Below are 57,347 nucleotides of genomic sequence, written 5' to 3'. Positions count from 1 at the left end.
AATACGAGCGCGATCAAGCCTTGATGACGTCGCTCGCGTTACTCAAGAGGGATCTGGGCGCCGATCTGGCCGTGCGCGTGGCGGACCGTCTCGGCTCGGGCGCGGACCTTTCGCTCGCGGGCACGTTGGAGCAGATGTACGACGCGACGCTCGCGGAGAAGGCGCGCGCGTCGGCGCGCTGGCTCGTGCGCAACTGCGCAAAGCCGATCTCCGTGGTCGATGCGGCGCGGATGTCTTCGATGAGCGAGCGCAACTTCCTGCGTCTTTTCAAGCGCGAGATCGGCGTGACGCCCTCGAAGTATCTGCTTCGCGCGCGTCTGGACCTCACATGCAAATTGCTCGAGAGTAGCGATCTGCCGGTCGACAAGATCGCGCGTCGCACGGGGCTCAGCAACGGGGAAAGACTCTCGAAACTGTTTCGCAAGGAATTCTCGATGTCCCCGACTGAATACCGCGCACGAAGCCGGCAGAAGCGTTGAAACATCGGCGGCTATATCGTCGTCGCCTCGTCGCCTACGCCGCGCCGTGCGGTCACGGAACTGCGAAGGCGCGCCTCGAATTGCAGAAGGACCGATTCCTTCGAGAGGTTCGATGCCGCGTATTGCCGGCCGAGCGCGCCGAGACGTTCGCGGAGCGGCTGATCGTCGGCGAGACGAAGAATGGCGTGCGACAACGCTTTCGGCGACTCGGGTTCGATCGCGAGTCCAACCTCGTTCACGACATCCCATAACTCGGTGCCTTGATTGGCCGTTGCAATTACAGGGCGATTGCTCGACAACATCGCGCCGAGCTTCGACGGCATCACGATATCGGCGGCATCTGCGCGCTGCGGAAGGACGTGCATGTCCGCAAGCGCCATCAATTCGTTGAAGCGATCCTTGGGTTGCAGATCGAGAAACTTCACATTCGGCAGATCACGCGCCTTATCGAGCAGGAACGCTTTTGCCGGTCCCGCGCCGCAGATCACGAACATGATGTCCGGGCGCCACATCAGAAGCTTCGCGGCCTCAGCAATGATTTCCAGACCTTGCTTGAGCCCGAGATTGCCCGAATAGAGCACGACTCGTACGCCATGGTCGATGGCGAGTTGCGCGCGATACGAACTATCCCCGCTGTCCGAATGCGCGTGCTGCATGTCGACCCAGTTCGGAAACGTGAAGGCCTTTTCACACGGGACGCCCTTTTGCACGGCGAGCCGCGTCATTGCGGCGGAGGGCGTGGAGACCACATCGGCACGAGACATCAGCCACTTTTCGATGCGTAGCGCGAGTCTTTTCGCAGCTTGGCCTTTCAGTATGCCAAGACGAAACGCGGCATCGACTTCATAGTCCTGAACATGAAGCCAGCATGAAGCGCTGGCAATGCGCGCGGCCAGCAGTGCGACGGGAGACACGAACAAAGGCGGTTCGACGAGCCAGACGGCCTGAGGACGCCAGGCGATCTGTCCTATCGCGGCAGGAATGGCGAAGAGTGCGAAGCTCATCAGATGCAATACGCGCTTCAGGCCGGATGGGCGCTTCGGGCACCAGAACGGAACGCGTATGACCGAGACATTGTTGATGCGCTCTGTCATGTAAGTGCGCGGGTTATAGCCGGACTGCACGCGCCACTCGGGATAATACGGAAACGCGGTGATGACACGTACCGAATGGCCACGCAATGCGAGCCATTCCGCCATTTCGGCGGAATACTTTCCAACCCCGGTGACTTCCGGCGCATAGTTGAGCGAGATCATCAGCACTTTCATCGAGCCACCTTCATTGCTGGAATTGGAGAATCGAGTGCGCGTCGAGTATCGAACAACGAACTTTTAATCGAAGCGCTTGCGAATGAAGCGGCATGGGTTGCCGCCATAGACGCCTTCAGGTTCGAGCGAACGATGCACGACCGACAACGGCGTGACCACCGCCGAACGGCCGATCGTGACGCCCATCTGCACGACGCAATTCGCGGTGATCCACACGCCGTCTTCGATAATGATCGGAGCGACGCGCAGATTCATCGTCGTGCTCATGGCATGCGAGCCGGTCGTGAGGAACGTGCCTTGAGAAATGCAAACATGCGATCCGATGCGAATCGGCGCCTGGTTGTAGATCCACGCATTCACGCCGAACCAGCAGTGATCGCCGATCACGAGATTCCACGGCGCCTTCACGCGCACCGGATGCACGAAACGGCAACCGGTACCGATCTTCGCGCCAAATAACCGCAGAAGTGCAACGCGCAGTCGGGAGAAAGGCACGAGCTTGTTATTGAGGACGCTGGCTTCGACGACAAACCATAACGCCTCGATGAACGACGAACGCACCTTCACATAATTGCCCTTGCCTGCGCGGCTCAGATCGATGATGCGATCTTCATTTGTCTCGCGCAAGGGCGTTTCCTCGGTCGACACGCGTTCGTCAGTAAGCAGTTCCGATGCCATTTGAATGTTCCTGCCGCGATCTATCTTCGAACCGGTCCCTGGTAGGCCACGCCCTGATACCGGCAATCCGCATCCGTCTTGTCGAATCCGTCCCATTCGCAGAACATGGTGAATCCGAGTTCCATCATGAAGCGTTCGAACCTCTGTCTGGAGAAGAAGCGGTGAGGATAGGTACCGTCATACATCGAATTTCGGGCGTGCTGTATCGCGATACGGTCCTGCTGAGCTTCGATGAACGGTGTGCGGTCCACTATGACGAAGGCTGAAAGTGCTGCGGCCCGCTGAAGTTCCGCGAATGGATCTTCAAGATATTGAAGCGACCCGGAATACAACGTGACGTCTATTCCGCTTCGCGCGGATGCGTTATCCAGCGTGGCGAAGAACTTCAGCGTGTCATCCTCGAAATCCGCGCGCCCGACTCGCACATATTCCGCCTGTTCGACGATCGACCACATCATGCCGCTCGCCTTGTTAAGAAACTTTCTGTGCTGGAAATAGAGGCTCCCCAGCGATCCGCCGAAGTCCACGACATGTAGGCCGGTTTGTCTGGCATTCGCCATGTAAAGCAGGCAGCTCAGCAAAGGCCAGCGAAATTCCTCCTGCATGAAGCAGACCGAATCGCGCTCGAATGCTGCTTCGCCTCGTTTGACCCGCAACGCCGAACTGTGCACCTTTTCGAGAATCTGCGGCGCGTCGTAGCCGCCTGCTGCGGCAAGCGCGTCGGACCATGATCCATAGCTGCCGTTGAACTCGGCGTTGAAGCCGAGTCGGCGAGCGATAGGCGCAAGAAAGGAAGCTGGAGTCAGCACGATTCATCCCTCGGGCAAGATTGCGTCGATGGCCGGCCAGCACATCCGGCGTGCGCGAAACGCCTCCAAAGCACTCGCGATAGCCGAAAGCCGCCGGTCATCCGTGAGCGATCCGATACGCTGTTTTCCTCGCGCGATCAGCATCTCTCTCAAGTCCAGATCGTTCATGAGTGTGTGCAGCGCATCGGCCATGGAGTCCGGATTCAGCAGATCGATAAGAAGGCCCGCGTCGCCGACCTGCTCGCGCAGATTCCTGAGGTCCGAATAAAGCACGGGGACGCCGAGCTGGAACGCTTCATAAGGCGGCAGATTCGTCGGGCCGAAATAGGTGGGCATCACCAGAGCGATTGCCTGACGATATAGGCTGGCCACTTCGCGATCCGGCACGAAGCCAGCGAAACGAATTCTGTCGGTCAGCCTGAGATCGGCGGCGACGGACCGGATATGAGCGAGATTGCCGAGATCGCGGCCCGAGAACACGGCGCCCAATCGAATGCCGAAGCGATCTTCCAGACTGCGCAGTCCTCGCAGCAGATAGACGTGATTCTTGTGCGGCCAGAATTGCGCGGGATAGTAGATGTAGTCGCAGTCCAGACCATACTTGGCCTTGATATCGACATGGCGATCCGGCTGGCCAAGTTCGTGCTCGGGTAGCAGCGTACCGGTGGCGGGAGAGAATGGAATCACATGAACTCTATCCGCATCGACGCCATAACGCCGGACGACGTTATCGTGACCGGCCTGTGAATCCACGATGATGCCCGTCGCCTTCTTCAACGCCTGCTGATAAATCTGCTCGCGTCGCTCGAATTCTCCACCGGAGCGGACTTCTGGAAAGTCCACCTCATCACGATGCGCGAGATCCCAGACCGTGAAGAGAAAGCTGAACTGCGCGGTCACCAACGCAAGGTATGACGGACAAGTGAAGTAGACGAGATCGGCGCCCATGTCTCGCAGAGACCGATCGAGCCAGTTGAAATGGATTCGCCGCTTGAATAGCGATGGCGGATTCAACTGACGCCACATTACATGCACGCGGGCGATGAGTCGTTGCCAATGTCTGACCGGAAGGTAATGCGCATCGATGCCGCTGAGACGCAATTCTTCGATCGCCGATCGACGCGTCGTGACGAACGTTACGGTGCATAGCTCGGGCGGCAGACGCTTGAGCAGAAGGGCGGCGTTCGTCGCCTGCTGGAATCCTCCGCCCGTCGAATTGTCCTGCTCGAGCAAGACCACCATCCGGATGGGACGGATCTCGAATCGGTTCACAACGCGATCCGCGCCGCTCGTGAGTTCCTGATACTCGGCGCGGTGGCTAGAGAACCGGGGAATGGCCAGATCACGATCGTAGGTAGCGTTCGCAGCAGCTCTCTTGAACAGCATGTTTTCAGTCCCCGAGAAGGAATGCATGTGTGACGCTGATCGTGTACTCGTCCAACGTTAGCCTGTCGCGCATGCACTGAACCGCTTCTGACTGATCTTGGCAAGACCTTGGCTGAACGATGGGCGCACTTACGCATCTCCGACCCCACGTACAGGGGGAGGAGAGCCGGCCAAAAGCTTGATGATTTCCGCCAATGACGTTTCTCGGGCAGGGCAGCCACTACGATGGCTATCCGGGAATGCATCGCGATTCATCGGAGGACGTCATTGAAAACGCTTCACATCATTCCGTCCATCGAGGCACGGTATGGCGGGCCGGCCGAGGCGCTCAAGAGGCTCGCGACGGAACTCCGGCTATGCGGACACAGCGTGGATATCGTCTGTCTCGACTCTTCGGCACATGCCGATAAGACCGATGACGCTGCGTTCGATCGTGTCGTGCGCCTTGGCCACTATGCGGGCAAATACGCGCTCAGCCTTCGGCTGGTTCGATGGCTGAGCCAGCACGGCAGGCAATACGATGCAATCGTCGTGGACGGAATCTGGCAGTTTCATAGCGCGGCAGCAGTGTTCTCACTGCGCCCGCGAAACATCCCCTATTTCGTGATGCCGCACGGCATGCTGGACCCGTGGTTCAACGCCGGTCATCCGCTGAAGTACGCAAAGAAGCTCGTTTATTGGTTGTTCGTGGAACGGCATGTCGTCGGCGGCGCGAAAGGCGTTCTGTTCACCACCGAAAGCGAGCGCGAGCTGGCGCGCAAAGCCTTTCCGCTGTATCGGGCAAATGAAAACACGATGACGATCGGCACCGCGCCACCGCCTTCGATCGGCGCGACCGAGGTCGATAAATGGCGCGCTTGCAGCTCGGCGGATAACAGGAGGCTGATTCTTTTTCTCGGGCGCATCCATGAAAAGAAAGGATGCGATTTGCTGATTCGCGCCTTTCACGCAATACAGCACGCAGCCGGCGAATATCGACTCGTCATCGCGGGACCGGACAACGACGGCCTTGCTTCGAAACTGCGCCGCGAAGCGGAACAACTCGGACTTGCTGAAAGCATCACCTGGCTGGATATGGTGAAGGGGACTGACAAGTGGTCGTTGTTGAAAGCGGCGGATGTCATGGTCCTGCCTTCCCATCAGGAGAACTTCGGCGTGGTGGTGGCCGAAGCGCTCGCGTGCGGCGTGCCGGTTCTTCTGACCGACAAGGTGGGAATCTGGCAGGAGGTTGTCGCCGATGGCGCCGGCTTCGCGGACGAAGACACGCAGCAGGGTGTGACGCGGCTCCTGATGCAATGGACGCGCTTGCCGGAAACAGAAAAGACTGCGATGAGGGCCGCGGCGAAGCAGTGCTTCGAGCGTCGCTTTCATGTTTCGCGCGTGGCTCAGAACTATATCGCGTTGATGAGCGGTCGAATTGCGTGAGCTCAGGCGCCAATTGCTGTTCTTTTCCGTATGAGACGACCCAATGCCGCTTCAAGAACGATCATTCGCACCCGCATCCGTTTTGCGACAATGCTTTCGTCGCCTGCCATTCGGCGTAGGCGCTTCGGAGGGGCGCGACAGGGAACGTTATCTGCGGGCCGCGCGCTCGGCTGCCTGCAATTCAGTGAGCGCGGCGCTGGGCTTTGCTGTCGTCGTGCTATCGGTATCCTTTACGCTTCCGTATCTCGGACAAGAGCGCTTCGGCATCTGGATGACCATATCGAGCCTCGCCGTCATGCTTCAGGTGCTGGACCTCGGCGTGGCGAACGGACTCGTCAATCTCGTCGCGGATGCCAAGACGTCGGACGATCATGAAACCCTCCAGAGGATCGTCACGCGCGGCATCGTGCTGCTTACCGCGATCGGCGTAGCGGCGGGAGGCGTACTGGTGGGCGTGATGATGCTGCTGGACTTTCAGCACCTGCTCAAGATCGAATCGCCGGAAGTCGCGCGAGAGGCGGTGCTGTCGACTTTCACGTTCATCGCACTGTTTTGCGTGAACATTCCGCTCGGCGGCGTCAGAAAGGTCTTTTTCGGCCTGCAACGGGCATGGGAGCCGCATATGGTCGCGGCGATCGGATATCTTTGCTCGTTGCCGCTTCTCTATCTCTGTGCGCGCTCGCACGCGCCGATGCCCTATCTCGTTCTTTGCACCTACGGCGTGCAGGTCGCGACTGCGATCATTCTTCTGGTGCGGCTTTATATGGAACGCATGTTTCGGCTCCGTCGCGGCATCTGGAGCGGCAGCGGTCTGCGCGACTGCACCGCGCTGATGCGAACGGGCGGCATATTCCTCATTCTTCAGATCGGGATGATATGCGGCAATGCCTGCGATCCATTGATCGTTTCGCATATTCTCGGCGCGAGCGAAGTCGCGAGACTGGCCGTTGCGCAGCGCCTGTTTCAGGCCATCACCGTGGCCATGCTGATGTTATCGGGCCCGTTGTGGGGTCTTTATGCCGATGCAAGATCGCGTGGTGAGAAGAAATTCATCAGAAACACGCTGAAGTTATCCATGTGCGTGACGACGGGCACGGCGCTTTTCATGAGCGCGCTGATTCTCGCGCTGTCGCCGTGGTTGCTGAAGGTATGGACCGGGAATCACCTCGATGTGCCGATCGAACTCCGATGCGCCGCGGCGGTGCTCGCCGTGGTCGAAGCCATGGCCAATGCCTTCACGATCTTTCTCAATGGCGTAAGCGAATTGCGGCCCCAGTTGCTCGCCGTGATCGTTTTTTGCGCGGTTTCGGTTCCGCTCAAGATCTGTCTATTGACGAAGTTCGGCACGGTGGACTGGGTCATCTGGTCGACGATCATCGCCAGCATCGTGGCCGATTACATCGTGTATATAGGGCTTTTCAGAAAGCGGATTCTTGCCCATGCATCGCTTGGGCCGACGGCGTAAATCCTTCCACGCGTATTTCGACGCCATGCTCCAGTTATGGAAAAAGTGGCAGGCCGCCGGCGAAGCGCTGAAAACCAGACGTCGCGCACTGACGAAGATTCTCGTCGCGTGTGGCGGCGTAGCGGGGATGGCTGCGCAAGCGCGTCGTGCAGAAGCAAAGGATTTGCCCGTGCAGCAGGGCGCTTCCGGTTCGATGCAGCTCGCGGAAAATCTTTCACCTGAAGACAGAATCGTCATCGTCAGGAATTCGCTCCTGCAGGCGCGCATGGGCGACGTATCCGGATACATTCTTTCGGAAGGGCCGATTCAGGGCTACGCAAGGCTGCGCCAGTATGCCGGGACGCTCACGCATCTTGTCGTGTCTCAGCAATCGACGGGTCGACGCGATTCGGATATGGCGTGCTATTGGCTCGATCCGGATGACGCATCGAGTGCGGACAACGGCGGCACGATCATCGTTTCGAAGTCGGGAAAGCGCTGGAAACGCGTGTTCGAGGGCGATATCTACGCCAGGTGGTTCGGCGCGCAAGGAGACGGGACGACCGATGATACCGATGCCATCAATCGTGCCGTCGCCTTCGCGGGCTCGCGCTATGCATCGACTGGACGAGCCCAGCGCGTGGTGCTCGATAACGGAACGTATCGCGTGGCGGCCGTGTCTGGAACGCTCGCCATTCCCTGCCATGATGACGGACAGAGTCGAAGCTCGAAGGACAAGAAGCTTTCGCCAGAGCCGGCAATGCGCCAATCGTATTGCGTGGGCGTATGGCCGGGTGTGAGGCTATGCGGAATCAATGCCGTGGTGAAAGGCGCATATCGCTACGGCATGGCAGACGCGCAGCAGCCGATCACCTTCGGCGTGCTGGATGGTCATGAACTGGTGTATGAAAGCGGACTCGAGGATCTCACTTTCATCGACTGCTTTTTCGGCTTCGCCGCCCTTTCGTCGACGCTGGCCTGCTGCACGTTCGAAAAGCTTCGCTTTCTCGGATGCGGAATCGGTATCTATGCCGCCGTGCTGGAACAGTGCATGTTCAGCAGTATCGAAGCGCGGAGAACGGGCGTGCCGATTCTCGTCGGCGGTCAATGGGCCGAACGCAACGACGACTACAACGAGCGCGGCGGCTTCGCGGACAAGTGCACCTTCATCAATGTGCGCAACATCTACGAGCGGGCTTATGGCGATGATGAGCGACGCATCGACACCTGGTTCGACGCCACGTTCTTCAAGACGCGTAACAACGAATCGAGACTCGGCGCGCAACTCAACGCTGCATCGCAGGCGAGGGCGTATCCCTACCGCGGTATCTGCGGATTCTGCATTCGGGTGATGTCGCGTTATGCGCGCCCCTCGAACGAAAACGTCTTCATGCAGATATCGCACGCGATGTCGCCACGGCCCGCCGTGCTCGTCGACGCGTGTCAGTCCGCCGTTTTCAACGGAGTCTATCTGGAGCGCGTCGGCTATCGCGACAATCCGCGGCGAAGCGGGCCTGTCGGCGCGGGCTGGAACGATCCCTATCTGGGAAATGGCGTACTCGTTCCCGGATTCATCGGGACGCTCGATGTCTCGTCCTCCGTCTTTGGTGTCAATGTCCAGCAAGCTTACGGTGCATGCGCCATTCAATCGGACGGCCCGATCGCGCCGGTCCAGTCGTGGGACTGTACGCTCAGGGACGCGCAGGATCGTTTTACGTTGGGCGCGGCGCGCTTCGACGGAGACGTGACCATACGCGGCGGCGCGCTTCGCGCCGTGGAGCAGGTGAGACACGACATCGGCGGATCGGGTCTCTTCAGCATGGACTTCGATTCAGACACTTTCGACACAGGCGTAGCAGTTCGCGTTGATGACAAAGCGCACGCGGTGATCGTGCTCGTGTCGCGCAACGCGAACCCGTCCGGTCACGCATCGACAGGCCTGTATCTGCTGAATCTGTCGCAACGAGGCACGGGCGAACCAGTCCGGACGCTCGTATCGGGAAACGATCTCGTGCGCTTCGCGATCAGCCGAAAAGGAACGCTCAAGCTGATTGCCGCAAGTCCGGGCGCGCATCGCGTGCTCATGCTTGGCAACCGTCCGTTCGAATAGTCACGGGATAGAGCATCGCATTGTTATCGACATGGCTGTCGCTCACGACAACATCTTGGCGATTTCCGTCGCCAATTCGTTCGCGAGCGTGGCGCATGTAAATTAGCCAACGGCGATCGACATAAAGACGTCGTGCGCTGCATCGTTCCTCACATCACTGCGCCTGGCGAGCATGCATTGTCGCCGGTTGCAACGCACCCTACCGGCGAACACATGGCCTCGATGAAGCAGGAAACGCACAGCGATTCGATGCACGGGGACAACGTGTCGATATCGGACTACTTTCGGGTCTTGAGCGACAGCTGGCGTCTGGTATGCATGGTCGCGCTCGGCATTCTCGCGCTCGGCGCCTTTTATGGCATGCTGAATCCCCCGATGTATCGCGCCGATGCGCTCATACAAATCGGCTCGCAGAATTCGAGTTCGTCCGATGCGGAAGCATTGGGCCGCCTTGCCTCGATCTTCGATTCGAAAGTCAAGGCGGGCGCCGATACTGAAATGGAGCTGATCCGTTCGCGGTTGGTGGTCGGCGAGACGGTGCGGCAATTGCATCTGGAAATCAGTGCATATCCGCGCTACTTTCCGCTCTTCGGTCAATGGATCGCGAAGCTGAATGGCGGAACGGGTCATTCGGATGCGCCGCTCGGCTTGCGGCGCTTTGCATGGGGCGACGAAAGAATCGATGTATCGAAGTTCGACGTCCCGCGCGCGGCGATCGGCCGCGAGTTTATCGTCAAGTCGGGCAAGGATCGCTCGTTCGAGTTGATCGCGCCGGATGGAATCGTGCTTGGTCAGGGAACCGTGGGCAAGGAATTGGTGGCGCCTTATGGGGGCGGCGAAGCACGCCTTGTCGTCAACGAACTCTACGCGCCGCCCGGCTGTGAATTCACGCTGACAACGAATTCGACACTGGCGACTATTCTTGCACTGCAGAGCGCTTTGGCGATATCGGAACGGAAATCGCAATCGGGCATGATCGGCATCGCGCTCGAAGGCCGCGATCCTTCGCGGGTGGCCGATATCGTCAATACGATCGCTCAGGAATATCGCGCTCAGGATCTCGCGAGAAGATCGTCGGAAGCGGAGCATTCGCTTCTTTTCCTCGAAGGCCAGTTGCCGAAGCTGCGGGAAGAACTCCAGCAAGCCGAAGATCAATACAACGCCTTCCGCAATAGCAAGGGTACCGTCGATCTCAGCGTGGAAAGCCGGCTTCTATTGCAACAGGTCGTCGATCTCGATACGGCCATGCGCGGACTCATGCAGCAACGCGACGATATCGCGCAACACTACCAGCCTGGCTATCCGGCGCTCACGGCGATCAACGCCAAGATCACGCGGATGCAGCAGGACCGCGAAGCGCTGGGCCGGCGTATCGCGACTTTGCCCGATACCGAGCAAACCGCGTTACGTCTCATGCGAAACGTCCGTGTCGATACCGAGCTCTATACGAGCCTCCTGAATAGCGCGCAACAACTGCGTGTCATCAAGGCGGGAAATGTCGGCAACGTGCGAATCGTCGATCGTGCGCTGCCAGCCGAGAAGGCGATCAAACCCAATTGGCGAGCGCTGCTGTCCTTGTCCGCCGCGCTCGGCATAGCACTTGGCATCGTCGCTGCATTCCTGCGTAAAGCGATGGTCGGCGGCGTCGAGCGCAGCGTGGAGATCGAGCGCGCCCTGGGCGTCCCCGTTTGCGCGGTGGTGCCGCACAGCGAGCGGCAAGTCAGACTTCAGGAAGACATGCGCCGCAGGCTTCCCGGCGTCCACGTGCTGGCCGCGCGATCGCCTTGCGACGTGGCCGTCGAAGGCGTGCGAAGTCTGCGCACCGCGTTGCAATCGATCAGTGGAGCACCGCGCAACAACGTCATCATGATCACGAGCTCGACGCCCGGCGCAGGCAAGTCGTTTCTATCGGCGAATCTGGCCGCTGTGCAGGCTGCCGGCGGCAAGCGAGTGCTTCTGATCGATGCGGACATGCGCATGGGCAACATGCACGCTTCGTTCGCACCGGCCGGTGGTGCGGGGCTCCGCGAGTTGCTGAACGGAGCCGCATTCGATGACGTCGTGCAACGCGACGTCATGGACGGCGTCGATTTGATTCCACGCGGTGGCGATTCGCTCAATCCCGCCGACATTCTCATGAGCCGGCGCCTGAGCGAATTGATCGATGCAGCCTCGATGCGTTACGACTCCGTGGTTATCGACACGCCGCCCGTGCTCGCGGTCACCGATGCGACGCTGATCGGACGTCAGGCCGGGACGACGCTGTTCGTGGTGCGGCACGGACGACATTCCGTCGCTGAAGTGCACGAAGCGTTGAGCCGCCTGCAAAAGGGCGGCGTGAGCGTGAGCGGTGTGCTCTTCACCGATGTTCCCGCCGACCGATCCACATACGGCTCGGGTTACGGGACATCGTATCGATACGGCAAGAGTCGCGGTGAAGCGAATATCCGGACCGTCTGAACACATTTCAAACTGGCGTACGCAAACGAGGAGAAGAAACGATGCCGAACAAAGTCGCGCTGGTCACCGGAATCACCGGTCAGGACGGTTCGTATCTCGCGGAATTCCTGCTCGGCAAGGGATATGAAGTGCATGGCGTGAAACGCCGGTCGTCGCTTTTCAACACCGACCGGATCGACCATCTGTACGAGGACGATCACGTCGCGGAGCGGCGCTTTCATCTTCATCACGGCGATCTGACGGATTCGTCGAGCATGCTGCGCATCATTCAGCGCGTGCAGCCGGACGAGATCTATAACCTGGCCGCGCAGAGTCACGTGGCGGTTTCATTCGAAGAACCCGAGTACACCGCCAACGCGGATGGCCTGGGCGCGCTGCGCATGCTCGAAGCAATACGCATCCTGGGCCTCGAGAAGCGCACGCGGTTCTATCAGGCATCGACTTCCGAGCTATATGGTCTGGTCAGGGAAGTGCCTCAGCGGGAGACCACGCCGTTCTATCCGCGCAGCCCTTACGCGGTGGCGAAGATGTATGCGTACTGGATCACGGTGAACTATCGCGAGGCGTATGGCATTTACGCATGCAACGGCATTCTGTTCAATCACGAATCGCCCGTTCGTGGCGAGACATTCGTGACACGCAAGATCACGCGTGCCGTCGCGCGCATCGCGATCGGATCGCAGGACTGTCTGTATCTCGGCAATCTCGGCGCGCTGCGCGACTGGGGGCACGCACGCGATTACGTCCAGATGCAGTGGCTGATGCTGCAACAACCGGAAGCGGAAGACTTCGTCATTGCTTCGGGCGTGCAATACAGCGTGAGGGAGTTCGTGCAGCAGGCGGCGGCGGAACTCGGCATCAGGCTTCGCTTCGAGGGCAGCGGCGTCGATGAAGTCGGCATCGTGGACGCCGTCACCAGCAAGGAATGCCGGGTCACGCCCGGAACGGTGATCGTGCGCGTCGATCCCCGCTATTTCAGGCCGACAGAAGTGGAGACCTTGCTGGGCGATCCATCGAAGGCGCACGCGAAACTCGGCTGGTCGCCGACCGTGACATTCGCCGCGCTCGTGAAGGAGATGGTCCTGTCCGACTATCAGATTGCCAAGCGCGATGCGCTGATCACCCTCGCGGGATATCGTGCGCTGGAGCATCACGAATGACGACGTGCGATCGTTGAGCGGGCGGCAATACTTCGGAGCGCAAGTCATGGTGACCCGCTGGATATTTTCGCTCGCTGTCTACACGCTTTTCGCCGCGGCACTGGCGCAATACGCGGACCAGGCGCTTACTGCGCTCGCCTCCGGTTCCATCAACGTATGGAACATGGGCGCGGCGGGCATGGAAGAGGCGGGCGCAGTCAAGTATGTGAAGGACGCAAGCATTGCCGTGATCGGCGTTTGCTGGCCGCTTGCACTGAGCTTGAGCCGCTTTCCATACGGCACGCGCACGCTCGTTCTGTTGTTCTTCGCATGGATTCTGTGCGTGGTGTCGGTTGGGCTCGTGCCGTTCATTGCGGGCTCGACGCCATTGTTCTTTCTCGCTGCCGGATTGCGGTGGGTGCTTCTGGTGCATGCGTCGTTCGGACTATTTCTTTTCGCCCGATGGTTACCCGATGGCGTGCGAGGTCAGACGCTTTTCGTAGCCGCATTGCTGGCGCTCGGCGCGCTCGATTTTTATGTCGCGGTTCGGCAATGGATGCTGCTCGGTCAGGATCAGACTGCTTCGTTTGCTGGCGACCGATATACGGGTTTGCTCAGCAACGCGGCGCTCGCCGGGATGTATGCGATTTCCCTCGCATGCATGGCGCTGATTCTCGACCGGGCGCGGCTCGTCTTCCGTTTGATGTTATTGGCCGTGGCGGTGGCGATTGCGGTGTCTTCGGGCACGCGTTTCGCGATGATCTCCATCGCTCCGGTGGCCGGCGTCATGATCTGGGAGATGCTCGACGGCAGGCTCAATCGCAATGGCCGGATGCTTCTCGTGATCAGCGCGCTGCCGATTGCCGCATGCCTCATGATGGGCGGCTACACCCATATGGTCGATGCGGTCGGTCGCGGCGACGTTCTCGCCAATCAACTCGATGAAGGCGGGCGGCTGTATAACCTCGGCAACGTCGCAACCCAGCTATCGGAGGCGAATGCCGAAGAGCTACTGCTCGGACGAGGTCTCGGGGTCGGCACGAACACGGCCTTTACGATGCTGGAGCGCTCGGGTGTCGATCCGGAGCAGTACCGGTTCAATCAGCTTATCGATAACGCTTTCGTCACCATGCAGTTCCAGATCGGCGCATTCGGCATGCTCGTCTTCATGACGGGCGCGGTCGCATTCCTCTGGCGTATTCGTCCGCGTCATTCACGGTATCGGTCCGCGCGCTATCTGGTATTTCTCGGAATCACGATAGGCGCTTGTATGGATATCAATCTCTGGGAACAGTATCCGCTGGTGACGACGCTATTCCTCTGTTTCGGCGACACGTACTGGCGATCTGTGCGCGTGCCGGACCAACCCTACTCTCAAGATCTGGTGCGGAGCGGCCATGCTGGTATTCATCGCACCGTTTAGCGCGGTCGATCGCGAATCGAACAGGGATCTGGGCGCCGCGCGCAAGCTGGAATTCTTCCTGAGCCTCGCGACGCAGCTCGCGCACGACGTCGTGTTGATCAACACGGCGCATGAAAAGGAAGGGTGGTCGCATAGGGAGGTCCGCGATGCGCGCGTCGGCGACAGGAACATTCGCGAGATCACGCTGCGGCGCTATCCCGTGAGAACCATCGGCAAGATGTTGAACCTCTTCGAAGTGGCGGCCGTGAGCCGCGAGCTAGCGAAGCTGGGCAAGCCCGATACCGTGTGGATCTACAACCCGTACGCATTCGAGTCGCTTCTCGCGCGCGCATTGACGCGACAGTCCGGTGCACGTCTCGTCCTTCAATTCGAAGACTGGTTGTTCTCGCGGCGGCGCTGGCACCCCAAGCCGATGCTCGACTTCATCACATGGCGCTTTCTTTTGCCTGCGCCTTCGTTATGTCTTGCGGTCAACGAATACTTGTCCGCGCGTGAATTACAACGCAGCAGTTGCCCGGTCGTGCTGTGTCCGGGCGTGGTATCAGATGGCTTGATCGAAGTCTGCAGACGCCGTCGCCCTTTTTCGCGTGAAGGCACGCGCACGGTCATCGGCTATTTTGGCGGACTGAGCGCCGAAAAGGGTTCGGACGTGGTGCTCGATATGATCCGCCTATCAGGCGAACGGTTTGCCTTTCACGTATGCGGATCGGGCCCGCTGGCGGCGGAGTTCGAACGCCTGCGCGCCGAAGGTCACCCGGTGCGCTTTCACGGCCGGGTCGACGACGAGACATTGCTTACTTTGATCGCGGACTGCGACGTACTGGTCAATCCTCATGCTTCGATCGAAAAGATGAGCAACGGCGTGTTTCCCTTCAAGGTCGTCGAGTATGTTGCGTCGGGACGACTGGTCATTTCCACCGACCTTCCGGCCATCAGCATGAAAGAGATTCACGACGCCATCTGTTTCGCGAAGCCCGAAGCGGAAGCTATCGTTGAGGCACTGGCGAATGCAGAGGAAATCTATTTGCGCAAACTTTCGAAAATCGAGAAGGCAATCGATGCCGTTTCAGCGCTGCTCACGCAAGGGGCGTTCAGACATACTCTGTCGCCGATCCTCGCGAAGCGTGGAACGCAATAGGCATTCGATTGGCAAGTTGGCAACTCATTTCCCGATCATCTTGCGAAGCAGGGGCTTGAGCGCCTCGGGCACTCGCGCAAACGCCGCACGCGACAAACGGAAGCAAAGATACTTTCCCATGACCGATAACATCGTCCGATCGAGCGGAAGCGACTGGAGCGTAGTGTCCGGAAAGACATCATAGTTAGACGGCCGACCGAACCCCAGAAACGTCGAAGTCCGCTCGTCGAGACGGGAGACGAATTCGGTATTGACGATGATCGGCTCGGACTTCTGGATTTCGCTGTCAACCTGAAAGAACACACTCTTCCTCACGAAGTTCTTGTCCGCGACCGGTCTCGCCCGGTGAATGCCGTAAGTGTTATAGATGACGAGCGATCCGCGCGGCATCCTGAAACTCTTGACGGACGACGCGAAGTTTTCCGCGATGAACTCATCCGTATAGTCGCTGTACGCCTTTTCACCGGACCACAAGTGCGAGCCTTCGACATACTGAAACTCGCCGTCTTCGACATCCGACACATAGAAGATGAAAATGATGCCGGGGATCTGCGCGAATTCCCTGTCAGTCTTGTTATCGGTATGCCATTGCATATGATGGCCGCCATAGGTTTCGTAGTATCTCAGCGCCTTGAGCCTGAACTGATCTCCGAGATATCCTTCGCTGACGCCGAAGACGAACCGCGATGTCGCGAAGTCATAGAAAGTCTTCGAAACCGCCAGCAGGTTGGTCAAATAGTATTGTCTCTCCGAGAACACGCCGCTGACCTTGTTCACGTTCAGACTGTGCTTCGTCTCGGTCGCATCACGCTCTATTCTTGCGACGGTTTCGGGCGTCAGCGCGCAAGGGAATGCGAAGTAGCCTTTCTGATTCAGCTCGTCGACCACCTGACCGATATCGACGGAGAGGAATTCGCGGGTGAACAGCGCTTTCTCGAATCGGTCGTCCGCGTGAGCCGGGGCATTTCGCGTTGCTTCCTGAATCTCTACGGCGGTCAAAGGCAAGCTTGCCATTGGATTCTCCGAGTACGTTGCGGGTTGCGCGCGGACATTAAGCGTCGGCGTAGCCCATTCTCTGCACGTTATTCATGTAGTCCGCATAAGTCGCCGCAATGCCATCGCGCAGGGCAATCGTCGGCGACCAGCCGAGCGCCGCCAGCTTCGATACGTCGAGCAGCTTTCTCGGTGTTCCGTCCGGTCTCGACAGATCGAACTCGAGCGATCCGGAAAAGCCGACGACATCGCAGATCAGGCGCGCGAGGTCCGCGATCGCTATGTCCTTGCCAAATCCGATATTGAACAGACCTTCGATGTGGTCGCTATCCAGCAGCGCCAGCACGGCGGATGCCAGATCATCGACATGCAGAAATTCCCGTCTCGGAGAACCCGATCCCCACACCGGCAGAGACTGAAGTCCGTTGAGCTTCGCCTCGTGTGTCTTGCGAATCAGCGCGGCCAGAACATGCCCGTTCTGTAGATCATAGTTATCGTTGGGGCCGTAAAGATTCGTCGGCATCACCGATAGATAGCGCGTTCCATGTTGCTGGCTATACGCCTCGCAGAGCTTGAGACCGGCAATCTTCGCGATGGCATACGCTTCGTTGGTCTGTTCCAGCGCACCCGTCAGCAGATAGTCTTCCCGAATGGGTTGCGGGCAATGCTTCGGATAGATGCAGGAGGAGCCGAAGAAGACCAGTTCGGGCGTGCCGCTCGTGAACGCCGCATGAATCACATTGCTTTCGATGACGAGGTTCTCGTAGAGAAACGATGCCGGCTGCGTCGAGTTCGCGTGTATCCCGCCAACTTTCGCTGCGGCGAGAAGCACGACATCGATATTCTCCTGAGCGAAGAATGCCATCACGGCGCGCTGGTCGAGCAGATCGAGTTCCTGCCTGGATCGCGTGATCAGATGGTGATAGCCGCGCGTGGCGAGACCGCGCAGAAGCGCCGAGCCGACCATTCCGTTGTGTCCGGCGACGTAGATCCGAGAACCTTTATTCATGTTGGTGCTCAATCGTCCATTGAGGTGCGTTGATCGAAACGTGATGTCCCGCAGACACTGGATCCGGAGAGTCCTGACGTGCGATTGTCAGGTTAGCTATGCATATGAACAAGATCGCGTATGTGGCGGACGGTGCCAAGATATTGTCGCTGCCCATACTTATTCCTTGTCGACGACATCGATGACAGAATCGTGAGGGAAACGGCCTCATCGTGCGAGGCCTGCTTCGGCCAACGTCATGGCTTATTCGGCCATCGACATCGGTTGATCGGCGCGCCGGTCCTAAGCTTCGTGGAGGCGTGACGGCCGGTCGCGGGCTCATGGTGTGCCCGGAGGGACGGCTGCCGTGCGCTGGCAGTGCGCAAGGATGCGACAGGCTCTCGTCGGGGATAAAAAAATGGAATCTTTATTGGCAACAGGCAGTGCTGAACTCATCCATGATTCGAATCTCGAAGTCATTACGTCCGCAGGCGTCACGCTGGCTATCATCATCCGTGATTCGTACTCGAAAGAGGGAATCAACTTTCTGACGCCGCAGGAGTTTCCTCAGCAGCTTGCTTACATGGAACATCCCGCGGGAAAACTGATTCATGCACATGTGCATACATGTTTGCCGCGCCGGATCGAGTGCACGCAGGAAGTGCTGTTCGTCAAGCGCGGCCGCATGCGGGTCAGTCTTTACACCGCCGATCGGGAGTTCGTGACGAATCGTATGCTGCAGGCCGGTGATGTCATCCTGCTGGCTTCGGGAGGACACGGGTTCGAAGTCATCGATGACGTGTCGTTCATCGAGGTGAAGCAGGGACCGTATATCGGCGAGCAGGAAAAAGTGCGCTTCAATGAACCCGCAAGTCGAGCTTGAAACCAGAAGAGGCACGCGATGATCCCGGTAAACGAACCCCTGCTCGACGGTAACGAAAAGATCTATCTGAACGAATGCATCGAGAGTGGCTGGATCTCGTCGGATGGCGCTTTCGTCGAGCGCTTCGAGCGAGCCATGGCGAATTACGTCGGACGCAAGCACGCGATTGCCGTGGCGAACGGCAGCGCGGCGCTCGATATTGCGGCCGCCGCGCTCCAACTCGGTCCCGACGATGAAGTGATCATCCCGACCCACACGATCATCTCCTGCGCATCGGCCATCGTTCGCACGGGCGCTCGCCTGCGGCTGGTCGATTCGAGCCCGGATACGTGGAACATGGATGTCACGCAGATCGAAGCCGCGATCACTAGCCGCACACGCGCGATCATGCCCGTGCATACCTTCGGTCTGCCTGTCGATATGGCGCCGGTGCTGGCGCTTGCAAAGAAGCACGGGATCGCCGTCATCGAGGATGCGGCGCAGGCCATCGGCCAGACCTACGACGGGCGCCAGTGCGGCAGTTTCGGCGATATCTCGTGTTTCAGCTTCTACGCGAACAAGCATATTGCGACGGGGGAAGGCGGCATGATCCTCTGCGACGACGATGCGCTCGCCGCACGCGCGCGAAGTCTGCGCAACCTGTGCTTCAAGCCCGAGAGGCGTTTCGTTCACGAAGAGCTCGGCTGGAATTATCGAATGAGCAGTCTCCAGGCGGCGGTCGGGCTTGCGCAGTTCGAAAAGCTCGATGCGCACATCGCGCGAAAGCGGCAACTGGGGCAGCGCTATGAAACGCTCTTGCGCGGCGTGCGAGGACTGGAACTCGCGCCGGTGGCGTGCCCGTATGCCGATAACATTTATTGGGTGTTCGGTCTGATACTCGACGACAGCCTGCCCATCGATGCGGATCAGGCGCGCTCGATGTTGGCCGATGCGGGCGTGAGCGCACGGCCGTTCTTCTGGCCCATGCACGAGCAGCCGGTATTCCTCAAACAAGGCCTGTTCGATGGGGAGCACTACCCCGTCGCCGAACGCATGAGCCGGCGCGGACTCTATTTGCCGAGCGGCCTTGCACTCACCGAGGCCCAGCAAGACAAGGCGGTGGCCGCGGTTAGAAACATGCTGGCCACCTTTCTTTAAGCGACGCCGTTGCAGCGTCGCATTCGACTTCCTCATATACTGCGAGCTTGTTCAGGGAGCGAATCTTCGCTCACCTGAGCGCCGCGCGTCACCAGGCACGTCATCGGAAAGATCGTGCGGAGGCCGTTCGAAAGCTCGCGATACCCTCCGCGCCAATGTCTTGCCACTATCGGTCACGAGAACCATCCGGCCCGGATGCTATCTACAGTCAATGAACGCGACACGTCGACGTCATCGCACGCATCGATGATCTTTCGATATCGCGACCTCGAAAGCCGAGCGCAGCATTTCTTCCGAAGATTATGTGTGAAGGATCACGGAGTTTCTCAATGGAAATCGCAACGAGTTCCAAAGATGCAGTTCGTGCGCAAGAGCCGGGCGTTCAGCCTTGCCGCCGCATCGTGCCGGTCATTCTCGCGGGCGGTTCGGGCACGCGCCTGTGGCCAATGTCGCGCGAGCAGTTCCCGAAGCAACTTATCGGTGTGATCGGAAGGGATTCCCTTTTGCAGGCTACCGTCACACGAATGGAAGGATTCGCGGGTAACTTCGATGTCGACGCACAACCGATCATCGTGTGCGGCGAGGAGCACCGCTTTACGACTGAAGAACAGGTGCGCCTCTGCGGTGTCGATGCACGGATCATCGTCGAGCCCGCGCGTCGGGATACCGCGCCGGCGCTCACACTCGCAGCGCTCGCGGCCATCGCCGATGACGAAGATGCGATCCTGGTGGCGATGCCGTCTGATCATTGCATTTCGAACCTCGCCGCATTGCACGGCGCGATTTCAATCGCGGCGGAGTACGCCGAACGCGGCATGATCGTTACGCTCGGCGTTCCGCCGACGCGGCCCGATACGGGCTTCGGCTATATCCGCATCGGCGAGCCGCTCGACGACGGCGCGCATCTGATTGATCGTTTCGTAGAAAAACCCGCTGCCGAACTCGCCGCGCAATACGTCGCCGCGCAAAGTTATTGGTGGAACAGCGGCATATTCATCGTGCGGGCGAGCGTGTGGCTCGCGGCGCTCCAGCGCCTCAATGGCGAAATGCATGCGACCTGCACCGCCGCGCTGAACGACGGCAAGGCCGAGGGACATTTCATTCGTCCATGCCCGATTCAGTTCGGCCGTGTGCCCTCCGACTCGATCGATTACGCGGTGATGGAACATATCGGCGATGCCCGTTTGCCTTGCAAGGGCGTCGTCGTGCCGCTGGCGGCGGGATGGTCGGATCTGGGCTCGTGGGATGCGGTATGGGACGCGATGGACGAGGACGAGTCCGGCAACGTCGCGAGCGGACGTGTCGTGTTCGAAGGGGCGACGGCGAGTTATGTGCGCTCCGAAGGTGGACGGCTCGTCGCATGCGTGGGAACGGCGAACGTCGTCGTCATCGATACCGATGATGCCGTGCTGGTGGCGGACCGCGCACACGCGCAGGACATCAAGCAGCTGGTCACGCGCATCCGCGAACAGCACGCGCCGGAAGCGCAGATGCATCGAAAGGTGCGGCGTCCGTGGGGCTTCTACGATTCGATTGAACGCGGCGAGCGCTATCAGGTCAAGCATATCGTGGTGGCGCCGGGCGCGAGGTTATCGCTGCAGATGCATCATCATCGCGCGGAACATTGGGTCGTCGTGCGCGGCACGGCGCTCGTGACGCGTGGCGACGACCAGTTTCTGCTTTCCGAAAACCAGTCGACGTTCATTCCCCTCGGCGTACGCCATCGGCTGGAAAATCCGGGCAAGGTGCAACTCGAAATCATCGAGGTGCAATCGGGTTCCTATCTCGGCGAAGACGACATCGTGCGTCTCGACGATTGCTACGGCCGCATCTGACCACATCGACAGAGCTTTCGAAGCCGAGGTATGACATGCGCGATATTCAGGGATTGCTGGCGCGGTTTTTCGATATCGCCATGGTGGTGGGCGGCGCGACCATCGCATCGCGGATCAGGTTCGACAATGTCGCCGAACCGGGCTATTACATGCCGTTCGTCGCCATCGCCGCCGCGTTTGCGCTCGTGCTGTTTCCTGGCTTCGGCGTCTATGAATCATGGCGCGGACGCAGCAAGGTGGTGCTGGCGAGCCGCGTGTCGCTTGCATGGCTGGTCGTGCAGGCCTGCGTGCTCGTGCTGATGTTCTCGCTGCATCGGCTCGACGATGTCTCGCGCCTCTGGTTCGCCTACTGGACCGCGATGTCGGGCGCCTGGATGATCGTAGGCCGCCTTCTCACGCATGCCGTGCTCGCGCGCATGCGTCTGGCCGGCATGAACTTTCATCAGGTCGCTGTGGTGGGCTGCGGCACGCACTGTGAATCGATCATGCGCAGGATCGAGCGCGCGAGCCAATCGGGCTTTCGGACGATCGCGGTCTACAACGCATCGCCCGATATGCCGATCACCTCACGTGCACCGGTCTTCGATGATTTCGATGCATTCGTCCGGCACGTGCGCGAGCAACATGTGCACGAAGTGTGGCTCGCATTGCCGCTATCGCAGGATCGAACCATTCTGCGTTTCGTGAACGAGTTTCGTGAAGATCTCGTGAACGTGCGCTTCATTCCCGACGTGCGCAGTCTTGCGCTTTTCGAAAGCGGCGTGACAGACCTGCTGGGCGTGGCCGCGATCAATCTCGTGGCTTCTCCGCTTTCGCAAAGGGCGTTGCTGCAGAAAGATGTTTTCGACCGGCTGTTCGCGCTCGCTGCGCTGACTGCGGTCGCGCCGCTGCTCATCTGCATCGCGATCGCGGTCAAGCTGAGTTCGCCCGGACCTGTGTTTTTCAGGCAGCGCCGCAAAGGAGCGGACGGCCATGAATTCACCATCTACAAATTCCGTTCGATGCGCATGCATATCGAAGAGGCCGGCGTGCTCAGGCAGGCCACGCGCGACGATCCGCGTGTGACGCGCGTGGGCGCGTTCCTGCGCCGCACGAGTCTCGACGAGCTGCCGCAGTTCTTCAATGTCCTGCGCGGCGACATGTCCGTCGTGGGCCCGCGTCCGCACGCGCTCGAACACGACGATCTGTACCAGAAGGTCGTATCGGGCTATATCCATCGTTACCGGGTCAAGCCAGGCATCACGGGCTGGGCGCAGGTCAACGGCTTTCGCGGGGAAACGGACCGGATAGAAAAAATGGAAGCGCGCGTCGCTCACGATTTGTACTATCTGGGGAACTGGTCGTTCGCGCTGGATATGCGCATCATCATGGCGACGATATTCAAGGGCATGCGCAATAGCAACGCGTATTGATTCGCATGCATCGCGCGAAAGGCGCGATGCACGACATCATCGTTTGCGCGCGACGAAAGTCGCGGACAGATCCTCGGCGCTGAGTTCGCCGCCCATCCATCTCACGCTGTCCAGCACTTCGAAACCGCTCAGATCCAGCATCAGTTCCACTTCCGGTTTGAACATGTAGCGCATGACGTGCGTTTCGAGCACCGTCTCGACGCATTGCGTTTGCCAGTCCGTCATGAGGATCGTGTAATTGACCGCGACGGTGTTATCGTGAGGGCGCATCAGGGGTTCCGCGATGCGTATCACGGCGGTGTCTTCACTCGAAGCGCGTTTAACGCGCACTTTCGGCGGATCGGCAAGCACGGCCGGACCGTACCAGCAATCGAAGAGAAAGAGACCCGAACGCGGCAGATGCGTGGCCGCGGTGTGGCACATCGCCATGAAGTCGGCATTCGTCGTCTGATAGCTCGCGACATGAAACAGCGAGACTACGGCGTCGTAGAGCTCTTCGGTCCTGACGGTGCGCGCGTCGCCTTGCTGAAACTTCAGCCGCTTCGCGACCATGCCCGGCAGCGTGACGCGTCTCGCATCGGCGCGGGCGAGCATATCGGCGCTCATGTCCACGCCGGCCACGCTGAATCCGGTCGCCGCGAATTCCGCCGCATGCCGGCCGGTTCCGCAACCGAGATCCATCAGATTGCCACCGACGATTCCGTGCCGGCCGAGGAGGTCGGTGACGAACGCCGCCTCTGCCTTGTAGTTCTTCTCGTGATAGAAAAGATCATAGTATTGCGAGTATCGCTTGCTGAAGCTCATGTGAGCGACTCCGGCAGAGTATCGTTCGAATCGAAAGCACAGCCCCAAAGAAGTGAATGCTCACGACAGAGGGTAGTCGTCATGCCGTTGTCAGCCGTGCGCGTGACGGATTTCGGCAAGATGTTGGCCGGGTGGCGGACGACACTCAAAACGCCGGTCCTGGCCGCGTGTTGAAGGAATCAATACCTCGATTGGCGAAGATGGTGCATACGGAGACAACGTTTGCGCGCCGTTTGAACGCTTAACATGCTTGGCAATACGAAGCATATAGATGCAAATCGGACTGCAGGTAAGGAATGTCAACGGGCCGTAAGCGCCGCTCGGACGACGCGCCGTTCTCGGCCAAAACCATGCTTTTGCCCGCCACTGCGGAAAGGATGTACCGAATAGAACACTACGCTGCCGGAATCGTGCGGAATATACCGCGTCTTTCTGCAACCGAAAACATAGGGAGATAACGCCATGTCCCACGCGACAGCCTTCGGCGATGCAGAGATCAGCAGCCTCTATCACTCATCGGAAGAGAGAGTGACAAGCCTCATAGGAATTCTGTTGTACGACGGATTCTCGCTTCTTGGCGCAGGCACACTTGCCGAGGCGCTCCATATCGCCAATGAACTGCAATTATCTGGCTTGAGCAAGAGCGTGAAATATAGCGTTCGCCTCGTCTCGGCTCGCGGTGGCGCGATAGCCTGTTCGTCGTCCGTTTGCGTGTGGACCGAGCGGCTGGGCGGCCAGCGGTTTCAGGGCTTCGATGCGCTGTATATCGCGGGCGGAACGGGTGTTACCCGTGCGGCCACGGACGAAGGGCTCATCGAGGTATTGAGGATTGCGTGCTCGCAAAGCCGCGTGGTCAGCTCGCTCGGCAACGGCGACGTGCTGCTCTCTGCTGCGGGCGTGTCGCGGCGCGCCTGGGCTTCGGTGGAGCGCGGCGCATGGAATCCCGGCGCGTCGAAGAGCGGACCATCGACGGAACGCGGCGATGCGCTGATCAATTCGCTCGCGCTCGTCAAGCGCGATCTGGGCTATGACGCCGCGACAGCGGTGGCTGATCGCCTCGCCTCCTGCAACGACCAGCATCTGCCGATCATGCTCAGCACGATCGGCACGACCACGCTCGCGGAAAAGGCCCAGGAATCGGCGCGCTGGCTCGAACGCAACTGCGGACGCGCTATCTCCGTGGGCGACGCGGCGCGTACCGTCGCGATGAGCGAACGCAACTTCCTGCGGCTCTTCAAGCGCGAAATGGGTCTGACGCCTTCGCAATATCTTCTGCGCGCACGCCTCGATCTCAGTTGCGAGTTACTCGCCAAAAGCGATCTGCCGATAGACAAGATCGCGCGCAGAACCGGACTCACCAATGGCGAACGGTTTTCGAAGGTGTTCAGAAAGCAATTCCTGATGTCGCCGACGGAATACCGCTCGCGAAAGAAGAGCGGCGACGCGGCGTGACATCGAACATCCGTCCCCAGCTCGACAGCGGCGACGTATCCACGTCGAGCATGCGCAACGCCTTCCACACGACAGTGGCCACCGTGTCGTAGGCGGGAATGTCCGTCTCGCGTTCGAACGGTTGCGCAAGATGCGCAGCGTGCAGGTTCGTGCAGAACGTGGTCATCGCATCGGGGCGCGCGAATGCGGCTTCGCGCATCATCTCGGCGAGAACGTCGTCGGGCACCTCGGCGAATGCGAAGTTTTCGCTAAGGCCCAGATGCCGCTCTGCCACGCATTCGATGCCGAGTCTTTCGTAATTGCGGATGATGCGCGTCTGCACATCGTCGATATAGGGCGACACGATGCCGAGACGCCGCACGCCCGTCTTCGCGAGGATCTCGTTCAACGCCAGCACGGATGTGGTCGCGGGTATGCCGGTCGCCTGCGTCAACTGACGGCATAGCGCCTCGTCGCGTTCGAAGCCGAGCCAGCCCGCCGAGGTGCCGCTCCAGCCGATCACGTCCACGCGCGCATCGGCGAGTTGACGCGCGGCTTCGAGGATGCGGCTGACGTCGAACTGGCCAAGCGCCGCATCGCGCAGGCTGATCTCCGTCACGGTGAAGCGCGCGAAGTGCGCGCTCACGTGCGGCAGCGCGCTCAGCATCGCGCAGGTAAGCGGTTCGAGCGCCGTGTTGGACGAGGGCGTCAGGATGCCGAGCCTGATACGTTTCGTTTGCATCGCGATGCCTCGCTAATCGGCCAATAGAATCTTCACGCCCTCGGCCGCTTCGTGGCGCAGCGCGTCGAGATCGAGACCGGGAATCACACCGTCATCGACGACCATGCGGCCGTTCACGACGTTGTAGCGCACGCGCGCCGGCTCGCCCGATGTCACCGGCGCCACCGCGAGATCGTGATAGCCGTAGAAGCGGAGATCGTCGATGTCGTACAGCACGAGGTCCGCGGCCTTGCCGACTTCGAGTGTGCCGACCGCATCGAGACCGAGCACGCCCGCGCCGCCCGCGCTGCCCCAGTGAATGGTCTCCTCGACGGTCGTCGCCGATACACCTTGCGCCGCGCGATGCACGAGCCACGCGAAGTGCGCCTCGTTGATCATGCTGCCCGATTCGTTCGACGCGACGCCGTCCACCGCGAGCGACATCGGCACGCCCGCCGCGGCCATCTGCGGCGCGGGGGCGATGCCGCTGCCGAGCCGCGCGTTGCTGACGGGGCAGTGCGCGCAACCGCTGCCGGTTTCGGCGAGCATCGCGATCTCGCTCGCTTCGAGATGCACGAGATGCGCGAACCATACATCGGGGCCGAGCCATTCGTGATCGGCGACGAACTCGACTGGCAGCTTGTCGAAACGTTCGCGGCAAAAGTCGACATAGCGCCGCGTCTCCGAAAGATGCGTATGCATCCGCAGACCCATGCCGCGCGCCGCCCGCGCGATCTCGGGCAACAGCGCGGGCGGCAGCGAGAAGGTCGGCGTGGTGGGTGCGACCACCACGCGGCGCATCGATGCTGGGCGCGGGTCGTGATAACGCGCCTTCAGGCGTTCGATATCGGCAAGCATCTGATCGAGCGTCTCGGGCTTCAGCGCGACCTTCGAAAAGCCGGGATGATCGCCCGCCGCCTGCAACGCGCCGCCGCGACAGAGCACGAACCGCAGGCCGAACGACGCCGCTTCGTCGAACAGCAGATCGCCGGTCTCCGTGGTGCCATCCGCGTGATAGAGATAGTGATGATCGGCGCACGTCGTCACGCCCGACAGAAGCAACTCGGCCATGCCAAGACGCGCGGCGACGCGCGCGAGGTCCGGCGTGAAGCGGGCGAGGCGCGGATACGGCACGGCCGCGAGCCATTCCTGCAGATCCGCGTTGATGCCCGAAGGCACCGCCTTCAACAGATTCTGGAACAGATGATGGTGTGTGTTCACCCAGCCCGGATAGACGACGCAGGACCGCGCGTCGATGACGCGCTCGCCCTCGCGTGCTTCGAGATCGGGCGCGATGGCTTCGATGACGCCGTGACGGATGCGAATGTCGACCTGGCCGAGACGCGCGGCATCGCCACGCAATCCGCTCATCACCGCAACCGGACGTTTGATTAGCAATGCTTGGTGTTGTGTGTTCATGAACGTTTGTCCTGTCATCACGTTTTACTCGCGCACCAACTTGTGCGCAGGCACGACCTCATCTTCGTGCGCGCCGTTGAGCACTGCGTTGAGCACGACCGATACGAGGCACGCGAGCACCACGCCGCTGTGCACGAAAGGCTGCGTCCACTCGGGCATTTGCTTGAAGACCTGCGGCGCCATGACGGGAATCAGCGCGGTCGCGATGGTGAAGCCGACGATCAGCACGTTATAGCGATTGCGCTCGAAGTCCACTTTCGAGAGCGTCTGCACGCCCGCCGCGACCACCACGCCGAACATCGCGATGCCCGCGCCGCCGAGCGCCGCCGCAGGCGTCGAGGCCACCACCGCGCCGAACTTCGGCACCAGCGCGACCACGCACATGAGCACGCCGCTGACCGCGACGACCCATCGGCTGCGCACGCCGGTCAGAATGACGAGCCCCACGTTCTCCATGAACGCGATGAACGGGAACGCAGCGAACATGCCCGCAATCGCGCTCGCGAGACCGTTCGCACGCATGCCGCGCACCGCGTCCTCTTCGCTGATGTTCTTGTCGACGATATCGCCGATCGCGACGAAGAGACCCATCGACTCGACCATTTGCACGACCATCACGACGATCATGGTCAGCACGGGCACCACGGAAAACACCGGCATGCCGAAGTGAAACGGCAGCGGCATCGTGAACCACGGCGCGTCGGCGACATTGCGGAAGTCGCCCATGCCGAGCGCGCACGCCAGCGCGCTGCCCGCGATCAGGCCGATCAGCACCGAGAGATTGCGCAGGAACGCATTGGCGAAGCGGTTGATCGCGAGGATCACGAGCGCCACGAACAACGCGACGCTCAGATACGGCAGCGCGCCGAAGTGCTGCTGCGCATGCTCGCCGCCGCCCGCCCATTGATACGCTACCGGAAAGAGCTGCAGCCCGATCACGGTGACGATGCAGCCCGTCACGACTGGCGGAAAGAAGCGGCGCAAGCGTCCGACGAGCGGTGCGGCGAACATCGTGAACACGCCCGCGCCGATTACCGCGCCGCACACGCCCGCGAAGCCGACGCCCGGACTCATGCCGATCGCGATGACCGGGCCCACACTGCTGAACGCGACGCCTTGCAGGATCGGCAGGCGCACGCCGAACTTCCAGAACCCGACGGTCTGCAGCACCGTCGAGATGCCCGAGCAGAAGAGCGCCGTGCTGATAAGCACGGTGGTGTCGGCGGGCGACATCTTCAATGCGGATGCGACGATCAACGGCACGGCAATCGCGCCGATATAAGCGACGAGCATATGCTGCAGGCCGAGCGTGATCATCTGCCGTTTGGGCAGGACGCGATCGACGGGGTGTTGGTCGGTGTTCATCACGTGTCTCCTGATTTATCTTTATCGGCGGCTTCGTTGGTCAGGCCATGAGCGGGATGGCGAGACAGGCATGAAAGCGCTCGTTCAGCGCGGCGCGGTCGAGTTCGCGTCCGATGAACACCATGCGTGACGAGCGCGGCTCGCTGCCCCACGCCTGCGCCGCGCGCAATTCGACGATGTCGTGCACGCCTTGCAGCACGTAGCGATAGGGCTGGCCTTTCACCGCGAAGATGCCCTTCATGCGGAACAGATTCGTCGCGTCCGATGCGCGCAGTTCGGCAAGCCAGGCTTGCAGCGCGTCGAGATCGACATCTGCCTCGACTTCGATGCCGACCGAAGTCACGGTCTCGTCATGGTGATGATCGTCATGGTCTTCTTCGTGATGATCGTGGTCATGGTGGTCATGATGGTCGTCGGCTTCGACGAGTTGCTGCGCGAACTCATTCGCGCCCACGCCCAGAATGCCGCGCAGATCGATCTGCGCGTAGCTCGATTCGACAATCTCGGCCGTCGCGTTGAGCCCGCGAAGTCGCTCCGTGAGCGTGGCGATGTCCTGCTGTGTCACGAGATCAACCTTGTTGATCACGATGCGGTCCGCGCACACGATCTGGTCGACGGCCTGGTTGTCGCGGCCATCGAGAACGAGGTCGTCGAGATGCGCGGCGATATGCTTCGCATCGACCATCGTCACGACGGCGTCGAGCGTCACGCGCTGCGCAATCGGATCGTCGATGAAGAAGGTCTGCGCGACGGGATAAGGGTCCGCCAGCCCGCTCGTTTCGACGATGATGTGATCCAGCCGTTCGGGCCGCTCGACGAGCATCCTCACGATACGCACGAGGTCCTCGCGCACCGCGCCGACGCAGCACACGCAGCCATTGGTCATTTCATAGATTTCTTCGGTCGATTCGAGCACGAGGCCGCCGTCGATGCCGACTTCGCCGAACTCGTTCTCGATCACCGCGATCTTGTGACCGTGCTTTTCGCGCAGGATGTAGTTGAGCAGCGTGGTCTTGCCCGCGCCGAGAAAGCCGGTCAGCACCGTGACGGGAATCTTGTCGAATGCGTTGTGCGTGGTGTGGATGTGAGTCATTGCATGTCTCCTTTGAGTCTTCGGGTCAGTCAGGCTTCGTGTTCCTTCCAGCGACGCACTCCGTTGCAATCGAGGCCGAACAGATCGAGCACGCGCCCGAGCGTGTGATCGATCATCTGGTCGAGTGAAGCGGGGCGCGCGTAGAACGCGGGCACCGGCGGCGAGATGATGCCGCCCATCTCGGTCACGGCGACCATGTTGCGCAGATGCGCCAGCGTGTACGGTGTTTCGCGCGCGAGCAGCACGAGCGGGCGGCGCTCCTTGAGCGTGACGTCGGCGGCGCGCGAGATCAGGCTCGATGAAAGTCCGCTGGCGATTTCTGCAAGCGTCTTCATCGAGCACGGCGCGACGATCATCCCGAGCGTGCGGAACGAGCCACTCGAAATGGCGGCGGCCATGTCGTCGCATCGATACGTGCGGCTCGCGAGCGCGCTGACATCGGCGAGCTTGTAGTCGGTCTCGTGCGACATCGTGAGAAGCGCACTGCGCGAGATGGTCAGATGCGTTTCGATATCGAGTTCGCGCAGCCATTCCAGCAGCCGCACGCCGTACACGAAACCGGACGCGCCGCTGATGCCCACCGCGATGCGTCGCGTGCTCATCGCGCGGCTCCTTGCAGAATCTCGTCGGCGCGACGCATCGCATCCTCGCCGATGCGCGCGCGTATGCCGTCGAAATGCGAACCGCGCGTCGCGTCGATGCCCATGCGCGAAGTCGTGCCATCCACCGACGAAGAGGGATCGAGCGGACTGCCCGGCAAGCCGCCGACGATGAACACGTCCTCATGCGGCTGGGCATGCGCGGCGATCGCCCACAGCACCTGTGAATCGTCCGTGATGTCGATATCGCTATCGACGGCCACGACGTGCTTGAGATACGGGTCCCAGCCGAGCAGCGCCAGCATGATCTGACGCGCTTCGCCATCGCGCGTCTGTTTCAACGCGACATAGCAATGAAAGTGCGTGCCGGAGTTCGGATAGTGCAGCGCCGTGACGGAAGGAAAGCGCGCCTTCAGCTTCTCGCTCATCTCCGCTTCGCGCGGCAGGCGAGCGAGTGTGAGATGCTCGGCATACGGACCGCCGACGACATCGACGAGCCATGCATCGCGACGGCGCATCATCGTGTCGACGCGCAACACGTTGTTGGTCGAACGGTCCGACGAATAGCCCGTGAATTCGCCGAACGGGCCTTCCTCGGCGCGCGCTTCGGGATCGATCGTGCCTTCGAGCACGAACTCGGCGGCGGCGGGCACGCCGATGCCGTAACGCGGCGTGCGCACGAGTTCGAGCGGTGCGCCGAAAAGTCCACCGGCGATCGCGCGCTCATCGGCTCCGAAAGGCACGCGCGATGCCGCCGCGAGCATGAACAACGGATGCGCGCCGATGACCATCGCGACCTTCAGCGTGTCGCCGCGCGCCTGCGCCGTCTGCAACATGCGCCACAAGTGGCCGCGCGAATGCAGGCTGGTCGCGAGCGCGTTCTTCGCGTGGCGCATCGAGCGGTGATAGCTGAGATTGGCGATGCCCGTCACCGGATCTTCCGCGACGATCACGGCATTCGTGATGTACGGTCCGCGATCGGTGGCGAAGTGGCGGATCATCGGCAGTTGCGCGAGATCGACGGCGTCGGCTTCGATGACTTCATCGAGCACGGGACCGCTTGCGACATGCACCGGTGCGATCGGTGCGTTTGCGCGCTGTTGCCAGGCGTCGAAGAGATCACGCGCATCGACGTCAAACAAGCGGCCGATACGCTCACGCGAAGCGAAGAAGTTGGTCGCCAAAGGCGTGCCGATGCCTTCGACGTTCTCGCACACGAGCATCGGATGCTGCCCGCGCGATGCGAGCGCCGCGACGACCGCCGTGACATCCTGATCGGCGGACAGCGGCTGCGTGAGCGTCAGCACGTCGTCCGGATAACGCTCGCGATACGCAAGCGCGAAGCAATGAAAGTCCTGCGTGGCGCGAAAGAGGTTATCGGCCATCGTGAGCTCCGTTGGAAGGAAGAAGGGGCGCGTGCGCAACCGCGCCCCGCGTGATGTCAGGCTGTCTGCGCGACTTCGTCGCTCTTTACGTAGGTCGCCTTCAATCGCTTCTCCGCTTCGGCAAGGTCTTTCGGCGGTTTGGTCGGCTCGATGCCGACCAGTCGCGCGATGTTGTTGCCCATGTAGTCTTCGAGGCCGTCCTCGTCGAGATCCATGCCCTGCGGCGCGGGACCGCACAGCATCTCCAGTTCGCGCAGCCACATGCCCGGTTCGTTCGGCGGCGAATCGGTGCCGAAGACGATCTTGTTGCGCGGCAACTGACGCGCGAATTCGACGATGCGCGACTGATAGCACCAGCCCGATTCGCAATAGACGTTGGGCGTGTCCATCGCCATCCAGAAGGCTTCGAACGAGTAATTGCCGCCCGTCTGAATCCCGAAGTGACCGATGATGAAGTTCACCATCGGGAATTCGCGGATGATCGGATAGAACTGTGTCGGAATCGTGTAGGGGCCATCGCCGGTATGGATCAGCACGACGACGCCCAGCTCCGCGCATTTCTTCATCGCCGGGCGCAGCCAGTCGAGCGCGCGGTCCGGTCTATAACCATGCATGTTCGCGTGCAGCTTGAGCATCTTGAAGCCGTATTCCTTCACGTGGAATTCGAGTTCGGCCGCGCCGTTCTCCGGGCCCCAGCGCGGGTTATACGTGAAGTTGCCGATGAAGCGGTCCGGATACTTCTGCGTAAGCTCTGCGATATACGACATGTAATCGCGAATGCCTTCACGCCCGCGCCGGTTGCCGTCGCGATAGCCGGTGTTGCCCGGCGGCGGCTGAATAAAGCCCATGTCGATACGGCGCGGCTTGCCGTTGATGATGTACGGGCCGTCCATCATCTTGAGCAGGCGTTCGCCGGTGAAGGGCTCGCCCGTATGCCGCCAGGCTTCGTCGACGAGATTGGTCGGATGCAGATGGGTATCGATGATCATCAGCGCGCTCCTGCGTAGTCAGATTCTTTGCATTGGTCGAGATAGGCCTGTGCTTCCTCGACGCTTCGCGGCGGCGCGCTCGGTTCGATGCCGAGCATGCGCGCGAGGTTGTTGCCGAGATAATCCTCGAGCGTGTCTTCGTCGAGGTTGAGGCCTTGCGGCGGCTCGTGACAGAGCACTTCGAGCAGGCGCAGCCACATGCCCGGTTCGTTGGGCGGCGTGTCCGAGCCGTACAGGATCTTGTGCGTGGGCAATACCTTCGCGAACTCGACGATGCGCGATTGCAGACACCAGCTCGACTCGCAATACACGTTCGGCGTATCGAGCGCCATCTGATACGGCTCGAAACAATAGACGCCGCCGGTCTGCACGCCGAAGTGCGCCATGATGAACGGCACCGACGGAAACTCGCGGATCAGCGGATACCACTCGCTCGGAATGCTGTACGGACCATCGCCGGTATGCAGCTTCACGATGAGCCCGAGGTCCGCGCATTTGCGCAACGCGGGGCGCAGCCAGTCGAGCGCGCGATCCGGCCGGTACGCATGCATGTTGGCCTGCAATTGCACCATCCTGAAGCCGTGCTCCTTCGCATAGAACTCGATCGCGTCGGCGCCGTTCTGCGGGCCGCAGCGCGGGTTATAGACGAAGCAGCCCAGCAGACGGTCGGGATACTTCTGCGTGAGTTCGACGGTATAGGCCATATAGTCGTCGATCGACTCGCGGCCGGAGCGCACGCCGTCGGTCCACGTATAGATGGTGTTGCCTTGCGGCGGCTGAATGAAAGCCTTGTCGATACGGCGTGGCTTGCCGTTGATGATGTACGGTCCGTCCATCACCTCGATCAGGCGCTCGCCGGAAAACGGCTCGCCGTCATGGCGCCAGGCGAGGTCGACGAGATTGGTCGGATAACAGCTTGTGTCGATGATCATGGTCTCGATCTCCTTGAGGGGAACTGGCGTGTCCAGTTGCCGGATCGCGGGCAGGCGCATCGATGGAACGAAAGCTCTCGCGAGCTTGCCCATGCGGCCTTTTGCAAGACGCGATGTGCTTGCGTCTTCCCCTCGCCGGCATCGAGTGTCACACTGATGTGCACTGCTGCTTGCGATGCAGTCTCACAAGTTATGTACGCTCTGTACAATATTTTTTGATCACGATCTTGATACGTTGACGATATGGACATGCGGCTTTTGCGGTACTTCGCGGTGCTCGCCGATGAACTGCATTTCGGCCGCGCAGCCGCGCGGCTGCACATTTCGCAGCCGCCATTGAGTCAGCAGATCCGCATCCTCGAAGAGGAGATGGGCACTGCGCTCTTTCTGCGCTCGCAACATCGGGTCGAACTTACCGAGGCAGGGAAAACACTGAAGGAACAGGCGCCGCTGATCTTCGCGCAGTTCGAGCGCGCGATCGATCTCACGCGCTGCGCGGGTCGCGGCGAAGTGGGAAGCCTCGAGATCGGCGTCATCAGCTCGGCGATGGTCGAGCCGATACCACGCGCGCTCGGCGTGTTCGCTCGCAAGCATCCGCAAGTGAGGTGGACGCTGCACGAGATGACGCCCGCCGCGCAGATTCAGGCGTTGAAGGAACGGCGGCTCGATGTGTGCTTCTTTCGCGTATCGCACGAAGATCCGGAGATCGTCAGCGAAGTGGTGTTGCGCGAACCGGCGGTGGTCGCGTTGCCGTTGTCGCATCCGTTCGCTTCACGCGGGGAGATCGCGCTGCGCGAGCTCGAAACCGAACGCTTTCTGTCGTTCGGTTTGCTGCAGTCGCAACTCGCGCGGTTTCTGCGCGACTGTTGCGTCGAAGCGGGATTCACGCCGCGCATCGAGCAGGAAGTCGTGGAACTGCACACGCTTCTATGTCTCGTGCGCGAAGGGCTTGGCGTTGCGTTGCTGCCTGCATCGGCGCAGCAGTTGTCGGGCGGCGGGGTCGCATTCGTGCCGCTCGCGGCGCCCCGTCCGGAAGTGTCGCTGCATGCGCGTTATCGCGCGGAAACGCCGTCACCCGTGCTGGCGCGGTTTCTCGATACGGTGCGTGAAGTCGTCAACGCCGGGGGCGCGCGTTGACCGTTTGCGCGACGAGTTCGCGTATCGCATCGACGAGCGGCGCGACGCGCGCGGACTTCTCGCGCGGCCATACGGCGTAGAGGTTGTAGTGCGTTGGAATCTCGACGTGCGTCAGTTCGATCAGCCTGCCGTCGCGTTGCGCGTCGGCGGCGAGCAGCCCGCGCGCAAGTCCGACGCCCACGCCCGCGCTCGCGGCGGCGATCAGCCCCGCGGCGTTGTCGAAGACAGCGAGCGCATGTGGCTCCACTTCCGGCAGGCCGGCGGCGGCGAGCCACGGAATCCATGAGCGCATGGTGTAGCCGAGTAAAGGCAGCGCGAGTACCTGTTCCGGCGTGAGCGGCGCCGCGAGTCCTCGCGCGTGCAGCAAGGCGGGCGAGCCCATGACCGTCAGACGGTCGCCGCTGATCAGCGCATTCTCGAAGCCATCCCATTCGCCATAGCCGTAACGCAGCGCGAGATCCACGCGCTCGAATGCGCTGCGATCGTGACGCGGCGCGGACAGCATCGTCAGCGAGGTGCCTGTCAGCGCGCCGAGCAACGCGGGCAAACGTGCGACGAGCCAGCTTTGCGCGAGTTCGGGATCGACGTCGAGCGTGATGGACTGCTTCACCGCGCGCTCCTTCACCGACGACAACGCACGGTCGATCTGTTCGAAGCCATCGCCCAGCTGGTTGGCGAAGAGCGCGCCCGCATCGGTGAGCACGACGCGCGCGCCCTCGCGCACGAACAACGGCTGGCCGACGAACTCTTCGAGCGTGCGGATCTGCTGGCTGATCGCGCTGTGCGTGAGCGACAACTGCCGCGCCGCGCTCGAAAAACTGCCGGCGCGCGCCGCCTGCAGAAAGGCCTGCATCGACTGGATCGAAGGATAGCGCTTCAACATGGGTGTTAGCCGGGCTTACGGATGATCAAAGAAATCGTCGCTGGCGCGCTTGCGTATCGGCTTCCGATAATGAATGCACGCACGAACGACATTCAGGAGACAGCGCATGATCGAAATCATCGTCAACGACGCGCGGCACTCGCTCGACAATGTACCGGAAGACATGCCCTTGCTGTGGGTACTGCGCGATTCGCTGGGTTTGACGGGCACCAAATTCGGTTGCGGCGGCGGCTTTTGCGGCGCGTGCACGGTGCATCTGGAGGGCGATGCGGTGCGCTCGTGCCTGTTGCCCGTCGCGGCTGTAGCGGGCAGACGCATCACGACGATCGAAGGTCTGTCCAGGGATGGCACGCATCCCTTGCAGCGCGCGTGGGTCGCCGAGGATGTGCCGCAGTGCGGCTATTGTCAGTCGGGCCAATTGATGCAGGCGGCGGCGTTTCTGAAGGGCAAGCCTTCCGTCAGCGATGAAACCATCACGGCGGCGATGTCCGGCAACATCTGCCGATGCGGCACGTATGCGCGCATTCGCAAGGCTATCAAGCGCGCGGCGGCGGAGGCCTGAATGCACATCGAACATGGCGCGGCGCGCCGTCGTTTCATGAAGCAGAGTTCGGCGCTGCTCGTAGCGGGACTCGCGATCGGCTTTCGCCTGCCCGAGACGCTGGCGAAGAGCGGCGATTCCCACGGAAAAGACAAGGAATTCGAGCCGAACGCATGGGTGCGCGTCTTGCCCGACGACACGATCAAGCTCGTCGTCCACAAGCACGATTCGGGCACCGGCACGCGCACCGCGCTCGCGGCGATCGTCGCGGAGGAACTGGATGTCGATCCGTTTCGCATCGACGTGATCACGCCGGAGAATCCCTTCTATGCCGATTACATTCATCCCTTGTGGAAGGTTTTTTCGACGGGCGGCAGCACGAGCGTGTCGCTCGAGTACGATCGCTTGCGTCATGCGGGCGCGACCGCTCGCGCGATGCTGATCGCCGCCGCCGCGAAGCAGTGGAACGTATCACCCGCTGCGTGTTCGACCGATAACGGCTTCGTGATCGGCACGGCGACCGGCGCGCGCGCGAGTTATGGATCGCTCGCGATGATCGCGGCAACGTTACCCGCGCCGAAGGACGTGCGCCTGAAGGATGCGTCGCAGTTCAGATACATCGGCAAGTTGCGCAGCAAGCGCGATGCGGCCCAGAAGGTGTGCGGCAAGTTTGCGTACAGCATCGACGTGCGCTTGCCGGGCATGCTCGTCGCGGTCGTCACGCGCGCGCCCGTGATCGATGCGCGCGTGCGCAGCGTCGACGCCAAAGCCGCGCTCGCCGTGCCAGGCGTGCGCCAGGTGTTGCAGATACCCGGCCGCCCGGATGTGCTCGGCGGCAATCAGGCGGGCGTCGCCGTGCTTGCCGACGATTACTGGTCCGCGCACAAGGGACAGGCCGCGTTGCACGTCGAATGGGAAGACAGCGCCTTCGAAAATTTCGACAGCCACGAACTGCCCGCGCGGCAGGCCGCATGGCTCGACGATCCCGCCGCGCGCGTCGTGCCGACCGTGAAGAACGGCGATGCGGCATCGATATTGAAGCGCGGGCCGCGCGTGATTCAGGCGTCTTATTCGATGCCTTACAAGGCGTCGAATCCGCTCGAACCCATCAACGTGACAGCGTGGGCGAAAGACGGCGGCATCGCGTATTGGGGCGGCTTGCAAGTGCCATCGACGGCGCAGGAGGCAGCCGAAGTGATCGGCCGCATTCCGGCGAATCGTGTCGTGTTGCATGAACTCGTTTCCGGCGGCAGCTTCGGTGCGCGTGAATCGAAATACTGGCTTTTCGAAGTCACGTGGCTCGCGCTGCAAACCGGCAAACCGGTCAAGCTGATGAACAGCCGCGAAGACGAAATGCGCGCGCTCTTCTATCATTCGGCGAGCCATCATCGCGCCCGCGCCGTGCTCGACGCGCGCGGCAATCTCTCCGCATTGCAACTGCGCGCGGTGATGCCCGCATCGCCGGAGCAGTGGGAGCCGGGCTATTTCGATCGTGCCGATCGCATGGACTACAGCACCACGGAAGCGATCAGCAAGTACGAGTTCGCGTATGGCGCACCGAATGTCGATATCGGCTGGGTGCGTCACGAAACAGGCGTGCCGACCGGCTGGTATCGCGCGGTGAGTTATATCCCGAACGTGTTCGCGGTCGAGTCGTTCATGGATGAAGCCGCGCATGCGGGGCATCGCGATCCGCTCGACTTCCGGCTCGCGCATATGCAGGATGCGCGGCATGCCGCCGTGCTGCGCGAGGCTGCGGCGCGCGCCGGCTGGGGCAAGCCGCTGCCGCGCGGCACCGCGCTCGGCATCGCGACGAATCGGGCGTACGGCAGCTATATCGCCGTGATCGCGCGCGTGTCGCGGCGTGACGACGGCATCGTGATCGAGAAGCTCACGTGCGTGGCCGATTGCGGGCTTGCGGTGTCGCCGGGCGGCGTGGAAGAGCAGTTGTACGGCGGCCTGATGTGGGGACTCGGACATGCGCTCGCCGATCGCATCGACATCCGGCGTGGTCAGGTTCAGCAGACCAATTTCGATTCGTATCGCGTGATGCGGATGAGCGACATGCCCGACATCGACATCCACATCGTGCAGGGCGATCCGGCGAAACCCGGCGGTGTCGGAGAGTTGTCGAGTCCGTCGGTGGCGCCGGCGGTGAGCAATGCCTTGTTCAGGCTTACGGCCAAGCGCCTGCGCGAGACGCCGTTCGATCTGCGCAAGGGTGTTTGAAGCTAGGAAGTGCGCCGGATGCACTCGATGAAGTATTCGAGACTCGCGCTCAAAACCAGATCCTTGCGATACATGAGGCCGAGCGTGAGGCGCGTCGTCTGCGCGTCGCTGTGCAGGCGTTCCATGCGGCCGAGCGCGATTTCCTCTTCGAGCAGCGGCTCGGGCCATACGCTGATCGTTCCCGCTTCCTGCGCGAGCTGCGCATAGAGCCGCTGCGACGTGCAGATGTTGACATGCGACGGCATCGGCAAGGTGCCGCCGCCGCATAGTTCGCGCCAGAACGCGGGCAGGCTGTCGCGCGTGTGGTAATAGAGCCAGCGCGCGCCCGTCAGGCGCGCAAGCAGCGTTTCGCGCGCGAGCGGATCGCCGCGCGGGACGGCCAGCACTTGCGCCGCTTCACCGACCGGCACCACGCGATATTCCGCCGTGATGTCGCTGTCGGCGACGAACGCGACGCACAGATCGAAGGAGCCGTCGCGCAAGCCGTCGATGATCTGCGCGGGCACGCACTCATGCACGTTGAGGCGGACATCGGGCAGCCGCGCGCGGAATGCGCGTAACGCCTCGGGCACGGCGATCGACGATGCCAGCAACGATACGCCGATCGACAAGGTGCGCTCCATGCCCGACTTCATCTCCTCCAGCTCGCGCTCGGCGCTCACGATCTCCGCGACCACCGAACGCGCGCGGCGCAACAGCGCTTCGCCGTAGCGCGTGAGACGCACGCCCGCGCCGCTGCGCTCCAGCAGTTGCACGCCGAGGCGCGATTCGAGTTCCTTGATGCTCTTCGTGACCGCGGGCTGCGATACGTTCAATGCGTCGGCGGCGGCCATCAGCGTGCCGTGCTCGACGATGGCGACGAGCGTCTGCAATTGCGCGGTCTTGAGGGTTCCCCGTTCCATAAGCGTTGGCTATATGCATGAGAAATTGGAAATCGGCGCAGGCCGGCGTGCCCCTAGTATGCGCAAAGCGGCACGGATGAGAGGCCGAAGTATACAAGGAGACGCAAAGGTGAAAACGAACACCGTCGACATCGATATCGACGAACTGGTCGCCTTGCGGCGCGACATTCACGCGAATCCCGAAGTCGCGTTCGACGAGCATCGCACGAGCGAACTCGTTGCGGCGAAGCTGCAGGCGTGGAATATCGAAACGCATACGGGCGTCGGCGGCACGGGTGTCGTCGGCGTCGTGCATGGACTGCGCGGCAAGGGACGGACCATCGCCTTGCGCGCCGACATGGACGCGCTGCCGATGCAGGAAGAGGGCGTGCCGATGCATCGCTCGCAACGCGCGGGCGTCTTTCACGGGTGCGGCCACGATGGCCACACCGCGATGCTGCTCGGCGCCGCGCGTCATTTCAGCGGCCATCGCGACTTCGCGGGCACGGTGGTGCTCGTGTTTCAGCCCGCCGAGGAAACGGGCGGCGGCGCGAACGCGATGCTCGCCGATGACATTGAAACGCGCTTCGGCTACGACGAAATCTACGCCTTGCACAACGCGCCGCATTTTCCGCCGGGCACGTTCGGCGTGCTCGACGGCGCGATGCTCGCCTCATGCGACGAAGTCGTGATCGACATACACGGCGTGGGCGGACATGGATCGGCGCCCGAGAAAACGAAAGATCCCGTGATGGCGGCCGCGCAACTCATCTGCGCATTGCAAACGGTCGTGAGCCGCACGATCGATCCCAGCGCGACCGCCGTGCTGAGCATCGGCAGCGTGCATGCGGGCAGCGCGCCGAACGTGATTCCATCGCATGCGGCGCTGACGGGCACGCTGCGCGCGTTCGACGAAAGCGTGCGTGCGCAGATGAAGTCGCGTATCCGCACGATCTGCGAGGGCATCGCGATGACGAGCGAATGCGCGATCTCCGTCGCGTTTCGCAACAGCTCACCCGCGACGATCAATCATCGCGAGCAGGCGCAAGCGGCGGCTCGCGTGGCCAACGACATCTTCGGCGCGCCCAGCGTGCTGCGCGATTTCGCGCCGCTCAATGGCTCCGAAGACTTCTCGGAGTTCCTGTTGCGCCGGCCCGGCGCTTATGCGCTGCTGGGTCAGGGCGGCGTGTATTGCCATCATCCCGAGTTCGATTTCAACGACGAGGTGCTGCCGCTCGGCGTGCGCTTCTTCGTAGCGCTCGCGCTGGACCGTTGCGCGGCCTGAATTCCATTTCATCCCTTGTCTGAAGGAGTATTTCGATGAAGCATCATCGAGTGCGCGCGCTTTTCGTGGCCGCCGCCTTGACCGCGGCAGCAGGTGCGTGCGCCGCCGGCACCTTGCGTTTCGGCACCGACCCGAGCTATCCGCCTTACGAATACAAGTTGCCCGATGGCCGTCTCGCCGGACTCGACATCGAGATCGGCAACGCGATGTGCGCCGCGGCGAACGTGAAGTGCGTGTGGGTGGAAAGCAGCTTCGACGGACTGATCGCCGGATTGCAGGCGCGCAAGTTCGATGCGATCAACGCGTCGATGGCGCCCACGGCCGCGCGGCGTGCTGTCATGGACTTCACGCAGCCCGTCTATCCGGCGGACATTCGTCTCGTCGCCGCGCGCGGCAGCGGTCTCGTGCCCGATGCGGTGAAGCTCGCGGGCAAGCGTGTCGGCGTGCTGCAAGGCTCGACGCAGGCTGCGTTCGTGAAGGCGAACTGGGAAAAGCGCGGCGTGATCGTGCGCGAGTATCAGGATCAGGACAGCGTCTACGCCGACCTCGTCAACGGCAGGCTCGATGCGACCGTCGTGGTCGGCTCGGCGGCGCGGCTCGGCTTTCTCGCGAAGCCGCAGGGCGCGCACTTCGAACTTGCGGGGCCGCGTATCGACGATCCGGCGCTGCTGGGCGCGAGCAGCGTGATCGGCGTGCGCAAGGGCGATGGCAAGACGCTGCAGGCGCTCGATGCCGCGCTCGCGCGCCTCAAGCAGGATGGCACCATCGGCCGCCTGGAACAGCAGTATCTCGGCGCGGATCAGGGCGCGAAGTAAGGCGCGTCGCCGCTCAATCGAGACGTGTGCGCGTCGTCAGTCCGCTGGCCTTGTCCCATTGTTCGGGCGTCATGCGCTCCACGGTGACGCCGAAGGTCCAGATATGTCCTTCGGGGTCTTTCGCGCGATAGGTCCTGTCGCCGTAGAACTGCGTCTGCGGCTCCGCGAGAATCGACGCGCCCGCCGCGCGCGCATGCGCGCAATGTGCGTCGATGTCCTCGCCTTCCGCGAGCTGCACGTGAACCGACTGCGTGTTCTTGCCGTCGACTGAACGCGGGCTCTTGTGATCGTCGCTCCACTCGCTGCCGATCATGACAACGGATTCGCCATACGACATTTCGGAGTGCGCGAGATTGCCGTCGGTATCGAGAATGACGAACATCGGCTCGAAACCGAATGCGGCTTCGAGCCAGCGGAACGCCGCCTTCGGGTCCTGATACGAAAGCGCGCTGGACAACCCTTTGCTGCGATACGCATCGACCATGTCGGTTCTCCCGGTCAGGCGGCCAGTGCTTCGTCGACGGTTTCCTCGTTCACGAGCGCTTGCGCGTGTTCGCGGATCAGACGATAAACCGTCTCGCCGGACACGGTCTCCGATTCGAGCAACTGATCGGCGATCGCGCGCAATACCGGCTCGTTGGCCTGCAACAGCGCGAGGCATGCATCGCTCAGATCGTGCAGCAGCGCGTTCGCGTGCTCGATCGAGTTCTTCAGCTGCAAGCCCGCATATTGCTGCGGCAGCGCGGCGAGGCTGAACAGATTGCCGTCTTCGTTGAAGCCGAATTTCGACACCATGTCGAGGCTGATGCGCGACGCTTCCTGAAGATCGGACGCCGCGCCGCTCGATGCTTCGTCGAACACGAGCAGTTCCGCGTTGCGCCCGCCGAGCAGCACCTGAATCTCGTTGCGCAATTCCGTCTCGCGATACAGATGCTTGTCCTGCATCTTCGTGATGAGCGCGACGCCCAATGCGCCGCCGCGCGGCAGAATCGTGACTTCTTCGAGCACGCCCGTGCCGAGCAGCGCGGCGACGAGTCCGTGACCCGCTTCATGCACCGCGACGCGCGTGCGTTCGTCGTCGGACAAGGCGCGCTCCGCGCCGTTGATATCGCCGATGCGCGCGATCTTGATCGCTTCGAGGAAATGCTTCGCGCCGACTTCGCGCTGGCCTGCCTTGCGTGCGACGAGTCCCGCCTGGTTCACGATCATCGCCAGCGTGGCCGGCGAGAGGCCCGTGGTCAGACGCGCGAGCTGGTCGAAATCGATGTCGTCGGTTTTCGTCTTCAGATTGGCCGCGTAGAAGCGCAGGATCTCGGCGCGGTCGTCGACGCTCGGCAGACGCACTTGCACCGTGCGATCGAAACGGCCGGGGCGGCGCAGCGCTTCGTCGAGATTGTCCGGATGATTCGTTGCCGCGACGATGATCACGCCTTCGTTCGATTCGAAGCCGTCCATTTCCGCGAGCAGTTGATTGATGATGCGGTTGCTTTCCGCTTCGACCGGACCGCCGCCGGTATCGGTGCGCTTGCCGAGGCCATCCGCTTCGTCGATGAAGATCACCGTCGGCGCATTCTTGCGCGCGAGTTCGAACAGATGCTTCACTTTCTGGATGCCGACGCCATAGTACTTCGCACTGAAATAGCTGCCCGTGATCGCGATGAAGTTCGCGCCGCATTCGCCCGCCAGCGCCTGCGCGAGGCGCGTCTTGCCGACGCCCGGCCCGCCCGTCATCAGGATGCCGCACGGCGCACGCACGCCCATGCCGGTAAATTGTGCTGGTTCGGTCAGCCATGCGCGCACGTCGTTGAGCGCGGCTTTCGCTTCGCCTGCGCCAATGACGTCATCGAAGCGCAATGTCGGCGACGTGCCGAGCAGTTGCGCGCCGCCGCGCATCTCGCGGCGCATGAACCAGAGCAGGCCGCCGATCATCAGCACCGGCAGCAGCAGGCTCAGCACGTCGCGCGAGCGGTCGAACGTTTCGGACCAGCGCGCCATGCCCACGCGCACATCGGCGTCGGGCAGCCATACGAGCTGATAGGGCGACGCGGCGCCCGGCTTCATGTCGCCGAGCAGCAGCGCACTGGAGAATGCGCCCTTGTGATCGGCGACGTAATACTTCTCGCCCTTCATTGTCGACACGAGGATGGCGTCGGGACTCACGCCGATCGTCGCGACATTACGGTCGCGAATATCGGTCAGCATTTCCGATGCGTCTTTTTCCCGATGCGTCCATGCGGATGCGTCGTGCCGCATCTGATTCGCAATGCCAGTCAACGCCGTGGGCTGCGATTGCGCAGTGCGCGTTTCATTGCGCCAGTGCAGTACGCCCACACCCGCGACGAGCGCGGCGGCGATCACGCCATACGCGATATATCGGCCAACGCGTGACCGCAGCGAATTCCTTGCCGGTTTCATCAATTCTTTCCCAATGGGGCCGCAAGGGCGGCGCCCGTCAATCTATCGTCGGAGGAATGGCATCCGAACGAGTCTGTTCGTGCTCCGGTGGTGGGATGCCCGCCGCATATGGCTTGACGCTCAAGATGGCGAAGCGATCGACCTTGAACCGCAGATCGTCAACCATGCGAGCATGGCCCTTATTCGGGGATTGCTCCGCTGGAATGGTGCCCGTAATGCATGACCATTCGATAACGCGGAACAGCGCGCGAACGAGCGTCACCGCGCCTTGTCGGATTCGGGTCCTTTTTTGTAATTAACGGCAGACGACGAGTCTTCTTGACGACAGTGTAAAAACGACAGATCCGCGCTCGCGGCTCGATGCAGGTTTGATGGTGTATGCAGGACGAGCCAAGGATATCACGGGAAAAATCGATGCTCCATCCGGTAAGGAATACTGCTTGCTTAAGCTAGTCCGCTGTCCGCGCACATGGGGCGCGCGGCGCATTCGAATGGGAAGGAGAAAACATCATGTTGTATTACGCGTTGGTCTTTTTCGTGATCGCGCTGATCGCCGCCGCGCTCGGTTTTGGCGGCATCGCGGCGGGCGCTGCGAGCATCGCGAAGATATTGTTCTTCATATTCCTCGTAATTTTCCTCGTGACGCTCGTGATGGGGCTCATGCGAAGGTGATCGGTGGCATGAGGCGTCGTGACGCGACGCCTCGGTAACGCGCCGATAATGATTCGGCATCCGAATGACCCTATCGCGCCACGATCTCCCGTAACGCCGCCTGCCGGCGCACGATCCAGTTGAACAGCGGCGTCGCCATCAACGTGCTGAGCACGGCCATCAGCACGAGTATCGAGAACAGGCCGGGCATTATCACGCCAGCCGCCAGCCCGATATTGATGATGATCAGTTCCATCAGCCCACGCGCGTTCATCAGCGCGCCGATTGCCATCGCGTCGCCGGGCGGTTCGCCGTTCATGCGCGCGGCCGCCCAGCACGCGATGCCCTTGCCGCCGAACGATGCGATCAGAATGGCGACGGCGGCTAGCATGATGGCTGGGTCCATCAGCATGTCGAGCCGCGTGTTGAGACCGGAGTAGGTAAAGAACATCGGCAACAGAAACACGACGACGAAAGGCTGCAGCATGTCGCGCAGCTTCTCGGTCAGCGGGCCGCGCGGCAGCGCGACGCCGAGCAGAAAGCCGCCGAACACCGCGTGAATCCCGATCGAGTCCATCGCGAACGCGCACAGCGAGAACAGCACCATCACGGCGGCGAGCACGCTGGTGGGCAGCGGCGCATCGGGATCGAGTCCGGCGGCGAGCCTGCGCAGCAACTTGCCGCCGATGAAGATCATGAAGAGCGCGAAGGCCGCGCCGCCGCCGATCGCCGCGTACGCGCCCATCCACGAGCCGCCGAAGCTCGCCAGCACGATCGCGAGAATGCACCACGCGGCGGCGTCGTCGAAAGCGCCCGCGGTCAGCGCGAGCGTGCCGAGCGAGGTGCCGGCGAGCCCGCGCTCGTGAATGATGCGCGCGAGCATCGGAAACGCAGTGATCGCGATCGCCGCGCCCAGAAAGAGCGATGCCTCGTAGAGCCGCGCCTTTTCCGCGAAGAGGCCGGTGATCGTGAGCAGCCACGGCGTCAACGCAAACGCGAGCACGAACGGCGCGACGATGCCGGCGAGCGAAACGCTCATCGCGCTCCTCGCGCGTGCGCGAAAGTGATCCGCGCGAAATTCCGTGCCGACCAGAAACATGTAGAGCCCGACGCCGAGCTGCGCGGCGACGTAGAGCATGCCCATGGTCGCCTTGGGAAAGAGCGCCTGTTGCCAGTGCGGCAGCAGCAGCCCGAAGAGCGAGGGCCCGAGCAGCACGCCCGCGATCATCTCGCCGACGACTTGCGGCTGGCCGACGCGTTGCGCGAGCCGGCCGACGAACTGGCTCGCGAACACGATCACGGCGGCCTGGGCGAAGAAGTAAACAGACAGTTGGGAAGTCGGCATTGTTGGTGCGGCGAAAGAACGGACGACGGCAGTCTGACGGCGAGCCCGGCGGTCTGTCAATGTCGAAGGGGCTTGCCACGCGCGTTTCGTATCGGTATTGTCGAGGGGTTCGACAACGCGCCACGGAAGAGCTCGTCCCCCGCGACGACGCCGACGGAGCAACCGCCCCGGAAACTCTCAGGCAAAAGGACCGTGCGCGCCGGAACATCTGGAGAGCGGCGCTTTCACGCGCCCACCGAAGGGGAGCCCCGGCGATCGACGCAAACGTCGAATGCTCGCGGGCGAAACTCTCAGGTACATGGACAGATGGGGCATCGGTGCCGGCTGCGGTATGTGGCCAAGGCCGGCGATGCTCAATCAATCTGGACCATGTCATGTCACGAATCGCCATCATCGGCGCCGGGATTACCGGCGTCACGACCGCTTACGCCCTCGCGCAGCGTGGTTTTCGCGTTACCGTGCTCGAACGCCATCGCTACGCGGCGATGGAAACGTCGTTCGCCAACGGCGGCCAGCTCTCCGCGAGCAACGCCGAAGTGTGGAACAGCCGCGCCACCGTGCTAAAGGGGCTGAAATGGATGTTCACGCGCGACGCGCCCCTTCTGATGAACCCGCGCCCCAACTGGCACAAGTACAGCTGGATGGGCGAGTTTCTGCGGCATATACCGAACTACCGTGCCAATACGGCCGAGACCGTGCGCCTCGCGATCGCGGCGCGCGAGCATCTCTTTCGCATTGCGCGGGACGAGAACATCGACTTCGATCTCGAACGGCGCGGCATCCTGCATTTCTACGCGACGCGCAAGGAGTTCGACGCCGCCGCGAAGGTCAACGAGATTCTGAAGGGCGCGGGTCTGGACCGGTACGCCGTCACGCCTGAAGAGATCGAATCGATCGAGCCGACCTTGCGCGGCGCGTTTCATGGCGGCTTCTTCACGCCGTCGGATTCGACGGGCGATATCCACAAGTTCACGCGCGGACTCGCGGATGCCTGCGCGCGACGTGGCGTCGAGTTCCGCTACGACACATCCGTGACATCGATCGATGAGCAGGCGGGGCGTCTCACGCTGACCGTCGAACACGCGGGCGAGTCGCAGCCGCTCGGCTTCGATGGCATCGTGGTCTGCGCGGGCGTCGGCAGCCGCGCGTTCGCCGCGATGGCGGGCGATCATCTCAACGTCTATCCGGTCAAGGGGTATTCGATCACCGTCTGCCTCGACGACGCCCGCAGTCGCGACCATGCGCCGTGGGTCAGCCTGCTCGACGACCGCGCGAAGATCGTCACGAGCCGGCTCGGCGCGGACCGTTTTCGCGTGGCGGGCACGGCGGAGCTGAACGGCTTCAACCGCGATATCCGCGCCGATCGCATCGCGCCGCTGGTCGAATGGACGCGGCGTTATTTCCCCGATGTGTCGACGGCGCGCGTGATTCCGTGGAGCGGCCTGCGCCCGATGTTGCCGAGCATGCTGCCGAAAGTCGGGCAGGGCAAGCGTCCCGGCGTGTTCTACAACACCGGGCACGGGCATCTCGGCTGGACGCTTTCGGCGGCGACGGCCGAACTCGTCGCGGAAGCGGTGTTGCAGCGCTTGCCTCGCCAGTCGGCGCGTGAATCGGTGCCGGGGGGCATCGAGCGGAGCGAAGCGCTGCTATAAGCCCTCGCGCGGCGCTCCGTGCGAGAGGCGCGTTTCGCCTCAGCCGAGCGCCACGACCGCGATTTCGACGAGCAGATCCGGCGATGCGAGTTGCGCCTGCACGGTCGCGCGCGTGGGCGCGCAGCCTTCGGGCACCCATGCGTCCCATACTTCGTTCATGCCGGCGAAATCGCGGCCGATATCCGCGAGCCACACTTGCGCGGAGACGAGACGCGTCTTGTCGATGCCGGCCTTGTCGAGAAAGCCGTCGATCTTTTCAAGCACTTTCGCGGTTTGCAGTTTCACGTCGGGGGTGTGATCGGCCGATGTCTGGCCGCCGATGAACACGAGGCCTGCGGCTTTTACGACGCGGCTCATCCGCTGATTGGTGTCGATGCGAACGATATCGTTCATGTGTAGTTCTCCGATTTAAAAAGAGGTGGTTGTTATGCTGGGGGATCCGGCGACAAACCTAGTGCGCCACGAGCCGCGACACGCCCGCGTCCTTAAAAGCCGCATCGAAGCGATCAATGGCGAACGCATCGAGCGAAAGCGACGCCACCCCATCGAGCATCAGCTCCGACACGAGCTTCCCGCATCCCGGCCCAAGCTGAAACCCGCTACCGCAATAGCCGAACGAGTAATAAAGATTCGACGCCTCGCGGCTAGCGGAAATCACCGGCAATTCATCCGCCGTAAACGCTTCGACCCCCGCCCACGCGCGATTCACGCCGAGATGCCGCAGGTGCGGAAAAAGATCAGTAACGGTGCGCGCACTCTTCACGAGCCGGATGAAATCCACTTCGCCATGCCGATTCGCGAGATCCGCGATGCCGATCAGCTTGCCGCCGATCACCACCGTGCCATTGTCGAACTGCTTGAACGAGAGCGGCCGGCCCGTCGCGCCGAGCGTCGCGCGGCAGAACGGCGCGACGCGATGCGTGACCATCAGCATCAACCCTTCGGGATGAACGGGCACCGCCTCGCCCACCTGCCTCGCGAGTTCGCCCGACCACGCGCCCGCCGTGACGAGCAGTTTTTCCGCGCTGAACGTGCCACGCGGCGTGTGCGCGAACCAGCGCGTGCCGCGTTGCTCGATGCGGCGCACCGGCGTGCCTTCCAGAAAGCGCGCGCCGAGCTTTTGCGCAGCGAGGCGGAACGCCGTCGTCGTCCTGAAGGGCAGCGCGTAACCATCGCGCTCGACCCAGATGCCGCCCGTCACGTGCCGCGCGAGCGCCGGTTCGAGTTCGAGCACGGTGTCGCGGTCGATCACTTTCTCATGCGTGAAGCCGTGCGATTCGAGCAGTGCGACGCGCTCGCGGCAGGCTTCGAGTTCGTCGTCGGTTTCGGCGATCTTCAACTGGCCCGACGCGACGAAGCCGCCGTCCTCGCCGATCAGATCGGTCATGCCGTGCCAGATTTCACGCGACATCAGCGCGAGCGGAATTTCCGGCACGGGTCGTCCGAGGGTACGCACGCCGCCCGCGTTCACGCCCGACGAATGGCGCGCCACATAATCGGCTTCGAGCACGATCACCTTCGCGCCGCGCCGCGCGGTATGAAACGCGCTGCTCGTGCCGTGCAATCCGCCGCCCACGATCAGCACGTCCGCTTCCTGAGCTCCGCTTGCGTCATTCACCGGCGAGTTCTCCGAGCGTGAGCGGCTTGATCGGCGGACGGATGCGGTAATAGCCGACTTCGGCGGGCGAGACCCGGCGCGCATCGGCGATGACTTCCGTCACCGTCAGACCACACATGCGGCCCTGGCACGGCCCCATGCCGCATCGTCCAAACGATTTCGCCTGATTAGGCCCGACGCAACCCAGCTCGACGAACTGGCGCAACTCGCCCGCCGTCACTTCCTCGCAACGGCACACGATGGTCCCATCGCCCGGAACGCGATTCACATGGCGCGGGCGATACAGGCTGTCGAGAAACGGCCGGATGCGCATGACGTCCGCGAGCGCGCGGCGCAACGGGGCGGCTTCGGCATCGCGCGCGGCGGTATCGAGCGCGCCGAGTTGCGCCGCCGCCGCGACGCCCGCGAGCGTGCCCTGCAACGCGGCCGCCTGCGCTCCGCCGATACCCGCGCCATCGCCCGCGACGAAGATGCCGGGCACATCGAGTTCGCCCCATGCGTCGGTCTTCGGCGTGAAGCACAGTTGCGCATCGTCCCAGCGATGCCCCGCGCGCAGCGCATGCGTGAACTGCGTGTTCGGCACGACGCCCTGATGCAGCAGGATCACGTCCGCTTCGATGCGATGCGCGACGCCCTGCGTCGTGAAGCAGAGCGCCGCCGCACGTTCGGCCTGATCGGTGCCGGTGCGCGCTTCCACGCGCAAGTCGTCGGCGGCCTCGAAGATCGGCACGCCTGCGTCGCGCAGCGTGCGGATCAGTTGCAGGCCCTTGCTCAGGAAGGGCCACGCGCGCAGCGCCGACAGCAGATGACGCTTCGCGCGCCAGCGGTCTTCGTGACGCGTCGTATCGACGAGTGCGCGGATCGGCACGCCCGCGCGCACGTATTGCCAGCCGAGCAGATACAGCAGCGGCCCGCAGCCCGCGAGCACCGGCGGCGCGGCAGGCACTTCGCCCGCGCTCTTGAGCAGGATCTGCGCGGCGCCCGCCGTCAGCACGCCGGGCAGCGTCCAGCCGGGAATCGGGAAGGGCCGTTCCAGTGCGCCGCTCGCGAGAATCACGCGCTGCGCATCGAACGAGGCGATTTTGCCGTCCTTCAGATAGTTGACGCCGCGCTCGCGCGTGACCTGCCAGACGCTCGCATTCGTCACGTGGCGCGCGCCGGACGTGGCGAACGCCTGAGCGATCGCCGCGCCTGCCGCGTAGTCCGGACCGAGAATCTCCTTGCGGCGCGCGTCCGCCCGGCCGATCGCGCGATAAATCTGCCCGCCGACGGCGTCCTGTTCGTCGATCAGCACGGTTTTCAGGCCCGCGCGCGCGGCGCGGGTGGCCGCGCTCATGCCGGCGGGACCGGCGCCGACCACGACGACATCGACGGCTTCGGGTGCGAAATCAGCGGCCATGGGCGTTCTCCAGCGGAATATCGGTTGCGATCGACGGCGGCAGATCGCGCGCGCCTTCCTGCGAGCGCACGCGCATGCCGGCCTTCACCTCGACCATGCAGCTCTGGCGGCTCGGCACGCCGTCGATTTCGACGAGGCATTCGAAGCACGCGCCCATCATGCAGTAGGGCGCGCGCGGGGCGCCGGAGACGGGCGTCGCACGAAAGCGCGCGACGCCCGCCGCCAGCAGCGCCGCCGCGACCGAACGTCCGGCGGGCACGGTGAGCGGCTGGCCGTTGAACCAGATTTCGATGTTGCCGCCTGCGGCGCCATCGAGCGGCTTGAAGAGCGTGGGATTCGATTGGGCTGTCATGTCGAACTCAATGTGCGGGAGTCAGTTCTTGTGCGTGCTCGAAGCGGCGCGCGGAGAAGCTGGGCAGTTCATCGGGCATCGCCGCGCCCATGATCCACGGCGCGACGCGCAGCGCATGCGCGGCGGCGAGCGTCACGCCACTGTGGCAAGTGACGACGAACGCGCCCGGATGCGCCTGCGATGCGTCGTAGATCGGAAAGCCGTCGGGACTGTAGACGCGCAACGCGGCCCACATGCGCACGAGCCGCACGTGCCTGAGCATCGGGAAGGCGCGCACGCCGCGGCGGGCGATGTCGGCGAGCACTGGCGTCGTGGTGAAATCGTTGAAGCCGACTTCTTCCATCGAATCGCCGAACTGCACGCTGCCTTCGTCGGTCTGGCGCACGTTGAGCGTCGGATAGTGGAGAAACGGCGCGACGCGCTCGCTCACCAGCACTTGCCCGCGATTCGGCGCAACCGGCGCATGCAGCCCGACGAACGGCGCGAGCGCGCGATTGCCGAGGCCCGCCGCGAGCACGACGCGCGCCGCGCGATACGTGCCGCGTCTGCCATGCACCGTGAAGCCGCCCGCTTCCGGCACGACGCGTTCCGCGCGCTCCGCCGACACGAGCTGCACGCCGCGCGCCTGCATCGCCGCGTGCAGGCCGCGCAGCAGCTTGAGCGGATTCACGTGGCCGTCCATCGGCGTATAGCTCGCGCCGATCACGGCCGGCCCGATCTGCGGAATGCGCTCGCGCACTTCGGCGGCGCTGAGCATCTGGTAGGGGTAATCGCCGAGTTCGGCCTTGAGCGTCGAGAGGCGCTTCTCGCGTTCCGCGCGTTCTTCGTCATTGAAGAGGAACTGGAAACCGCCCGGCTGACGCAGCGCGACATCGATGCCGGTTTCGCTCTGCAGCGCATCGGCGAATCCGGGCCAGCGCGTCGACGAACTGCGCGACCATTGCGCGTACGGCGACAAGCCATAGCCTTTGCCCTGAATCCACACGAGGCCGAAGTTGCCGCGCGAGGCGCGCAGGCCGCCGTCGTCTTCGTCGAGCACGGTCACGCGCGCGCCTTCGCGGGCGAGCCCGTAGGCCACGGCCGAGCCGACCAGGCCGCCGCCCAGGACGAGCACATCGGGGCTGGCGGAGCTTGAAAATGTCATCGGGCTTCTCCGATCAGAATGCGATCCAGACCGACCATGCGGTCGAGCAGGATCATCAGCAGGACCGTGCCGACGATCAGCACCGCCGATACCGACGCCACCAGCGGATCGATCGTTTGCGCGATCTGGTTGTACATGGCGACGGGCAGCGTCGTGGTGCCGGGCGTCGCGACGAAGATGGTCATCGTGAGTTCGTCGAAGCTCTGGATGAACGACAGCACCCAGCCGCCCGCCACGCCCGTGCGGATCATCGGCAGCACGACGCGGCGAAACGCGGTGAAGCGGCTCGCGCCACACGAGAGCGCCGCGCGCTCGGCATCGCGATCCAGCCCGACGGCGGAAGACAGCGCAAGCCGCAACGCATACGGCAGCACGATGATCACGTGCGCCGCGACCAGCGACCAGAACGAGCCCGACAGATGCAGCAGCGAGAGAAAGCGCAGGAACGCGATGCCGAGCACGACCGCCGGAATCATCATCGGCGAGAGGAAGAAGCTCGTGAGCGCGGCGCGGCCCGGAAAGCGATAGCGCGCGATCGCGAGCGCGGCGGGCACCGCGAGCAGCACACCGATGGTCGCCGCCGCGAACGCGAGCCGCACCGACAGCCAGAACGCCGCGACGATGTCGCCGTTCTCGATGATCGCGTGGAACCAGCGGAAAGACGCGCCATCGAAGGGCATCGAGATGAAGCCCTTGTCGGTGAAGGCGACGAGCATCACCACCGCGAGCGGCGCGACGATGAAGGTCAGGAAGAACGCGTTGTAGGTGAGCGCGAGCCAGCCGTTTTCTTTCATGATGATGATCCTCCGCTCAGTCGAAGATGTGCCGGAAGCGGCGTTCGGCGAGACGGCTGCAACCCATCACGATCGCGACGTTCGCGATCAGCAGCAGCACCGCGATGCTCGCGCCCAGCGGCCAGTTCAGCGTGCCGAGGAATTCGTCGTAGGCGGCGGTCGCGACCACTTTGAGCCGCCGTCCGCCGATCAGCGCGGGTGTGGCGAACGCCGACGCCGACAGCGCGAACACGATGATCGAGCCCGATAGCACGCCCGGCATGATCTGCGGCAGCACCACGCGGCGAAACACCGCGAAAGGCGAGCCGCCGAGCGAGCGGCCGGCCCATTCCACTTGCGGGTCGAGCTTCTGCATCGTCGCCCAGACCGACATCACCATGAACGGCACCAGCACATGCGTGAGCGCGATGATCACGCCGGTCATCGTGAAGACCAGGCGGATGGGTTCGTCGGTGATGTGCAGCGCCTGCAGCGCGTTGTTGAGCACGCCGTTGTTGCCGAGCAGGATCTGCCAGCCGAGCGTGCGCACGACCACCGAGATGAGCAGCGGGCCGAGCACGATCAGGAGACACAGCGACTGCCACGGCCGCTTCATGCGCGCGAGCACGATGGTCTCCGGCACGCCGAGCACGATCGAAAGCAGCGTGACCGCGAACGCGAGCCCGGCGGTGCGCAGGAAGATCGTGCCGTAATAAGGATCGCTTACCACTTCCCAGTAGTTGCCGAGCGTAAGGGCGGGCGTGACGCCGGCCGTATCGCTGAACACGCGGAACGACAGCATCAGCGTGAGCAGGAGCGGTACCAGCAACAGGCCGATGAAAAGAAGCAGCGCGGGCCCCGACAGCAGCCACGGCGCGGCGCCGGGACGGGTGTCGTCAAGCGTGGCCATTGACGTTCTCCCGGATGTCCTGCGTCAGCACGCGCAGGTCGTCGTCGGTCCAGTCGAGACCGACTTCGTCGCCTTCCTCGGGCGGCGGTGCGCCGTGATTCGGCTGCGCCACGCGCAGCTTGCCAAGGCCGGTCTCCACTTCGAGCAGCCATTGATTGCCGACGAACACGCGCGTCGCGATGCGGCCGCGCAGCCGGGCATCGCCATTGGCGATGTGGACTTTTTCCGGGCGAATGTAGACGTTCACCGCGCCATCGACATGACGGCCTTCGTGCGGTACGTGCATCTGCGTGCCCGCGACGTCGACGATCGCGCAGCGCGGATTGCGCCGCAGCACTTCGCCGGAAAACGCATTGGTGCGGCCGAGAAAGGTCGATGCGAACGGCGTCGCGGGGCGTTCGTAGGCGTCGTAGGGCGTGGAGAGCTGCGAGATCGCGCCGCGATGCATCACCGCGATGCGATCGCTCATCGTCATCGCTTCGACCTGGTCGTGCGTGACGAGGATCGTGGTGATGCCCAGACGCTTCTGGATCGCGCGCAATTCGATGTGCATCTCCTCGCGCAGCTTGGCGTCGAGATTGGACATCGGTTCGTCGAGCAGCAGCAGTTCGGGCTGCATCGCGATTGCACGGGCGATCGCCACGCGCTGCCGCTGGCCGCCCGACAGCTCCTTCGGATAGCGGTGCCCGAGTCCGTTCAGACGCACCAGCGCGAGCGCTTCGGCGACGCGTTCGTCGCGCTCGCGGCGCTTCACCTTGCGCATCTCCAGCCCGAAGCCGACGTTGCCCGCCACCGTCATGTGCGGAAACAGCGCGTAGCTCTGAAAGACCACGCCGATGCCGCGTTTCTCCGGGCGCTCGTGGGTGATGTCGCGTCCATCGAGTTCGATGCGGCCGGTCGTCGGCGTGACGAAGCCCGCGACCATTTGCAGCGTGGTGGTCTTGCCGCAGCCGGACGGGCCGAGCAGCGACAGCAGCTCGCCGCGCTCGACCGCGAGATCGAGCTGTTCGATCGCCGTGAAATCGCCGTAGCGTTTCGAAATGCCTTGCAAAGTCAGAAAGGCCATGCGCGTTGCTCCTTCGTCACGTCAACGGATCGTGGGGCGCGCTTCAGCGCTCGACCGAACGGTTCCAGCGCTCGGTCCACTCGGTGCGATGCTGGTTGATGGTGGCCCAGTCCATCGCGGTGAGCTTCGAGATCTGCTCGGGGCCGTAGGGCACGCGCGCGGCGATTTCCGGCGTCAGCTTCACAGTCTTGTTGACCGGCCCGAGACCGATGTTCTGCGCCTGCAGCGTCTGCACTTCGGGCGTCAGCAGGTACTGCACGAACTGTTGCGACAAAGCGGGCTGCGCGTTCTCCGCTACGACGCACGCCGCCACCTGCAACGCAACCGCGCCTTCCTTCGGGTAGACGAACTTGAGCGGAAAGCCGGTGTTCTGCAAGGCCACCGCGCGGCCGCTGCCGTACGGCGCGAGGATCACGTCGCCGGATTGCATCTGGCCGTCCATCTCGCCGGGCGTCGGCGCCCACGAGAGCACGTTGGGCGCGACCTGCTTCGTCATTTCGGTGAAGCCCGGATCGATGTTCTTCTCGCCACCGCCGGACAGACGCGCGAGCATCACGAGCGTATGCAGGCCGTAGGTGTTGGTGATCGGCGGCACGCCGAGCTTGCCCTTGATGCGCTTGTCGGTGAGCGCCTTCCACGAATCGGGTGGCGGCAGGCCGGCCTTCTTGAACGCCTGCTCGTTGTAGCCGATTCCAGTCGCCACCATGCCGACGCCGATCGACGTGGGCCCGAGCTTCGCGAGCGGATAGACGTCTTTCATGATCGGCGCGTCGTCGAGCTTCGCGCACAGGTTCATCTGCATCGCCTGGTACATGGGGCCGTCGTCCATCACAGCGACGTTGATCTGCTGATGGCCCTTTTGCGCCTGGAGCTTGGCGAGCGTATCGCTCGAATTGCCCGCGACGTAGACGACCTTGACGTCGTGCGCCTTCTCGAACGGCGGAATGATTTTCTGCCGATAGAGCTGCTCGTTCGAGCCGCCGACATTGGCGACGTAAAGCGTGGTTTCGGCGTGGGCAGCGAGCGCTCCGGTGATCGAAAGGACCGCGAACGCGGCGCGGGACAGGACGGACAGACGGCGAGGCAGCGCGCTTCTCATGACGACGATCTCCAGTTCCGTTACGTGGGGAGCGGGCTTGTCTGCCCGTCGATGGAATGCAGTGTCGCGCCGGGTGGTCATATCGTCCAATACGAATAAAATACCTATCTATGCAGCGATGATATGGATCGGGATCGGCCAGAATAGGGAAAATACGGGGGAAAACACGCAATGAATCTGAAACACATCGAGGCGTTTCGCGAGGTGATGGTGTCCGGATCGATGACCGCGGCGGCCAAGGCGCTCTTCACCTCGCAGCCCAATGTCAGCCGGCTGATTTCGCAACTGGAGCGCGAAACGGGCCTGCAGCTTTTTCAGCGCAGCGGCGTGCGGCTGATTCCCACGAGCGAAGGCACCGCGTTCTTCCGCGAAGTCGAACGTGCGTTCGTCGGCTTGCAGGGACTGGCGAACGCGGCGGCGCAGATCCGCAATCTCGGCAGCGGCCGTTTGCGCATCGCGGCAATGCCTTCGGCGGGCATCACGCTCGTGCCGCACGCGATCAAGCGCTTCGTCGAGCTGTATCCGGAAGTCACGGTGTCGCTGCATGTGAACACGTCGGGCACGGTGAATCACTGGACCGCATCGCAGTTCTGCGATCTGGGCGTTGCCGTGTATGTGAGCGAGGCGTCGAACTGCGATGTCGAGCAGCTATCGAGCGTGTCCGCCGTATGCGTGATGCCGGCGAAGCATCGGCTGGCGGCAAAGCGCGTCATCCGGCCGGAGGATCTGGAAGGCGAGTCGTTCATCTCGCTGTGTCACGGCGACGGCACCCGCGCGTTGATGGACGAAGTGTTCCAGCGCGCGGGCGTGAAGCGCGTGCTCGCAATCGAGGCGCAATACACCGCGATGTGCTGCGAGATGGTGCGGCACGGCATGGGCGTGACGCTCGCACATCCGATCGTCGCGCGCGATTTCCGAGGACCGGATATCGCGATCCGTCCGTTCCTGCCGGCGGTGCGCTTCCCGACCTATCTGCTGTTTCCGCCGCATCGGCCGCGCGAGCGGCTTGCGTCGGCGTTCGTCGAGGTGTTGCGCGCGCTGCACGAGGAATTGCTGGCGGAGGTCGTGCCGCCCGCGCGAGGCCGGGCGCGCGCGTTGGCGCGGGCGTGATATCGTCGGCGCACTGTCCACTGTCTCGAAGGAGAACGCGATGGCCGAGCTCGTCAATTGTCTGTGGTTCGATGGCGACGCGCGTGAAGCGGCGGAGTTCTACGCCGCCACGTTTCCGGATAGCCATGTCGGCACGGGACATGTATCCGCGAAGCCGGGCGTGGGGCAGGGGCCTGAACTGACCGTCGAATTCACCGTGCTGGGCCAGAGTTTTCTCGGGCTCAATGGAGGCCCGAATTTCAAGCCGAATGAAGCGGTGAGCTTCATGGTCCACACCGACAGCGCGCAGGAGACGGA

At 62.5% G+C, this 57,347-nt stretch carries 52 protein-coding genes and 2 riboswitches (2 of these 54 only partly in view); of the genes, 22 read left to right on the top strand and 30 right to left on the bottom strand.

Going from position 1 to position 57,347, the window contains the following annotated elements; genetic code table 11:
• Positions 1-479: the 3' portion of a GlxA family transcriptional regulator gene (locus AWB80_RS26105; protein ID WP_061177554.1), read on the top strand. 514 nt of this gene lie to the left of the window's left edge; only the last 479 of its 993 coding nucleotides appear in the window; the start codon falls outside the window, past its left edge; its stop codon occupies positions 477-479.
• An 11-nt stretch (positions 480-490) separates the two neighbouring features.
• Here AWB80_RS26105 and AWB80_RS26100 read toward each other — a convergent pair whose 3' ends face one another.
• From AWB80_RS26100 to AWB80_RS26085, 4 genes are all read right to left on the bottom strand, one after another.
• Complete coding sequence (locus AWB80_RS26100; RefSeq protein WP_061177553.1) at positions 491-1,747, bottom strand: glycosyltransferase WbuB; 1,257 nt, start codon at positions 1,745-1,747, stop codon at positions 491-493.
• A gap of 63 nt (positions 1,748-1,810) precedes the next feature.
• Positions 1,811-2,425 carry a DapH/DapD/GlmU-related protein gene (locus AWB80_RS26095; RefSeq protein WP_096031991.1) on the bottom strand — a complete coding sequence of 205 codons (615 nt, stop codon included), beginning with the start codon at positions 2,423-2,425 and terminating at the stop codon, positions 1,811-1,813.
• A gap of 20 nt (positions 2,426-2,445) precedes the next feature.
• Positions 2,446-3,234, bottom strand: a complete 789-nt coding sequence (locus tag AWB80_RS26090) for a methyltransferase, TIGR04325 family (RefSeq protein WP_061177552.1) — start codon at positions 3,232-3,234, stop codon at positions 2,446-2,448.
• 3 nt (positions 3,235-3,237) lie between these two features.
• Positions 3,238-4,476 (bottom strand): glycosyltransferase family 4 protein, encoded by a 1,239-nt coding sequence (locus AWB80_RS26085; RefSeq protein ID WP_061177551.1) that lies wholly within the window; start codon positions 4,474-4,476, stop codon positions 3,238-3,240.
• Between the two features lie 411 nt (positions 4,477-4,887).
• On the opposite strand from AWB80_RS26085, the gene AWB80_RS26080 reads away from it, so the two are divergent.
• The 7 genes from AWB80_RS26080 (at position 4,888) to AWB80_RS26050 (ending at position 15,759) form a co-directional block, all read left to right on the top strand.
• Positions 4,888-6,045, top strand: a complete 1,158-nt coding sequence (locus tag AWB80_RS26080; RefSeq protein ID WP_061177550.1) for a glycosyltransferase — start codon at positions 4,888-4,890, stop codon at positions 6,043-6,045.
• A 184-nt stretch (positions 6,046-6,229) separates the two neighbouring features.
• On the top strand, positions 6,230-7,510 hold the full coding sequence (locus AWB80_RS26075; protein ID WP_244206732.1) for an MATE family efflux transporter: 1,281 nt from the start codon (positions 6,230-6,232) through the stop codon (positions 7,508-7,510).
• Positions 7,485-9,599, top strand: a complete 2,115-nt coding sequence (locus tag AWB80_RS26070; RefSeq protein WP_143328143.1) for a glycosyl hydrolase family 28-related protein — start codon at positions 7,485-7,487, stop codon at positions 9,597-9,599. The genes AWB80_RS26075 and AWB80_RS26070 overlap by 26 nt, the downstream gene beginning before the upstream one ends.
• A 213-nt stretch (positions 9,600-9,812) precedes the next feature.
• Positions 9,813-12,059: a polysaccharide biosynthesis tyrosine autokinase gene (locus AWB80_RS26065; RefSeq protein ID WP_061177547.1), complete on the top strand. Its 2,247-nt coding sequence runs from the start codon at positions 9,813-9,815 to the stop codon at positions 12,057-12,059.
• Between the two features lie 41 nt (positions 12,060-12,100).
• Positions 12,101-13,219: a GDP-mannose 4,6-dehydratase gene (gene gmd, locus AWB80_RS26060; RefSeq protein WP_061177546.1), complete on the top strand. Its 1,119-nt coding sequence runs from the start codon at positions 12,101-12,103 to the stop codon at positions 13,217-13,219.
• Positions 13,220-13,265: 46 nt separating this feature from the next.
• Positions 13,266-14,621: a hypothetical protein gene (locus AWB80_RS26055; RefSeq protein ID WP_143328142.1), complete on the top strand. Its 1,356-nt coding sequence runs from the start codon at positions 13,266-13,268 to the stop codon at positions 14,619-14,621.
• Entirely contained in the window at positions 14,596-15,759 is a 1,164-nt protein-coding gene (locus tag AWB80_RS26050) for a glycosyltransferase family 4 protein (RefSeq protein WP_061177544.1), read from the top strand. Before AWB80_RS26055 ends, AWB80_RS26050 begins: the two co-directional genes overlap by 26 nt.
• A gap of 24 nt (positions 15,760-15,783) precedes the next feature.
• Here AWB80_RS26050 and AWB80_RS26045 read toward each other — a convergent pair whose 3' ends face one another.
• Entirely contained in the window at positions 15,784-16,773 is a 990-nt protein-coding gene (locus AWB80_RS26045; protein ID WP_061177543.1) for a phytanoyl-CoA dioxygenase family protein, read from the bottom strand.
• Between the two features lie 37 nt (positions 16,774-16,810).
• A complete protein-coding gene (locus AWB80_RS26040; RefSeq protein WP_061177542.1) occupies positions 16,811-17,761 on the bottom strand; it encodes a GDP-L-fucose synthase family protein in 951 nt (316 codons plus the stop codon).
• A 367-nt stretch (positions 17,762-18,128) separates the two neighbouring features.
• Between AWB80_RS26040 and AWB80_RS26035 the strand changes: the two genes are divergently transcribed.
• From AWB80_RS26035 to AWB80_RS26020, 4 genes are all read left to right on the top strand, one after another.
• Complete coding sequence (locus AWB80_RS26035; protein WP_244206730.1) at positions 18,129-18,623, top strand: cupin domain-containing protein; 495 nt, start codon at positions 18,129-18,131, stop codon at positions 18,621-18,623.
• Positions 18,624-18,641: 18 nt separating this feature from the next.
• The gene (locus AWB80_RS26030) at positions 18,642-19,760 is read left to right on the top strand and encodes a DegT/DnrJ/EryC1/StrS family aminotransferase (RefSeq protein ID WP_061177540.1); all 1,119 of its coding nucleotides are present in this window, start codon (positions 18,642-18,644) and stop codon (positions 19,758-19,760) included.
• A 329-nt stretch (positions 19,761-20,089) separates the two neighbouring features.
• Positions 20,090-21,595: a mannose-1-phosphate guanylyltransferase/mannose-6-phosphate isomerase gene (locus AWB80_RS26025; protein ID WP_061177539.1), complete on the top strand. Its 1,506-nt coding sequence runs from the start codon at positions 20,090-20,092 to the stop codon at positions 21,593-21,595.
• A gap of 35 nt (positions 21,596-21,630) precedes the next feature.
• On the top strand, positions 21,631-23,007 hold the full coding sequence (locus AWB80_RS26020) for an undecaprenyl-phosphate glucose phosphotransferase (protein ID WP_061177538.1): 1,377 nt from the start codon (positions 21,631-21,633) through the stop codon (positions 23,005-23,007).
• 36 nt (positions 23,008-23,043) lie between these two features.
• On the opposite strand, the gene AWB80_RS26015 is transcribed toward AWB80_RS26020, so the two are convergent.
• The gene (locus AWB80_RS26015; protein WP_061177537.1) at positions 23,044-23,811 is read right to left on the bottom strand and encodes a class I SAM-dependent DNA methyltransferase; all 768 of its coding nucleotides are present in this window, start codon (positions 23,809-23,811) and stop codon (positions 23,044-23,046) included.
• A 462-nt stretch (positions 23,812-24,273) separates the two neighbouring features.
• On the opposite strand from AWB80_RS26015, the gene AWB80_RS26010 reads away from it, so the two are divergent.
• Complete coding sequence (locus AWB80_RS26010) at positions 24,274-25,263, top strand: GlxA family transcriptional regulator (RefSeq protein ID WP_061177536.1); 990 nt, start codon at positions 24,274-24,276, stop codon at positions 25,261-25,263.
• On the opposite strand, the gene AWB80_RS26005 is transcribed toward AWB80_RS26010, so the two are convergent.
• From AWB80_RS26005 to AWB80_RS25970, 8 genes are read right to left on the bottom strand one after another with little or no spacing between them, the layout of a single operon-like run.
• Positions 25,196-25,984, bottom strand: coding sequence for a maleate cis-trans isomerase family protein (locus AWB80_RS26005; protein WP_143328141.1), 789 nt, complete (start codon positions 25,982-25,984; stop codon positions 25,196-25,198). The two genes, AWB80_RS26010 and AWB80_RS26005, sit on opposite strands and share 68 nt — an antisense overlap.
• Before the next feature lie 12 nt (positions 25,985-25,996).
• Positions 25,997-27,382 (bottom strand): isoxanthopterin deaminase, encoded by a 1,386-nt coding sequence (locus AWB80_RS26000; RefSeq protein ID WP_061177574.1) that lies wholly within the window; start codon positions 27,380-27,382, stop codon positions 25,997-25,999.
• Positions 27,383-27,406: 24 nt separating this feature from the next.
• Complete coding sequence (locus tag AWB80_RS25995; protein WP_061177535.1) at positions 27,407-28,747, bottom strand: nucleobase:cation symporter-2 family protein; 1,341 nt, start codon at positions 28,745-28,747, stop codon at positions 27,407-27,409.
• Between the two features lie 40 nt (positions 28,748-28,787).
• Positions 28,788-29,840, bottom strand: a complete 1,053-nt coding sequence (locus AWB80_RS25990) for a CobW family GTP-binding protein (protein ID WP_061177534.1) — start codon at positions 29,838-29,840, stop codon at positions 28,788-28,790.
• Between the two features lie 29 nt (positions 29,841-29,869).
• A complete protein-coding gene (locus tag AWB80_RS25985; protein WP_061177533.1) occupies positions 29,870-30,442 on the bottom strand; it encodes a UbiX family flavin prenyltransferase in 573 nt (190 codons plus the stop codon).
• Positions 30,439-31,824: a UbiD family decarboxylase gene (locus AWB80_RS25980; RefSeq protein WP_061177532.1), complete on the bottom strand. Its 1,386-nt coding sequence runs from the start codon at positions 31,822-31,824 to the stop codon at positions 30,439-30,441. The genes AWB80_RS25985 and AWB80_RS25980 overlap by 4 nt, the downstream gene beginning before the upstream one ends.
• A 56-nt stretch (positions 31,825-31,880) precedes the next feature.
• Positions 31,881-32,813, bottom strand: coding sequence for an amidohydrolase family protein (locus AWB80_RS25975; RefSeq protein WP_061134279.1), 933 nt, complete (start codon positions 32,811-32,813; stop codon positions 31,881-31,883).
• On the bottom strand, positions 32,813-33,745 hold the full coding sequence (locus tag AWB80_RS25970) for an amidohydrolase family protein (RefSeq protein ID WP_061177573.1): 933 nt from the start codon (positions 33,743-33,745) through the stop codon (positions 32,813-32,815). Before AWB80_RS25970 ends, AWB80_RS25975 begins: the two co-directional genes overlap by 1 nt.
• 243 nt (positions 33,746-33,988) lie before the next feature.
• Between AWB80_RS25970 and AWB80_RS25965 the strand changes: the two genes are divergently transcribed.
• Positions 33,989-34,882, top strand: coding sequence for a LysR substrate-binding domain-containing protein (locus AWB80_RS25965; protein ID WP_061177531.1), 894 nt, complete (start codon positions 33,989-33,991; stop codon positions 34,880-34,882).
• Here the strand turns inward: AWB80_RS25965 and AWB80_RS25960 are convergent.
• On the bottom strand, positions 34,860-35,765 hold the full coding sequence (locus tag AWB80_RS25960) for a LysR family transcriptional regulator (protein WP_061177530.1): 906 nt from the start codon (positions 35,763-35,765) through the stop codon (positions 34,860-34,862). The two genes, AWB80_RS25965 and AWB80_RS25960, sit on opposite strands and share 23 nt — an antisense overlap.
• Before the next feature lie 106 nt (positions 35,766-35,871).
• Here AWB80_RS25960 and AWB80_RS25955 point away from each other — a divergent pair, with 106 nt between their 5' ends.
• Entirely contained in the window at positions 35,872-36,327 is a 456-nt protein-coding gene (locus tag AWB80_RS25955; RefSeq protein ID WP_061177529.1) for a (2Fe-2S)-binding protein, read from the top strand.
• Positions 36,328-38,535 (top strand): xanthine dehydrogenase family protein molybdopterin-binding subunit, encoded by a 2,208-nt coding sequence (locus AWB80_RS25950; RefSeq protein ID WP_061177528.1) that lies wholly within the window; start codon positions 36,328-36,330, stop codon positions 38,533-38,535.
• A gap of 2 nt (positions 38,536-38,537) precedes the next feature.
• Here the strand turns inward: AWB80_RS25950 and AWB80_RS25945 are convergent, their stop codons facing one another.
• Positions 38,538-39,437 (bottom strand): LysR family transcriptional regulator, encoded by a 900-nt coding sequence (locus tag AWB80_RS25945; protein WP_061177527.1) that lies wholly within the window; start codon positions 39,435-39,437, stop codon positions 38,538-38,540.
• 109 nt (positions 39,438-39,546) lie between these two features.
• On the opposite strand from AWB80_RS25945, the gene AWB80_RS25940 reads away from it, so the two are divergent.
• Together AWB80_RS25940 and AWB80_RS25935 are read left to right on the top strand one after the other, a co-directional pair.
• Positions 39,547-40,701: an amidohydrolase gene (locus AWB80_RS25940; RefSeq protein WP_244206728.1), complete on the top strand. Its 1,155-nt coding sequence runs from the start codon at positions 39,547-39,549 to the stop codon at positions 40,699-40,701.
• Between the two features lie 35 nt (positions 40,702-40,736).
• Positions 40,737-41,516 carry a transporter substrate-binding domain-containing protein gene (locus AWB80_RS25935; protein ID WP_061177526.1) on the top strand — a complete coding sequence of 260 codons (780 nt, stop codon included), beginning with the start codon at positions 40,737-40,739 and terminating at the stop codon, positions 41,514-41,516.
• Between the two features lie 13 nt (positions 41,517-41,529).
• Here AWB80_RS25935 and AWB80_RS25930 read toward each other — a convergent pair whose 3' ends face one another.
• Genes AWB80_RS25930 through AWB80_RS43495 form a run of 3 tightly spaced genes read right to left on the bottom strand, consistent with a single transcriptional unit; the run spans position 41,530 to position 44,193 of the window.
• On the bottom strand, positions 41,530-42,000 hold the full coding sequence (locus AWB80_RS25930) for a VOC family protein (protein ID WP_061177525.1): 471 nt from the start codon (positions 41,998-42,000) through the stop codon (positions 41,530-41,532).
• Positions 42,001-42,014: 14 nt separating this feature from the next.
• A complete protein-coding gene (locus AWB80_RS25925) occupies positions 42,015-43,931 on the bottom strand; it encodes an AAA family ATPase (RefSeq protein ID WP_061177524.1) in 1,917 nt (638 codons plus the stop codon).
• Between the two features lie 37 nt (positions 43,932-43,968).
• Positions 43,969-44,193 carry a hypothetical protein gene (locus AWB80_RS43495; RefSeq protein ID WP_143328140.1) on the bottom strand — a complete coding sequence of 75 codons (225 nt, stop codon included), beginning with the start codon at positions 44,191-44,193 and terminating at the stop codon, positions 43,969-43,971.
• A gap of 248 nt (positions 44,194-44,441) precedes the next feature.
• On the opposite strand from AWB80_RS43495, the gene AWB80_RS25920 reads away from it, so the two are divergent.
• Complete coding sequence (locus tag AWB80_RS25920; RefSeq protein WP_016347507.1) at positions 44,442-44,603, top strand: DUF1328 family protein; 162 nt, start codon at positions 44,442-44,444, stop codon at positions 44,601-44,603.
• Between the two features lie 70 nt (positions 44,604-44,673).
• Here AWB80_RS25920 and AWB80_RS25915 read toward each other — a convergent pair whose 3' ends face one another.
• On the bottom strand, positions 44,674-45,927 hold the full coding sequence (locus AWB80_RS25915; protein WP_061177523.1) for a cation:proton antiporter: 1,254 nt from the start codon (positions 45,925-45,927) through the stop codon (positions 44,674-44,676).
• 121 nt (positions 45,928-46,048) lie between these two features.
• Positions 46,049-46,122: riboswitch (glycine riboswitch) on the top strand.
• A gap of 10 nt (positions 46,123-46,132) precedes the next feature.
• A riboswitch (glycine riboswitch) is annotated at positions 46,133-46,236 on the top strand.
• Between the two features lie 65 nt (positions 46,237-46,301).
• On the opposite strand from AWB80_RS25915, the gene AWB80_RS25910 reads away from it, so the two are divergent.
• Positions 46,302-47,579: a D-amino acid dehydrogenase gene (locus AWB80_RS25910; protein ID WP_061177522.1), complete on the top strand. Its 1,278-nt coding sequence runs from the start codon at positions 46,302-46,304 to the stop codon at positions 47,577-47,579.
• A gap of 39 nt (positions 47,580-47,618) precedes the next feature.
• Here AWB80_RS25910 and AWB80_RS25905 read toward each other — a convergent pair whose 3' ends face one another.
• From AWB80_RS25905 to AWB80_RS25865, 9 genes are read right to left on the bottom strand one after another with little or no spacing between them, the layout of a single operon-like run.
• Positions 47,619-47,972 carry a RidA family protein gene (locus tag AWB80_RS25905; protein ID WP_061177521.1) on the bottom strand — a complete coding sequence of 118 codons (354 nt, stop codon included), beginning with the start codon at positions 47,970-47,972 and terminating at the stop codon, positions 47,619-47,621.
• A 58-nt stretch (positions 47,973-48,030) separates the two neighbouring features.
• Entirely contained in the window at positions 48,031-49,197 is a 1,167-nt protein-coding gene (locus tag AWB80_RS25900; RefSeq protein WP_061177520.1) for an NAD(P)/FAD-dependent oxidoreductase, read from the bottom strand.
• Complete coding sequence (locus AWB80_RS25895; RefSeq protein ID WP_061177519.1) at positions 49,190-50,596, bottom strand: FAD/NAD(P)-dependent oxidoreductase; 1,407 nt, start codon at positions 50,594-50,596, stop codon at positions 49,190-49,192. Before AWB80_RS25895 ends, AWB80_RS25900 begins: the two co-directional genes overlap by 8 nt.
• On the bottom strand, positions 50,586-50,948 hold the full coding sequence (locus AWB80_RS25890) for a (2Fe-2S)-binding protein (protein ID WP_061177518.1): 363 nt from the start codon (positions 50,946-50,948) through the stop codon (positions 50,586-50,588). The genes AWB80_RS25895 and AWB80_RS25890 overlap by 11 nt, the downstream gene beginning before the upstream one ends.
• 7 nt (positions 50,949-50,955) lie before the next feature.
• A complete protein-coding gene (locus AWB80_RS25885) occupies positions 50,956-52,092 on the bottom strand; it encodes an NAD(P)/FAD-dependent oxidoreductase (protein WP_061177517.1) in 1,137 nt (378 codons plus the stop codon).
• Complete coding sequence (locus AWB80_RS25880) at positions 52,089-52,886, bottom strand: ABC transporter permease (RefSeq protein ID WP_061177516.1); 798 nt, start codon at positions 52,884-52,886, stop codon at positions 52,089-52,091. Before AWB80_RS25880 ends, AWB80_RS25885 begins: the two co-directional genes overlap by 4 nt.
• 16 nt (positions 52,887-52,902) lie before the next feature.
• Positions 52,903-53,775, bottom strand: coding sequence for an ABC transporter permease (locus AWB80_RS25875; protein WP_061177515.1), 873 nt, complete (start codon positions 53,773-53,775; stop codon positions 52,903-52,905).
• Positions 53,762-54,841, bottom strand: a complete 1,080-nt coding sequence (locus AWB80_RS25870; protein WP_061177514.1) for an ABC transporter ATP-binding protein — start codon at positions 54,839-54,841, stop codon at positions 53,762-53,764. The genes AWB80_RS25875 and AWB80_RS25870 overlap by 14 nt, the downstream gene beginning before the upstream one ends.
• Positions 54,842-54,884: 43 nt before the next feature.
• The gene (locus AWB80_RS25865; protein ID WP_061177513.1) at positions 54,885-55,940 is read right to left on the bottom strand and encodes an ABC transporter substrate-binding protein; all 1,056 of its coding nucleotides are present in this window, start codon (positions 55,938-55,940) and stop codon (positions 54,885-54,887) included.
• A gap of 171 nt (positions 55,941-56,111) precedes the next feature.
• On the opposite strand from AWB80_RS25865, the gene AWB80_RS25860 reads away from it, so the two are divergent.
• On the top strand, positions 56,112-57,050 hold the full coding sequence (locus tag AWB80_RS25860) for a LysR substrate-binding domain-containing protein (RefSeq protein ID WP_061177512.1): 939 nt from the start codon (positions 56,112-56,114) through the stop codon (positions 57,048-57,050).
• 40 nt (positions 57,051-57,090) lie between these two features.
• On the top strand, positions 57,091-57,347 hold the 5' portion of the coding sequence (locus AWB80_RS25855; RefSeq protein WP_061177511.1) for a VOC family protein. The gene runs 217 nt beyond the window's last position; 257 of the gene's 474 nt are visible here — the first part of the coding sequence; it begins with the start codon at positions 57,091-57,093; its stop codon lies off the right edge, out of view.

The sequence above is a fragment of the Caballeronia pedi genome, assembly GCF_001544915.2.
Lineage (GTDB): Bacteria > Pseudomonadota > Gammaproteobacteria > Burkholderiales > Burkholderiaceae > Caballeronia > Caballeronia pedi.
This window is presented reverse-complemented; position numbering and strand designations above follow the sequence as displayed.

Bases quoted from the DNA above. Each gene is read 5' to 3' on its own strand.
- AWB80_RS25880 (WP_061177516.1), bottom strand. From the start codon at position 52,886: ATGAAAGAAAACGGCTGGCTCGCGCTCACCTACAACGCGTTCTTCCTG.
- AWB80_RS26000 (WP_061177574.1), bottom strand. From the start codon at position 27,382: ATGAACACACAACACCAAGCATTGCTAATCAAACGTCCGGTTGCGGTG.
- AWB80_RS25980 (WP_061177532.1), bottom strand. From the start codon at position 31,824: ATGGCCGATAACCTCTTTCGCGCCACGCAGGACTTTCATTGCTTCGCG.
- AWB80_RS26070 (WP_143328143.1), top strand. From the start codon at position 7,485: ATGCATCGCTTGGGCCGACGGCGTAAATCCTTCCACGCGTATTTCGAC.
- AWB80_RS25970 (WP_061177573.1), bottom strand. From the start codon at position 33,745: ATGATCATCGACACAAGCTGTTATCCGACCAATCTCGTCGACCTCGCC.
- AWB80_RS26040 (WP_061177542.1), bottom strand. From the start codon at position 17,761: ATGAATAAAGGTTCTCGGATCTACGTCGCCGGACACAACGGAATGGTC.
- AWB80_RS26030 (WP_061177540.1), top strand. From the start codon at position 18,642: ATGATCCCGGTAAACGAACCCCTGCTCGACGGTAACGAAAAGATCTAT.
- gmd (WP_061177546.1), top strand. From the start codon at position 12,101: ATGCCGAACAAAGTCGCGCTGGTCACCGGAATCACCGGTCAGGACGGT.
- AWB80_RS25920 (WP_016347507.1), top strand. From the start codon at position 44,442: ATGTTGTATTACGCGTTGGTCTTTTTCGTGATCGCGCTGATCGCCGCC.
- AWB80_RS25995 (WP_061177535.1), bottom strand. From the start codon at position 28,747: ATGAACACCGACCAACACCCCGTCGATCGCGTCCTGCCCAAACGGCAG.
- AWB80_RS25990 (WP_061177534.1), bottom strand. From the start codon at position 29,840: ATGACTCACATCCACACCACGCACAACGCATTCGACAAGATTCCCGTC.
- AWB80_RS26025 (WP_061177539.1), top strand. From the start codon at position 20,090: ATGGAAATCGCAACGAGTTCCAAAGATGCAGTTCGTGCGCAAGAGCCG.
- AWB80_RS25985 (WP_061177533.1), bottom strand. From the start codon at position 30,442: ATGAGCACGCGACGCATCGCGGTGGGCATCAGCGGCGCGTCCGGTTTC.
- AWB80_RS25950 (WP_061177528.1), top strand. From the start codon at position 36,328: ATGCACATCGAACATGGCGCGGCGCGCCGTCGTTTCATGAAGCAGAGT.
- AWB80_RS25915 (WP_061177523.1), bottom strand. From the start codon at position 45,927: ATGCCGACTTCCCAACTGTCTGTTTACTTCTTCGCCCAGGCCGCCGTG.
- AWB80_RS25905 (WP_061177521.1), bottom strand. From the start codon at position 47,972: ATGAACGATATCGTTCGCATCGACACCAATCAGCGGATGAGCCGCGTC.
- AWB80_RS25885 (WP_061177517.1), bottom strand. From the start codon at position 52,092: ATGACATTTTCAAGCTCCGCCAGCCCCGATGTGCTCGTCCTGGGCGGC.
- AWB80_RS25935 (WP_061177526.1), top strand. From the start codon at position 40,737: ATGAAGCATCATCGAGTGCGCGCGCTTTTCGTGGCCGCCGCCTTGACC.
- AWB80_RS25925 (WP_061177524.1), bottom strand. From the start codon at position 43,931: ATGAAACCGGCAAGGAATTCGCTGCGGTCACGCGTTGGCCGATATATC.
- AWB80_RS25890 (WP_061177518.1), bottom strand. From the start codon at position 50,948: ATGACAGCCCAATCGAATCCCACGCTCTTCAAGCCGCTCGATGGCGCC.
- AWB80_RS26055 (WP_143328142.1), top strand. From the start codon at position 13,266: ATGGTGACCCGCTGGATATTTTCGCTCGCTGTCTACACGCTTTTCGCC.
- AWB80_RS25865 (WP_061177513.1), bottom strand. From the start codon at position 55,940: ATGAGAAGCGCGCTGCCTCGCCGTCTGTCCGTCCTGTCCCGCGCCGCG.
- AWB80_RS26050 (WP_061177544.1), top strand. From the start codon at position 14,596: ATGCTGGTATTCATCGCACCGTTTAGCGCGGTCGATCGCGAATCGAAC.
- AWB80_RS25965 (WP_061177531.1), top strand. From the start codon at position 33,989: ATGGACATGCGGCTTTTGCGGTACTTCGCGGTGCTCGCCGATGAACTG.
- AWB80_RS26010 (WP_061177536.1), top strand. From the start codon at position 24,274: ATGTCCCACGCGACAGCCTTCGGCGATGCAGAGATCAGCAGCCTCTAT.
- AWB80_RS25895 (WP_061177519.1), bottom strand. From the start codon at position 50,596: ATGGCCGCTGATTTCGCACCCGAAGCCGTCGATGTCGTCGTGGTCGGC.
- AWB80_RS25955 (WP_061177529.1), top strand. From the start codon at position 35,872: ATGATCGAAATCATCGTCAACGACGCGCGGCACTCGCTCGACAATGTA.
- AWB80_RS25975 (WP_061134279.1), bottom strand. From the start codon at position 32,813: ATGATCATCGATACCCATCTGCATCCGACCAATCTCGTCGACGAAGCC.
- AWB80_RS25945 (WP_061177527.1), bottom strand. From the start codon at position 39,437: ATGGAACGGGGAACCCTCAAGACCGCGCAATTGCAGACGCTCGTCGCC.
- AWB80_RS26065 (WP_061177547.1), top strand. From the start codon at position 9,813: ATGGCCTCGATGAAGCAGGAAACGCACAGCGATTCGATGCACGGGGAC.
- AWB80_RS25860 (WP_061177512.1), top strand. From the start codon at position 56,112: ATGAATCTGAAACACATCGAGGCGTTTCGCGAGGTGATGGTGTCCGGA.
- AWB80_RS26095 (WP_096031991.1), bottom strand. From the start codon at position 2,425: ATGGCATCGGAACTGCTTACTGACGAACGCGTGTCGACCGAGGAAACG.
- AWB80_RS26005 (WP_143328141.1), bottom strand. From the start codon at position 25,984: ATGCAAACGAAACGTATCAGGCTCGGCATCCTGACGCCCTCGTCCAAC.
- AWB80_RS26015 (WP_061177537.1), bottom strand. From the start codon at position 23,811: ATGAGCTTCAGCAAGCGATACTCGCAATACTATGATCTTTTCTATCAC.
- AWB80_RS26100 (WP_061177553.1), bottom strand. From the start codon at position 1,747: ATGAAAGTGCTGATGATCTCGCTCAACTATGCGCCGGAAGTCACCGGG.
- AWB80_RS25930 (WP_061177525.1), bottom strand. From the start codon at position 42,000: ATGGTCGATGCGTATCGCAGCAAAGGGTTGTCCAGCGCGCTTTCGTAT.
- AWB80_RS25960 (WP_061177530.1), bottom strand. From the start codon at position 35,765: ATGTTGAAGCGCTATCCTTCGATCCAGTCGATGCAGGCCTTTCTGCAG.
- AWB80_RS26085 (WP_061177551.1), bottom strand. From the start codon at position 4,476: ATGGTGGTCTTGCTCGAGCAGGACAATTCGACGGGCGGAGGATTCCAG.
- AWB80_RS25870 (WP_061177514.1), bottom strand. From the start codon at position 54,841: ATGGCCTTTCTGACTTTGCAAGGCATTTCGAAACGCTACGGCGATTTC.
- AWB80_RS25875 (WP_061177515.1), bottom strand. From the start codon at position 53,775: ATGGCCACGCTTGACGACACCCGTCCCGGCGCCGCGCCGTGGCTGCTG.
- AWB80_RS26020 (WP_061177538.1), top strand. From the start codon at position 21,631: ATGCGCGATATTCAGGGATTGCTGGCGCGGTTTTTCGATATCGCCATG.
- AWB80_RS26035 (WP_244206730.1), top strand. From the start codon at position 18,129: ATGCGACAGGCTCTCGTCGGGGATAAAAAAATGGAATCTTTATTGGCA.
- AWB80_RS25910 (WP_061177522.1), top strand. From the start codon at position 46,302: ATGTCACGAATCGCCATCATCGGCGCCGGGATTACCGGCGTCACGACC.
- AWB80_RS26045 (WP_061177543.1), bottom strand. From the start codon at position 16,773: ATGGCAAGCTTGCCTTTGACCGCCGTAGAGATTCAGGAAGCAACGCGA.